At 77.3% G+C, this 56281-nt stretch carries 56 protein-coding genes and 2 pseudogenes (1 of these 58 cut by a window edge); 38 read left to right on the forward strand and 20 right to left on the reverse strand.

The window, feature by feature from the left end; translation table 11 throughout:
* The 3 genes from D0Z06_RS15945 to D0Z06_RS15955 form a co-directional block, all read right to left on the reverse strand.
* Nucleotides 1–920: DUF222 domain-containing protein (locus D0Z06_RS15945; protein ID WP_117378547.1), on the reverse strand; the 920-nt coding region annotated here is incomplete at its 3' end.
* 173 nt (nucleotides 921–1093) lie between these two features.
* Nucleotides 1094–2263, reverse strand: coding sequence for a 4-hydroxybenzoate 3-monooxygenase (locus D0Z06_RS15950; protein WP_117378548.1), 1170 nt, complete (start codon nucleotides 2261–2263; stop codon nucleotides 1094–1096).
* A gap of 50 nt (nucleotides 2264–2313) precedes the next feature.
* Nucleotides 2314–3057: an IclR family transcriptional regulator gene (locus tag D0Z06_RS15955; RefSeq protein ID WP_233517733.1), complete on the reverse strand. Its 744-nt coding sequence runs from the start codon at nucleotides 3055–3057 to the stop codon at nucleotides 2314–2316.
* A gap of 103 nt (nucleotides 3058–3160) precedes the next feature.
* Between D0Z06_RS15955 and pcaH the strand changes: the two genes are divergently transcribed.
* The 7 genes and pseudogenes from pcaH to D0Z06_RS26415 form a co-directional block, all read left to right on the forward strand.
* A complete protein-coding gene (gene pcaH, locus D0Z06_RS15960) occupies nucleotides 3161–3907 on the forward strand; it encodes a protocatechuate 3,4-dioxygenase subunit beta (RefSeq protein WP_117378550.1) in 747 nt (248 codons plus the stop codon).
* A complete protein-coding gene (gene pcaG / locus D0Z06_RS15965) occupies nucleotides 3904–4554 on the forward strand; it encodes a protocatechuate 3,4-dioxygenase subunit alpha (protein WP_117378551.1) in 651 nt (216 codons plus the stop codon). Before pcaH ends, pcaG begins: the two co-directional genes overlap by 4 nt.
* A 10-nt stretch (nucleotides 4555–4564) precedes the next feature.
* Nucleotides 4565–5884, forward strand: coding sequence for a lyase family protein (locus D0Z06_RS15970; protein ID WP_117378552.1), 1320 nt, complete (start codon nucleotides 4565–4567; stop codon nucleotides 5882–5884).
* Nucleotides 5881–6654 (forward strand): 3-oxoadipate enol-lactonase, encoded by a 774-nt coding sequence (gene pcaD, locus D0Z06_RS15975; protein WP_117378553.1) that lies wholly within the window; start codon nucleotides 5881–5883, stop codon nucleotides 6652–6654. The genes D0Z06_RS15970 and pcaD overlap by 4 nt, the downstream gene beginning before the upstream one ends.
* A complete protein-coding gene (pcaC, locus tag D0Z06_RS15980) occupies nucleotides 6651–7085 on the forward strand; it encodes a 4-carboxymuconolactone decarboxylase (protein WP_117378554.1) in 435 nt (144 codons plus the stop codon). The genes pcaD and pcaC overlap by 4 nt, the downstream gene beginning before the upstream one ends.
* A gap of 116 nt (nucleotides 7086–7201) precedes the next feature.
* Nucleotides 7202–7753 (forward strand): hypothetical protein, encoded by a 552-nt coding sequence (locus D0Z06_RS15985; RefSeq protein WP_117378555.1) that lies wholly within the window; start codon nucleotides 7202–7204, stop codon nucleotides 7751–7753.
* 20 nt (nucleotides 7754–7773) lie between these two features.
* Nucleotides 7774–8775: pseudogene (locus D0Z06_RS26415) on the forward strand (FAD-dependent monooxygenase); the annotation flags it as partial.
* A gap of 440 nt (nucleotides 8776–9215) precedes the next feature.
* Here the strand turns inward: D0Z06_RS26415 and D0Z06_RS15995 are convergent.
* Both D0Z06_RS15995 and D0Z06_RS16000 read right to left on the reverse strand, forming a co-directional pair.
* A complete protein-coding gene (locus D0Z06_RS15995) occupies nucleotides 9216–10526 on the reverse strand; it encodes an MFS transporter (protein WP_233517734.1) in 1311 nt (436 codons plus the stop codon).
* 47 nt (nucleotides 10527–10573) lie between these two features.
* Nucleotides 10574–11392: an IclR family transcriptional regulator domain-containing protein gene (locus D0Z06_RS16000; protein ID WP_233517735.1), complete on the reverse strand. Its 819-nt coding sequence runs from the start codon at nucleotides 11390–11392 to the stop codon at nucleotides 10574–10576.
* Between the two features lie 225 nt (nucleotides 11393–11617).
* Between D0Z06_RS16000 and D0Z06_RS16005 the strand changes: the two genes are divergently transcribed.
* Genes D0Z06_RS16005 through D0Z06_RS16020 form a run of 4 tightly spaced genes read left to right on the forward strand, consistent with a single transcriptional unit; the run spans nucleotide 11618 to nucleotide 15123 of the window.
* Entirely contained in the window at nucleotides 11618–12622 is a 1005-nt protein-coding gene (locus D0Z06_RS16005; protein ID WP_199522358.1) for an ABC transporter substrate-binding protein, read from the forward strand.
* Complete coding sequence (locus D0Z06_RS16010) at nucleotides 12619–13479, forward strand: ABC transporter permease (RefSeq protein ID WP_199522359.1); 861 nt, start codon at nucleotides 12619–12621, stop codon at nucleotides 13477–13479. Before D0Z06_RS16005 ends, D0Z06_RS16010 begins: the two co-directional genes overlap by 4 nt.
* Nucleotides 13476–14252 carry an ABC transporter permease gene (locus D0Z06_RS16015; protein WP_117378558.1) on the forward strand — a complete coding sequence of 259 codons (777 nt, stop codon included), beginning with the start codon at nucleotides 13476–13478 and terminating at the stop codon, nucleotides 14250–14252. Before D0Z06_RS16010 ends, D0Z06_RS16015 begins: the two co-directional genes overlap by 4 nt.
* A gap of 49 nt (nucleotides 14253–14301) precedes the next feature.
* Complete coding sequence (locus D0Z06_RS16020; protein WP_117378559.1) at nucleotides 14302–15123, forward strand: ABC transporter ATP-binding protein; 822 nt, start codon at nucleotides 14302–14304, stop codon at nucleotides 15121–15123.
* Between the two features lie 78 nt (nucleotides 15124–15201).
* Here the strand turns inward: D0Z06_RS16020 and D0Z06_RS16025 are convergent, their stop codons facing one another.
* The 6 genes from D0Z06_RS16025 to D0Z06_RS16050 form a co-directional block, all read right to left on the reverse strand.
* Nucleotides 15202–16176: an ABC transporter substrate-binding protein gene (locus tag D0Z06_RS16025; RefSeq protein WP_117378560.1), complete on the reverse strand. Its 975-nt coding sequence runs from the start codon at nucleotides 16174–16176 to the stop codon at nucleotides 15202–15204.
* A 113-nt stretch (nucleotides 16177–16289) separates the two neighbouring features.
* Nucleotides 16290–17051: an IclR family transcriptional regulator gene (locus D0Z06_RS16030; RefSeq protein ID WP_117378561.1), complete on the reverse strand. Its 762-nt coding sequence runs from the start codon at nucleotides 17049–17051 to the stop codon at nucleotides 16290–16292.
* Between the two features lie 45 nt (nucleotides 17052–17096).
* Nucleotides 17097–17951, reverse strand: coding sequence for a 5-oxoprolinase subunit C family protein (locus tag D0Z06_RS16035; protein WP_117378562.1), 855 nt, complete (start codon nucleotides 17949–17951; stop codon nucleotides 17097–17099).
* The gene (gene pxpB / locus D0Z06_RS16040; protein WP_117378563.1) at nucleotides 17936–18559 is read right to left on the reverse strand and encodes a 5-oxoprolinase subunit PxpB; all 624 of its coding nucleotides are present in this window, start codon (nucleotides 18557–18559) and stop codon (nucleotides 17936–17938) included. Before pxpB ends, D0Z06_RS16035 begins: the two co-directional genes overlap by 16 nt.
* Entirely contained in the window at nucleotides 18559–19308 is a 750-nt protein-coding gene (locus D0Z06_RS16045; protein WP_117378564.1) for a LamB/YcsF family protein, read from the reverse strand. Before D0Z06_RS16045 ends, pxpB begins: the two co-directional genes overlap by 1 nt.
* 55 nt (nucleotides 19309–19363) lie before the next feature.
* On the reverse strand, nucleotides 19364–20008 hold the full coding sequence (locus D0Z06_RS16050; protein ID WP_117378565.1) for a hypothetical protein: 645 nt from the start codon (nucleotides 20006–20008) through the stop codon (nucleotides 19364–19366).
* Between the two features lie 240 nt (nucleotides 20009–20248).
* On the opposite strand from D0Z06_RS16050, the gene D0Z06_RS16055 reads away from it, so the two are divergent.
* Entirely contained in the window at nucleotides 20249–21775 is a 1527-nt protein-coding gene (locus D0Z06_RS16055) for an LCP family protein (protein ID WP_233517736.1), read from the forward strand.
* A gap of 1 nt (nucleotide 21776) precedes the next feature.
* Here D0Z06_RS16055 and D0Z06_RS16060 read toward each other — a convergent pair whose 3' ends face one another.
* Complete coding sequence (locus tag D0Z06_RS16060) at nucleotides 21777–22646, reverse strand: amidohydrolase family protein (protein ID WP_117378567.1); 870 nt, start codon at nucleotides 22644–22646, stop codon at nucleotides 21777–21779.
* Nucleotides 22647–22714: 68 nt separating this feature from the next.
* Here D0Z06_RS16060 and D0Z06_RS16065 point away from each other — a divergent pair, with 68 nt between their 5' ends.
* The 10 genes and pseudogenes from D0Z06_RS16065 to D0Z06_RS16110 all read left to right on the forward strand — a co-directional run bounded on the left by D0Z06_RS16065 (nucleotide 22715) and on the right by D0Z06_RS16110 (nucleotide 31764).
* Complete coding sequence (locus D0Z06_RS16065) at nucleotides 22715–23173, forward strand: MarR family winged helix-turn-helix transcriptional regulator (RefSeq protein WP_117378568.1); 459 nt, start codon at nucleotides 22715–22717, stop codon at nucleotides 23171–23173.
* Nucleotides 23174–23278: 105 nt separating this feature from the next.
* The gene (locus tag D0Z06_RS16070) at nucleotides 23279–24265 is read left to right on the forward strand and encodes an ABC transporter substrate-binding protein (RefSeq protein ID WP_117378569.1); all 987 of its coding nucleotides are present in this window, start codon (nucleotides 23279–23281) and stop codon (nucleotides 24263–24265) included.
* Between the two features lie 23 nt (nucleotides 24266–24288).
* Nucleotides 24289–25557 (forward strand): MFS transporter, encoded by a 1269-nt coding sequence (locus D0Z06_RS16075; RefSeq protein ID WP_117378570.1) that lies wholly within the window; start codon nucleotides 24289–24291, stop codon nucleotides 25555–25557.
* A 49-nt stretch (nucleotides 25558–25606) separates the two neighbouring features.
* Nucleotides 25607–26680, forward strand: a complete 1074-nt coding sequence (locus tag D0Z06_RS16080) for an aromatic ring-hydroxylating dioxygenase subunit alpha (RefSeq protein WP_117378571.1) — start codon at nucleotides 25607–25609, stop codon at nucleotides 26678–26680.
* 8 nt (nucleotides 26681–26688) lie between these two features.
* Nucleotides 26689–26964 (forward strand): hypothetical protein, encoded by a 276-nt coding sequence (locus D0Z06_RS16085; RefSeq protein WP_117378638.1) that lies wholly within the window; start codon nucleotides 26689–26691, stop codon nucleotides 26962–26964.
* A gap of 82 nt (nucleotides 26965–27046) precedes the next feature.
* Nucleotides 27047–27949 (forward strand): annotated as a pseudogene (locus D0Z06_RS16090) (PDR/VanB family oxidoreductase); the annotation flags it as partial.
* Complete coding sequence (locus D0Z06_RS16095) at nucleotides 27922–28770, forward strand: IclR family transcriptional regulator (RefSeq protein ID WP_233517737.1); 849 nt, start codon at nucleotides 27922–27924, stop codon at nucleotides 28768–28770. The pseudogene D0Z06_RS16090 and the gene D0Z06_RS16095, both read left to right, overlap by 28 nt.
* Before the next feature lie 22 nt (nucleotides 28771–28792).
* Nucleotides 28793–29899, forward strand: coding sequence for an NAD(P)-dependent alcohol dehydrogenase (locus tag D0Z06_RS16100; protein ID WP_117378573.1), 1107 nt, complete (start codon nucleotides 28793–28795; stop codon nucleotides 29897–29899).
* 102 nt (nucleotides 29900–30001) lie between these two features.
* Entirely contained in the window at nucleotides 30002–31231 is a 1230-nt protein-coding gene (locus D0Z06_RS16105) for a cation:proton antiporter domain-containing protein (RefSeq protein WP_117378574.1), read from the forward strand.
* Between the two features lie 17 nt (nucleotides 31232–31248).
* Nucleotides 31249–31764, forward strand: a complete 516-nt coding sequence (locus D0Z06_RS16110; protein WP_117378575.1) for a DUF421 domain-containing protein — start codon at nucleotides 31249–31251, stop codon at nucleotides 31762–31764.
* 1 nt (nucleotide 31765) lies between these two features.
* On the opposite strand, the gene D0Z06_RS16115 is transcribed toward D0Z06_RS16110, so the two are convergent.
* From D0Z06_RS16115 to D0Z06_RS16130, 4 genes are read right to left on the reverse strand one after another with little or no spacing between them, the layout of a single operon-like run.
* Nucleotides 31766–32341: a GerMN domain-containing protein gene (locus D0Z06_RS16115; protein WP_117378576.1), complete on the reverse strand. Its 576-nt coding sequence runs from the start codon at nucleotides 32339–32341 to the stop codon at nucleotides 31766–31768.
* Nucleotides 32329–33726: a sensor histidine kinase gene (locus tag D0Z06_RS16120; RefSeq protein ID WP_117378577.1), complete on the reverse strand. Its 1398-nt coding sequence runs from the start codon at nucleotides 33724–33726 to the stop codon at nucleotides 32329–32331. Before D0Z06_RS16120 ends, D0Z06_RS16115 begins: the two co-directional genes overlap by 13 nt.
* Nucleotides 33723–34400 carry a response regulator transcription factor gene (locus tag D0Z06_RS16125; RefSeq protein ID WP_117378578.1) on the reverse strand — a complete coding sequence of 226 codons (678 nt, stop codon included), beginning with the start codon at nucleotides 34398–34400 and terminating at the stop codon, nucleotides 33723–33725. Before D0Z06_RS16125 ends, D0Z06_RS16120 begins: the two co-directional genes overlap by 4 nt.
* A 45-nt stretch (nucleotides 34401–34445) precedes the next feature.
* Nucleotides 34446–35372, reverse strand: coding sequence for an alpha/beta fold hydrolase (locus D0Z06_RS16130; RefSeq protein WP_158579999.1), 927 nt, complete (start codon nucleotides 35370–35372; stop codon nucleotides 34446–34448).
* A gap of 195 nt (nucleotides 35373–35567) precedes the next feature.
* Between D0Z06_RS16130 and D0Z06_RS16135 the strand changes: the two genes are divergently transcribed.
* From D0Z06_RS16135 to D0Z06_RS16155, 6 genes are all read left to right on the forward strand, one after another.
* Entirely contained in the window at nucleotides 35568–36065 is a 498-nt protein-coding gene (locus D0Z06_RS16135) for an inorganic diphosphatase (RefSeq protein WP_117378640.1), read from the forward strand.
* Between the two features lie 286 nt (nucleotides 36066–36351).
* Nucleotides 36352–36501, forward strand: a complete 150-nt coding sequence (locus D0Z06_RS25430; RefSeq protein ID WP_158580000.1) for a hypothetical protein — start codon at nucleotides 36352–36354, stop codon at nucleotides 36499–36501.
* A 40-nt stretch (nucleotides 36502–36541) separates the two neighbouring features.
* On the forward strand, nucleotides 36542–37309 hold the full coding sequence (locus D0Z06_RS16140; protein WP_117378580.1) for an alpha/beta fold hydrolase: 768 nt from the start codon (nucleotides 36542–36544) through the stop codon (nucleotides 37307–37309).
* A 1-nt stretch (nucleotide 37310) separates the two neighbouring features.
* Complete coding sequence (locus tag D0Z06_RS16145) at nucleotides 37311–38651, forward strand: hypothetical protein (RefSeq protein ID WP_117378581.1); 1341 nt, start codon at nucleotides 37311–37313, stop codon at nucleotides 38649–38651.
* A 91-nt stretch (nucleotides 38652–38742) separates the two neighbouring features.
* Nucleotides 38743–40038: an erythromycin esterase family protein gene (locus tag D0Z06_RS16150; RefSeq protein WP_117378582.1), complete on the forward strand. Its 1296-nt coding sequence runs from the start codon at nucleotides 38743–38745 to the stop codon at nucleotides 40036–40038.
* A complete protein-coding gene (locus D0Z06_RS16155) occupies nucleotides 40028–40693 on the forward strand; it encodes a dienelactone hydrolase family protein (protein ID WP_117378583.1) in 666 nt (221 codons plus the stop codon). The genes D0Z06_RS16150 and D0Z06_RS16155 overlap by 11 nt, the downstream gene beginning before the upstream one ends.
* A gap of 17 nt (nucleotides 40694–40710) precedes the next feature.
* Here the strand turns inward: D0Z06_RS16155 and D0Z06_RS16160 are convergent, their stop codons facing one another.
* The gene (locus tag D0Z06_RS16160; protein ID WP_117378584.1) at nucleotides 40711–40893 is read right to left on the reverse strand and encodes a hypothetical protein; all 183 of its coding nucleotides are present in this window, start codon (nucleotides 40891–40893) and stop codon (nucleotides 40711–40713) included.
* 237 nt (nucleotides 40894–41130) lie between these two features.
* Between D0Z06_RS16160 and D0Z06_RS16165 the strand changes: the two genes are divergently transcribed.
* The 6 genes from D0Z06_RS16165 (at nucleotide 41131) to D0Z06_RS25435 (ending at nucleotide 47501) form a co-directional block, all read left to right on the forward strand.
* Nucleotides 41131–41964 (forward strand): TIGR02587 family membrane protein, encoded by an 834-nt coding sequence (locus D0Z06_RS16165; protein WP_117378585.1) that lies wholly within the window; start codon nucleotides 41131–41133, stop codon nucleotides 41962–41964.
* Entirely contained in the window at nucleotides 41961–42371 is a 411-nt protein-coding gene (locus tag D0Z06_RS16170; protein WP_158580001.1) for a TIGR02588 family protein, read from the forward strand. Before D0Z06_RS16165 ends, D0Z06_RS16170 begins: the two co-directional genes overlap by 4 nt.
* A gap of 17 nt (nucleotides 42372–42388) precedes the next feature.
* Nucleotides 42389–43339 carry a Gfo/Idh/MocA family protein gene (locus D0Z06_RS16175; RefSeq protein WP_117378587.1) on the forward strand — a complete coding sequence of 317 codons (951 nt, stop codon included), beginning with the start codon at nucleotides 42389–42391 and terminating at the stop codon, nucleotides 43337–43339.
* A complete protein-coding gene (locus D0Z06_RS16180) occupies nucleotides 43336–44430 on the forward strand; it encodes a zinc-dependent alcohol dehydrogenase (RefSeq protein WP_117378588.1) in 1095 nt (364 codons plus the stop codon). The genes D0Z06_RS16175 and D0Z06_RS16180 overlap by 4 nt, the downstream gene beginning before the upstream one ends.
* Before the next feature lie 161 nt (nucleotides 44431–44591).
* Nucleotides 44592–45119 (forward strand): hypothetical protein, encoded by a 528-nt coding sequence (locus D0Z06_RS16185; protein ID WP_117378589.1) that lies wholly within the window; start codon nucleotides 44592–44594, stop codon nucleotides 45117–45119.
* A gap of 288 nt (nucleotides 45120–45407) precedes the next feature.
* Nucleotides 45408–47501, forward strand: a complete 2094-nt coding sequence (locus tag D0Z06_RS25435) for an HNH endonuclease signature motif containing protein (protein WP_158580002.1) — start codon at nucleotides 45408–45410, stop codon at nucleotides 47499–47501.
* A gap of 91 nt (nucleotides 47502–47592) precedes the next feature.
* Here D0Z06_RS25435 and D0Z06_RS16200 read toward each other — a convergent pair whose 3' ends face one another.
* Both D0Z06_RS16200 and D0Z06_RS16210 read right to left on the reverse strand, forming a co-directional pair.
* Nucleotides 47593–49437, reverse strand: coding sequence for a glycosyltransferase (locus tag D0Z06_RS16200; protein WP_117378591.1), 1845 nt, complete (start codon nucleotides 49435–49437; stop codon nucleotides 47593–47595).
* A gap of 26 nt (nucleotides 49438–49463) precedes the next feature.
* Complete coding sequence (locus D0Z06_RS16210) at nucleotides 49464–50672, reverse strand: glycosyltransferase (RefSeq protein ID WP_117378592.1); 1209 nt, start codon at nucleotides 50670–50672, stop codon at nucleotides 49464–49466.
* A gap of 93 nt (nucleotides 50673–50765) precedes the next feature.
* On the opposite strand from D0Z06_RS16210, the gene D0Z06_RS16215 reads away from it, so the two are divergent.
* The 4 genes from D0Z06_RS16215 (at nucleotide 50766) to D0Z06_RS16230 (ending at nucleotide 55445) form a co-directional block, all read left to right on the forward strand.
* Nucleotides 50766–51848 carry a glycosyltransferase family 9 protein gene (locus D0Z06_RS16215; RefSeq protein ID WP_117378593.1) on the forward strand — a complete coding sequence of 361 codons (1083 nt, stop codon included), beginning with the start codon at nucleotides 50766–50768 and terminating at the stop codon, nucleotides 51846–51848.
* Nucleotides 51845–52888 (forward strand): glycosyltransferase, encoded by a 1044-nt coding sequence (locus D0Z06_RS16220; RefSeq protein WP_117378594.1) that lies wholly within the window; start codon nucleotides 51845–51847, stop codon nucleotides 52886–52888. The genes D0Z06_RS16215 and D0Z06_RS16220 overlap by 4 nt, the downstream gene beginning before the upstream one ends.
* 149 nt (nucleotides 52889–53037) lie before the next feature.
* On the forward strand, nucleotides 53038–54459 hold the full coding sequence (locus D0Z06_RS16225; protein ID WP_117378595.1) for an NADP-dependent succinic semialdehyde dehydrogenase: 1422 nt from the start codon (nucleotides 53038–53040) through the stop codon (nucleotides 54457–54459).
* Nucleotides 54460–54509: 50 nt separating this feature from the next.
* A complete protein-coding gene (locus D0Z06_RS16230; protein ID WP_117378596.1) occupies nucleotides 54510–55445 on the forward strand; it encodes a quinone oxidoreductase family protein in 936 nt (311 codons plus the stop codon).
* 11 nt (nucleotides 55446–55456) lie between these two features.
* Here the strand turns inward: D0Z06_RS16230 and pdxY are convergent, their stop codons facing one another.
* A protein-coding gene (pdxY, locus tag D0Z06_RS16235; RefSeq protein ID WP_117378597.1) for a pyridoxal kinase PdxY crosses the window boundary here: on the reverse strand, nucleotides 55457–56281 show its 3' portion. The gene runs 27 nt beyond the window's last position; the window shows 825 of its 852 coding nt (coding positions 28–852); the start codon falls outside the window, past its right edge — the gene reads right to left on this strand; its stop codon occupies nucleotides 55457–55459.

Consider the following 56281-nt stretch of genomic DNA (forward strand, 5'->3'; position numbering starts at 1 on the left):
GGGCTCAGCGCGTCCAGGGGTGCGGTGAGCTGCAGGTGCACCGCCACCGGCTCGGCGTCCACCGCCCAGGGGCGCAGCACCAGGTCGGCCAGCGCGGCCACCCGCAGCTGCCCGAGCGGGCGGGCGTCACCGGCGGCCCGCGCGGCGCGGGCGTGCGCGTCCAGGACACCGCGGCAGGCGCGGGCCAGCGGCCAGGGCAGCCGGGCGACCAGGTCGCCCATGCCGTCCCCGGCCGCACGAGCCTTCACATCGGCGGCGCGCTCGGCGTCGCGGCGGCGGCGCTCGGCCGGGTCGGCGTCGCGGGCGGTCAGTTCGCGGCGCACCGCCGCCCGCAGCCGGGACACCGACCAGTCGCCGGCGTGCGGCAGCACCGCGGCCTCGACCGCGGCGATGATCCGCGGGCCGGTGGCCCGGGCCGGCCAGCCCAGCTCGCGGGCGATGGCCCGGGCCCGCGGCCAGTCCAGCCGCCCGCCGGCCAGCGCCGCGCGGGTGGCCGGCAGCCGCTCGGTGAGCGTGAGCGCCTCGTCGGTGAGCACGGTGGCGGCGGTGCGCGAGCAGTTGAGGATGACCGCCAGCTCGTCGCCGAAGAACTCGCTGACCCCCTCGGGCGGGCCGGGCGCCCCGGCCGGGTCGGCGTCGGGGCCGGCGGCGCCCGGCGCTCCGGCCGGCCGGTCGTGCACCGCGGGCCGGTCGGCGGCCAGCGCCGCGACCAGCTCGACCTTCGGCCCGGCCAGCACCGCCTCGGCGGCGATCAGCTGCTGCAGCAGCCGGGCGTTCTCCGCGGCGTCCCGCCGCGGCGGCAGCCAGCCGGCCAGCGGCCCGGCCGGCAGCGGATCGGGGTCGGCCGGCTCCCACTCCGACGGGCGCGGGTCGAGCGGGGTCACCATCACCCCGACCTCGTACCGCGCCCCGATCGCCATGCCCGCACGCTAGGCCGGGGGTACGACAGAAACCGGCCGCTGACCAGCACCTTCCGGGGAATTCCGCGTCGTCCGGTCCCCGGCGCAGCGGGCGGGCAGCAGCGTCCGCGACCGCCGAGCAGCGGTGTGCGAGTGCGGCGGCCGGCCGCGAGAGCGGGCGCCGGCGGCGGACCTCAGCCGTCGATGGGCAGGCCGGTGTAGTTCTCCGCGAGCTCCCGCGCCGCGGCCTCCGACGAGCACACCCGCCGCAGCTGGGAGAGCTGCAGCTCGGCGTCGAAGTCGTCCCCGGAGGTGTGCAGCATCGAGGTCATCCACCAGGAGAAGTGGGTGCACCGCCAGACGCGGGCCAGCGCGCGGTCGGAGTAGGAGTCGACCAGGTCGGTCTCCTTCTCCTGCAGCAGCCGCACCAGCGCCGTGGCCAGCAGGGTGACGTCGGCGACGGCCAGGTTGAGGCCCTTGGCGCCGGTGGGGGGCACGATGTGCGCGGCGTCCCCGGCGAGGAACAGCCGGCCGCGGCGCATCGGGGCGCTGACGAACGAGCGCATCGGCAGGATCGACTTCTCGGTGACCGGGCCGCGGTTGACCGACCAGCCCTCGTGGGCGAAACGGGTGTCCAGCGCGTCCCAGATCCGGTCGTCGGACCAGTCCTCGATCTTCTCCGACGGGTCGACCTGCAGGTAGAGCCGCGACACCGTGGGCGAGCGCATCGAGTACAGCCCGAAGCCCTCGGGGTGCCAGGCGTAGATCAGCTCGTCGGTGGCGGGTGCGGCGTCGGCCAGGATGCCGAGCCACGCGTAGGGGTAGGTGCGCTCCCACACCCGCCCGCCGGCCTGCTGGACGACCGGCCGGGAGACGCCGTGGAAGCCGTCCGTGCCGGCCACCACGTCGCACTCGAGCACCTGGGCCGCGCCGTCGGCGTCGGTGAACCGGATCCGCGGCGACTCGCCGTCGACGTCCTCGACCTGCACGTCGGAGACCTCGAAGAGCAGGGGCGGGCCGCCGTCCAGCTGCGCCGCGATGAGGTCCTTGGTGACCTCGGTCTGCCCGTAGACCCACACCGTGCGGTCGCACAGCGCCGGGAAGTCGAGCTCGTGCCGGGTGCCCGGGTACTGCAGGTAGACGCCGTGGTGCTCCAGCCCCTCGCGGTGCAGCCGGTCGCCGAGCCCCGCGTCGGTCAGCGTGTCGACGGTGTGCTGCTCGAGGATGCCCGCCCGGATGCGGGCCTCGACGTACTCCCGCGACCGGTTCTCCAGCACCACCGAGTCGATGCCCTGCAGGTGCAGCAGCCGCGACAGCAGCAGGCCGGCCGGGCCGGCCCCGATGATCCCCACCTGTGTACGCACGGCCCGAGTGTGACCGCCGGGACGAGCCCGGGGCCACCGAGCTCTCCCGCTCAGCGGAAGTCCGGCCCCCGGGACAGCTCCCGCCCGATGCCGCGGGCGGCCACCTCGAGCACCGGGGCCAGCCGCGCGAGGTCGCGCCGGTGGCTGGGGACGACGATGCCCAGGGCCGCCGCGACCACGGGGGTGCCCCCGCGCTCGGCCCGGACGGGGACGGCGATCGACAGCGTCCCCAGCGACATCTCCTCCGCCGTCCGCGCGAACCCCCGGCGGCGGACCTCGCCGATCTCCCGCCGCAGCCGCCCCGGGTCGACGACCGTGTGCGGCGTCTCCCGGGTGAGGTGGCGCAGCACTGCCTCCACCACGTCGTCCGGCGCCGCGGCGAGCAGCACCTTGCCGACACCGGTGGCGTGCAGCGGGAGCCGGCTGCCCACCTGGCTGACCACGGGCACGGACTCGCGCCCGGAGATCCGCTCGACGTAGAGGGCGCAGCGACCGTCGCGCACCGCGAGGTGCACGGTGTCGCGGGTGGCGGTGTGCACGTCGAGCAGGAAGGGGGCGGCCACCTGGCGCAGCTCCAGCTGGACGGGGGCCAGCAGGCCGAGGTCCCAGAGCTTGCGGCCGATCTCGTAGCGGCCGTCGGGCCGGCGGGCCAGCGCCCCCCACCCGGTCAGCTCGCCGAGCAGCCGGTGCGCCGTCGACAGCGGGGTGCCCGTGCGCGCGGCGACCTCCGAGAGGGTCAGCCGGGGCGCATCGGCGTCGAAGGCGTCGAGGACGGCGAGCGCGCGGGCGGTCACCGACCGCCCCGCCGACGCACCGCCTCCGGCCACCACGACCTCGTTCCCACTGGCCGGAAGTCCCGGCTTGGGCAGCGTAACGCCCGGTCGTACGTTTCCCGGCATGACCGGGACCACAGCCGGCAGCCGGGTCGTCCTCCCGAGGTACCTGCGCGAGGACCCGTCGCTGCGCACCCCCGTCGGTTTCCCCGACTACCGCAGCACCGCGCTGCGCGCCCCGCTGCGGACGCCGGTCGACCTGCCGCACCGGTTGACCGAGACCACCGGCCCGGTGCTGGGCGAGGACCGCGTGCTGCCGCACGACGCCGACCTGACCTGGCGCAACGGCGGCGAGGCGGTGGGGCAGCGGATCCTCGTCCACGGCCGGGTGCTCGACAGCGACGGCCGCCCCGTGCCGGGCGCGCTGGTCGAGGTCTGGCAGGCCAACGCGGCCGGCCGGTACCGGCACGTCGTCGACAACTGGCCGGCGCCGCTGGACCCGCACTTCGACGGGCTGGGGCGCGTGGTCACCGACGGCCTGGGCCGCTACGAGTTCCTGACCGTCAAGCCCGGCGCCTACCCGTGGGGCAACCACCACAACGCCTGGCGGCCGGCGCACATCCACTTCAGCCTCTTCGGCCGGGCCTTCACCCAGCGCCTGGTCACCCAGATGTACTTCCCGGACGACCCGCTGTTCGGCCAGGACCCGATCTACAACGCGATCCCGGTGGCGGCGCGGCACCGCGCGGTCAGCCGGTTCTCCCTCGAGCGGACGCAGGACAACTGGGCGCTGGCCTTCCGGTGGGACATCGTGCTGCGCGGCCGGGAGCAGACCCCGTTCGAGACCGACGACGACGGAGATGTCGCGTGACCGTGGACCCCCTCGACGTGCCGCCGGACCCCCCCACGCCGTTCCAGCCCCGCTCGGGGCAGCGCGGCACCGGCTTCCTGACCGAGCCCTTCCGGCTGGGCACCACGCCGAGCGCGACCGTCGGCCCCTACCTGGCCATCGGCCTGACCTGGCCCGACGGCGTCTGGGCCGCCGCCGAGGGCGCCGAGGGCGGCATCTGGATCCGCGGCCGGGTGCTCGACGGCGCCGGGGAGGTCGTGCCCGACGCGATGGTGGAGACCTGGCAGGCCGACCCGGACGGCGGTTTCCCCTCGCGCGAGGACCCCCGCGGCGCGGCGCACCACCCCGGGTTCCGCGGCTACGCCCGGTCGCAGACGACCACCGGTGAGTACGCGGTCTTCACGCTCAAGCCGGGCCGGGTGCCCGACGGCGATGGGGGCCTGCAGGCGCCGCACGTCGACGTCAGCGTCTTCGCCCGGGGGCTGCTCGACCGCGTCGTCACCCGCGTCTACTTCGCCGACGAGGCCGAGGCCAACGCCGGGGACCCGGTGCTGGCCGCGCTGCCGGAGGACCGCCGCGGCACGCTGCTGGCCGTGCCCGCCGACGACGGGTACCGGCTGGACATCCACCTGCAGGGTGAGCGGGAGACGGTCTTCTTCGACCTGTAGGAAGAGGACCGTGACAGGTCTGTTCGCCGGCACCTTCGCCCGCGGCGGGGCGGCGGCCGCCGTCTCCGACGACGCCTGGTTCCGGGCCCTGCTCGCCGTCGAGGCCGCGCTCGCCCGCGCCGCCGCCCGCACCGGGCTGGTGCCGGCGACCGCCGCCGACGCGGTCACCGCGGCCTGCGCCGACCCCTCCCGCCTCGACCTCGCCACCGTGGTGGCGCGGGCGGCCGACGCCGGCAACCCGGTGCCGCCGCTGGTGCGGGCGCTGCTGGAGGCGGTCGGCGGGCAGCACGCGCGGGCGGTGCACGTCGGTGCGACCAGCCAGGACGTCCTGGACACCGCCCTGGTGCTGCTCGCCCGCGACGCGGTCGGGGCGGTCGACGCCGACCTGGCCGCCGCGGCCGGCCTCGCCGCCGGCCTCGCGCGCACCCACCGGGACGACGTGGTCGCCGGCCGCACGCTCCTGCAGCAGGGGCTGCCCACCACGTTCGGGCTCAAGGCCGCCGGCTGGCTCGCCGGGCTGGACGGCGCCCGCGAGCGGCTGGCCGAGGTGGTGGCCTCGCTGCCCGTGCAGTACGGCGGGGCGGTCGGCACCCTGGCCGGCTCCTCGACCGCCGTCCGCGACGCCCTCGCCGCCGAGCTGGGGCTGGAGACCACCGCGCTGCCCTGGCACACCGTGCGGCTCCCGGTCGCCGACCTCGCCGGGGCGCTCGGCGCGGCCGCCGGCGTCGTCGCCACCGTGGCGGTCGACGTCGTGCTCCTGGCCCAGTCCGAGGTCGCCGAGGTCGCGGAGGTGGCCGAGGGGCGGGGCGGCTCGTCGGCGATGCCGCACAAGAACAACCCGGTCGCCGCGATCTCCGCCCGCGCCTGCGCCCGCCGGGCCCCGGGCCTGGTCGCCACCCTGCTGGCGGCCATGGAGCAGGAGCACGAGCGGGCGGCCGGCGCCTGGCACAGCGAGTGGCCGGCGCTGACCGGGCTGCTCACCACCGTCGGGTCGGCGGCGTCCTGGCTGGCCGAGAGCCTGCGCGGGCTGCGCCCCGACCCGGCCCGCATGGCCGCCACCGCCGCCGCGGCCGCCGAGGGCCCGCTCAGCGGCGCCCTGGCCGACGCCCTGACCCCGGCCCTCGGGAGGGGCCCGGCGCAGGACGCCGCGGCCGCCGCCGTCCGGGAGGCCCGGGAGACCGGCCGCCCCCTGGCCGACCTCGTCGCCGGCCGCACCGACGTCGACCCCGCCGCCGTGCTGGCCGCCGCCGCGCACGACGTGGGGGAGGCCGGCGCCCAGGTGGACGCCGCCCTGGCCCAGCACGAGCAGCTCACGGAAGGGAAGGCATGACAGCCGTCGAGGTCTCCTGCAGCGAGGAGGGGCCGGCCGACGCGCCGGTCGTCGTCCTCTCCAACTCCCTCGGGGCGACCCGGGGCATGTGGGACCCCCAGGTCCCCGCGCTGGCCGAGCGCTTCCGCGTGGTCACCTACGACACCCGCGGGCACGGCGACTCCCCGGCCCCGCCCGGGCCCTACGCGCTCGACGACCTGGTGGACGACGTCGTCGCGCTGCTCGACCGCCTCGGCGTGGCCCGCGCGCACGTGACCGGGCTGTCGCTGGGCGGGATGACGGCGATGCGGATGGCCGCGCGCGAGCCGGGCCGGGTGGACCGGCTCGCGCTGCTGGCGACCTCGGCGCGGACCGAGCCGCAGGGCTTCCTCGACCGGGCCGCCGCGGCCCGCGCCGAGGGCACGGCCTCCTTCGCGCCGACCGTCGTGGCCCGCTGGCTGACCCCGCCGTACGCGGCCGGGCACCCGGACCTCGTCGCCCGGCTGGAAGCCATGATCGCCGGCTGCGACGACGAGGGCTACGCCGCCTGCGCCGAGGTCGTCTCCGCCGTCGACCTGCGCGCCGACCTCGCCCGGATCACCGCGCCCACGCTGGTCGTCTCCGGCAGCGAGGACCCCGCCCTGCCCCCCGAGCACCAGGAGGCCGTCGCCGCGGGCATCGCCGGCGCCGAGCTGCTGCGCGTCAGCCCGGGGGCGCACCTGCCCAACCTGGAGCAGCCGCTGCAGGTCACCGGCGCCCTGCTGGCCCACCTCGAGGGGGGCGGGCGGTGAGCGACCGGCCGGCCACCGACGACACCCGCCGCGAGGCCGGGATGCGCACCCGGCGGGAGGTGCTCGGCGACGCGTGGGTGGACCGCGCCGTCGCCGGCACCACGCCGTTCACCGCCGGGTTCCAGGACTTCATCACCCGGGTGGCCTGGGGCGACGTCTGGCAGCGGCCGGGGCTGTCCCGCCGCGACCGCAGCCTCATGACGCTGTCGATCACCGTCGCGCTGCGGCACTGGGACGAGTTCGCCCTGCACGTGCGGGCGGCGAGGAACAACGGCCTCACCGACGAGGAGATCGCCGAGGTGCTCCAGCACGCGGCCGTCTACGCCGGCGTGCCCGCGGCCAACCACGCGTTCAAGGTCGCCGGCCCGATCCTCGACGAGCTCCGGGACGCCGGTGCCGGATCCGCCGCGGAGAGCCCCGGCACGGCGTAGGGCGCCACCGCGGGGGGCGAGGGACCCACCCGGCCGGGCCCTTGCGCCCTCCCGGGCGGGCGGCGCCCCGGGGGAGCGTGGCTCCCGGAAGGCCGCCGTCCCCGCCGGAGGACCCCGTGGACCCGCAGCAGCCCCTGCCCAGGCGCACCGCGTGGGCCGCCGTCGCCCGGTGCGTGCTCACCTCCACCGCGCTCCTGGCGCGGGGCCGGGTGCACCTGCCCGACGGCGAGGTGGGCCGGCGGATCCGGTTCGCCGACGGCACGACGTCCCGGGTCTACCGGGACACCGTGCTGGACCGCCCGCCCCCGGCGGACCCGTGCGGCCTGGTGGTGGAGTTCCGGCTGCGCGCCGTCCGGGGTGCGCGGGCGCACCGGCTCTTCCGGGCCGAGAGCCTGCTCAACACCCCGCTGTTCGTGGGCTTCCCCGGCTACGTGTCCAAGCTGTGGCTGGCCGCCGACGAGCTCGGCGTCTACCGCGGCCTGTACGAGTGGGACGGCGCGGCGCGGGCGGAGGCGTACGCGCGGGCGCTGTGGCGGGTCCTCGCCCTCGTCAGCGTTCCGGGGTCGATCGGCTACCGGGTGCTGCCCGGCCTGCGCCGCGCGGACCTGCTGGCCGGCCCCGGGCGGGGAGGGGGCGGGGAGTGGTGGCGCCCGGTGGCCGCGGCGTGACCGCGCCCGACGTCCTCGTGGTGGGGGCGGGGCCGACCGGCCTGGCCCTCGCCCTGCAGGCGCACGACCACGGGGCCCGCGTCCGCGTGGTGGAGCGGCGGACCGAGGTCTTCCGCCCCTCCCGCGCCCTCATGCTGCACGTGCGGACCCTCGAGCTGCTCCGCCCGCTGGGCGTCACCGGTGAGCTGCTCGCCCGCGCCGACACCGCGCCGGAGGCGCGGCTGCACCTGGGCCGCCGGGTGGTCCCGGTCCGGCTGGCCGGCCTCGACCTGCCGGACACCGCCTTCCCGCACCTGACGTTCGTCCGCCAGGCGGACGTCGAGTCCGTGCTGGCCGACGCGCTGGCCGAGCGGGGGGTCGGCGTCGAGCGGGGCACCGAGCTGGTCGACGTCACCGACCTCGGCCCGGTCGCCCGCGCGCGCCTGGCCACCCCGGCCAGCACCGAGGAGGTGGACTGCCCGGCGGTCGCCGGCTGCGACGGCGTGGAGAGCACGGTGCGCGCCCGCGCCCGGATCGGCTGGCGCGGCGGGACCTACGACCGCGAGGTCGTGCTCGCCGACGTCGACGGCACGGGGCCGCTCGCGCCCGGGGTCGCGCACGTCGTCGCCGGGCGGCGTGGGCTGCTCTTCCTGTTCGCCCTCGGGGAGGGCGCGCCCTGGCGCCTGCTCGCGACCCGCCCGGTCACCGCCCCGGCGCTGCCGCCCGGCCGCCCGGGGCCGCGGGTGCCCCGCGAGGTGCTGCAGGCCCTCGTCGACGAGGCGGGGCTGCCGTTCCGGGTCACCGACGTCCCGTGGTCGAGCGCCGTCCGCCTGCAGCACCGGGTGGCCACGACGTTCCGCCGCGGCCGGCTGTTCCTGGCCGGGGACGCCGCGCACGCCTCCTCGCCCGCGGGCGGGCAGGGGATGAACACCGGCCTGCACGACGCCGCCGGTCTCGGCTGGCGGCTCGCCCTCGCCCCGGGCAGCCGCGACCCCGACCTGCTGCTGGGCTCCTACGACGCCGAACGCCGCCCCGCGGCGCACCGGGTCCTCGCGCTCACCCACCTGCTGTTCTGGGCCGAGTCGGGCACGGGGCCCGTCCCGTCGGCGCTGCGCGGCTCCCTGGCCCCGCTGGCCGCCCCCGCGGTGCCGCTGGTGCTCGGGCGCCGCCGGCTGGTCGCCGAGGCGTTCCGCGTGCTGGCCCAGCTGCGCGCCGGGGCCCGCGGGAGCCCGCTGTCGGCCGAGGGGGCGGCGCGGCGGACGCGGGGGCCGCGGGCCGGGGACCGCCTCCCGGACGCGGCGGTGGTCCGCGACGGCCGGGAGCGGCGGCTGCACGAGCTGCTGGCCCGCCCCGGGGTGCACGTCCTGCTCGACCGGGACGCCCCGGTGCCCGGGTCCGCGGTCGCCGGCCCGCGGGTGTCGGTCCACCGCCTGGACCGGCCGGGCGCCGGGCTGGTCGCCGTCCGGCCCGACGGCCTCGTCGGCTACCGCTCCGCGCGGGTCGACGCCGACGAGCTCGGGGACTGGCTGTCGCTGGTCGGCGCGGGGCCGGCCCCGCGGGTCGGGGCGGAGCGGTCGGCGGCGGGGGCCGCGCCGGCGGACGGCTGAGCCCGGTCGCCCGCTGCTCCGGTCTCGGTGACCAGCCGGGGCCGGGCCGCGGCCAGGCCGGCGAGCACCTGCAGCAGCGCGAGGACCAGCAGCAGGGCCAGCCCGGGGCGCCAGGCGCCGGTCGCGTCGTGCAGCAGCCCGACCGCCAGCGGGCCCGAGGCCGCCAGCAGGTAGCCGGCGCTCTGCGCCGCGGCCGACAGCCGCCCGGTCTGGGCGACGTCCCGGGTGCGCACCAGCACCAGCGTCATCGCCAGCGGGAAGGCCAGCCCGGTGCCCAGGCCGTAGAGCAGTGCCCATCCCCAGGGGGCGGCGGCCGGCGCCAGCAGCAGGCCCGCGACGGCGACGACCGTCGGCGTGCAGCACCCGACCACCCACGCCCCCTGGCCCGGGCGCCGGGCGGCCAGCGGGGGGACGACGAGCGCGCAGGGCGCCCCCAGGGCTGCGGCGACCGCGACCAGGCCGCCGGCGGCGACCGCGGAGAGCCCCGCGTCGTCGGTGAGCACGTCCGGCAGCCAGGTGAGCATCGCGTAGAAGGAGAGGGACTGGAGCCCGAAGAAGGCGGTGACCGCCAGCGCGACCCGGTCGCGCAGCACGGCGCGCACGGGCAGCCGGTCCCCGGGCGGGGCGGCACCGGCACCGCCGCGGCGCCGCAGGGCCAGCACGGCCACGCCCGCGGTCGCGACCAGCACCGGGACCAGCCACAGCGCCAGCCCGGCGAGCGGCCCGCCGGCCGCGGCGACCAGCGGCTGGGCCAGGCCGGCGCCGAGGCTGGCCGACACGGCCATCGAGGCCGTCGTGGCCCCCAGCACCGGCGCGGCCCGCCCGCCGTACTCCGCGCGGACCGCCGCCGGGAGGAGCACGTTGACCACCGCGATGCCCGAGGTGAGCACCACGGTCCCGGCGAAAAGCCCGGGGGTGCCGGCCAGCCGCAGCAGCAGCCCGGCGACGAGGGTCAGCGCCCCGGCGAGCACCGCCCGGTGCACGCCCAGCCGCGCCGCGATCGCGGGCGCGGTGGGGGAGACCAGGCCGAAGCAGACCAGCGGCAGCGCGGTCAGCACCGCCAGCGCCGCCCCCGGCACGGCCAGCTCGGTGCGCAGCTCGCCCAGCACCGGGCCGACCGCGGAGAAGGGGCCGCGCAGGCAGAGGGCGAGCAGCACGAGGGCGGCGGCGGGCGCGACCGCGGCCACGGCACCGGCGGACCCCGCCGCCCGGCCGCGCCCGGGACCGGGGCCGCTCACGAGCCGGGACGCCGGGTGCGCCGCAGGTCCTCCTCGATCGCCGCGGCGGTCTCGCGCAGCGCCGGGACGAGGTCGTGCTCGAGCTGGGCCATCGAGGTCCGGCTGGCGTGCGCGGACACGTTGACGGCCGCGACGACCCGCCCGTCGCCGTCCCGGACCGGCGCGGCCGCCGAGCGCAGGCCCTCCTCGAGCTCCTGGTCGACGAGGGCGTAGCCCTGCCGGCGCACGCGCTCCACCTCGGCGCGCAGCTCCACGGGGTCGGTGATCGTCGTCGCGGTGTACCGGGGGAACTCGGCGGTCTGCAGGTAGCGGGCCAGGTCGGCGTGCGGCAGGCCGGCCAGCAGCACCCGCCCCATGGAGGTGGGATGGGCCGGCAGCCGGGTGCCGACGGCGATGAGCACGGTCATGATCCGCTTGGTGGGGACGCGGGCCACGTAGACGACGTCCGCGCCGTCGAGGACGGAGACCGAGGAGGACTCGTTGACCCGGGCGACGAGCGCCTCCAGGTGCGGCCCGGCCACCTCCGGCAGGGTCTGCGAGGACAGGTAGGCGTAGCCGAGCTCGAGCACCCGGGGGCTGAGCGAGAACTCCCGGCCGTCGACCCGGACGTAGCCCAGCTCGACCAGGGTCAGGAGGAACCGGCGGGCCGCGGCGCGGGTCATCCCCGTCGCCCGGGCCACCTCGGACAGGCCCAGCCGGGGGTGCTCGGCGTCGAAGGCGCGGATGACCGCGAGCCCGCGCTCGAGGGACTGCACGAACGTGCCGTCGCGGGACGGCAGGACGGCACGGTCCTCCGACACGTCGGCGATCTCCACGTGGGCTCCTCCCGGCGACCGGCCGTGCGAGCGAGGCCGGTGTGGTGTGCGCCATTGTGCGCAGAGTGAACGGGTGTGCGGCAAGGAGGGGGGTTCGTGAGGTCACGACGGGGTGACGCGCGCTTGACGGTGGCCGGGGTCACCTGTTTCCGTTCTCCTGCAGAACGCCGGTTCGCCTCGCGAACGCTTGACACCGCAGCCCGTCCACGACTCCCGGGAGACCCCGTGCGCCGTTCCGGAGCCACCCACCCGCTGCCCCGCCGCCTCGCCCCGCTCGCGGCGGTCCCCCTGGTCCTGGCGGCCGCCGCCTGCGGCGGCGACGACACCGGCGGGGGCGGGGGTGGTGGCACCGGCGCCGAGGGGGGCGGCCCCCAGGAGGTGACGGTCGGCGTCATCCCCATCGTCGACGTCGCACCGGTCTACCTCGGCGTGGACCAGGGCTTCTTCGAGGAGTGCGGGCTGTCGGTGAGCCTGGAGAGCGGGCAGGGCGGGGCGGCGATCGTCCCCGGGGTGGTGAGCGGGGAGTTCGAGTTCGGCTTCAGCAACGTCACGTCCCTCCTCCTCGCGGCCGACCAGGGGCTGCCGCTGCAGGTCGTGGCCAACGGGGTGGCCTCGACCGGCGAGCAGGGCAACGACTTCGGCGCGGTCGTGACGCGGCCCGACAGCGGGATCCAGGGGCCGGCCGACCTCGCCGGCCGGACCGTCGCCGTCAACACGCTCAACAACATCGGGACGACGACGGTCAACGAGTCGGTGCGCCAGGCCGGCGGCGACCCGTCCACCATCGAGTACGTGGAGCTGGCCTTCCCCGACATGGGGGCCGCGCTCCAGCAGGGCAACGTCGACGCGATCTGGGTGGTCGAGCCCTTCCTGGCCTCGGCGACCGCGGCGGGCAACGTGCCGGTCGCCTGGAACTTCGTCGACACCGCCGACGACCTCACCGTCGCCACCTACTTCACCAGCGACCAGTACGCGCAGGAGAACCCCGAGGCGGTCGAGTGCTTCAGCTCGGCGATGGAGGAGGCGCTGCAGTACGCGCAGGAGAACCCGGACGCCGTCCGTGCGATCCTCGACACCTACACGCAGATCCCGCCCGAGGTGGCCGAGGCCATGGTCCTGCCGCAGTGGCCGGCCGAGGTGAACCGGGACTCGGTGCAGACGCTGGCCGATCTCGCCGTCGAGGACGGGCTCATCGACGACCAGCCTGACCTGGAGCAGTTGCTGCCGTGACCGTCCCGACCACCACCACGAGCGCCGAGCCGGGCGCCGTCGCCGCGGGGGCGCAGCCCTCGACCGGGCGGTCGCGCCGGCCGCGCGCATCGTCCCCGGTCCTGCTCGGACTGCTCGGGCTGGCAGCCCTGGTCGTCCTGTTCGAGGTGCTGCCGCGGATCGGCGTGCTGCCGCGCCGGTTCTTCCCGACCTCCTCGGAGATCGGCTCGGCGCTGGTCGACCAGCTGGGGCAGCCGGACTTCTGGGCCGCCCTGCTCGACACCATCCAGGGCTGGGCGCTGGGGCTGGCCATCGCCTCGGTCGCCGGCGTCGTCCTCGGCATCGTCATCGGCAGCTCGCACCTGCTGCGCGAGCTGACCGCCTCGACCATCGAGTTCCTGCGGCCGATCCCGTCGGTGGCGCTGATCCCGCTCGCGGTGCTGCTGTTCGGCACCTCGATCGAGAGCAAGCTGCTGCTGGTGGTGTACGCCGCGTTCTGGCAGATGCTCATCCAGGTGCTCTACGGGGTGCAGGACGTCGACCCGGTCGCGCAGGACACCGCGCGGGCCTACCGGTTCGGGTTCCTCGCCCGGGTGCGCTACGTCACCTGGCCGACCGCGCTGCCCTACGTGATGACCGGGCTGCGGCTGTCGGCGGCGGTCGCGCTGATCCTGGCGGTCACCGCCGAGCTGGTCATCGGCAACCCGGGCATCGGCAACCGGCTGGCCGTGGCGCAGAGCAGCGGGGCGATCGCCACCTCCTACGCGCTGGTCGTCGTCGCCGGGCTGCTGGGGGTCGTGGTCAACCTCGCGGCCCGGTTCGTGGAGCGGCGGGCGCTGTCGTGGCACCCGTCCCAGCGGGGAGAGGTGGCCCTGTGACCGGCGTCCTCAAGCGGGTCGGCTTCCTCCTGGGGCTGCCGGCGGTGCTCTTCGCCCTCTGGTGGACCGCCTCGGCCGGCAGCACCGACTTCTACTTCCCCCCGCTCTCGCGGATCCTCGAGAGCCTGGTCGACGAGTGGTTCGGCCCGCGGCTCATGGACGACGTCGTCCCCAGCCTGCTGCGGCTCGCGGCCGGGTACCTGGTCGCCGCCGTCGTCGGCATCACCCTCGGCGTGCTGATCGGCACCTACAAGCGGCTGCGCGACTTCCTGGAGCCGGTGCTGGAGTTCTTCCGCGCCATCCCGCCGCCGGTGATCGTGCCGATCCTCATGCTGGTGTTCGGCATCGAGAACACGATGAAGATCGTGGTCATCGCGTTCGGCTGCATGTGGCCGATCCTGCTCAACACCGCCGAGGGCGTCCGGGCGGTCGACAGCACCCAGAGCGAGACGGCCCGGGTCTACCGGATCACCGGGTTCGCCCGGCTGCGGTACCTGGTGCTGCCCTCGGCGAGCCCCCAGATCGCCGCCGGCCTCCGGCAGGGCCTGTCGGTCGCCATCATCCTGATGGTGATCAGCGAGCTGTTCGCCGCCAGCGACGGCCTCGGCTTCGCCATCGTGCAGGCCCAGCGCAGCTTCGCCATCCCGGAGATGTGGGCCGGGATGATCATGCTCGGGCTCCTGGGGTTCCTGCTGTCCCTGCTGTTCCGCCTCGTCGAGAGCCGCTGGCTGGCCTGGTACCACGGCCTGCGCAAGGCCCAGAAGGCCGGCTGACGGCGATGCACCGCCAGCCCCTGACCCCCCGATCGGAAGGCGCACCACGATGCTCGAGGTGAACGGCGTCAAGAAGGTGTACGAGGGCAAGTCCCGCACCGTCGAGGCCGTCCGCAACCTGACGTTCACCCTCGGCCAGGGCGAGTTCACCTGCCTGGTCGGTCCGTCGGGTTCGGGGAAGACGACCCTGCTGAAGATCATGTCCGGGCTGCTCGACCCGACCGAGGGCGAGGTCCTCATGGAGGGCAAGCGGGTCGACGGCCCGCCGCCGGGCATGGCGATCGTCTTCCAGGAGTACGGGCGCAGCCTCTTCCCCTGGATGTCCATCCGGGACAACGTCGAGCTGCCGCTCAAGCAGAAGAAGGTGCCGGCGGCCCGGCGCAAGGAGCTCGTCGACGAGTCGCTGAGCGCGGTCGGCCTCGCGGACGTGCACTCGGCCTACCCGTGGCAGCTCTCCGGCGGCATGCAGCAGCGCGTGGCGATCGCCCGGGCCATCGCCTACGAGCCGCACGTGCTGCTCATGGACGAGCCGTTCGCCGCGGTCGACGCGCAGACCCGCGCCGACCTCGAGGACCTCGTGCGGGACCTGTGGCACCGCTACAAGATGACCGTGCTCTTCGTGACGCACGACATCGACGAGTCGGTGTACCTGGGCCAGCGGGTGATCATCCTGTCCAGCTCGCCGACGGTGGTCCGCGAGGACCTCGCCATCGACCTGCCCGACGAGCGCGACCAGCTCAACACCCGCGGGTCGGCCCGGTTCAACGAGCTGCGCGCGCAGGTCTACTCGCAGATCCACCGGCCCCGCGAGGAGGCCGTGGAGGCCCCGTCCCGGGATGCCGGCGCGACCTCGCTGGCCAAGCAGGGCTGACCGCCCGGCGGCCCCGCCCGGTGGCCGCCGTCCTCACCGCGGGAGGTGAGGACGGCGGCCGCAATGCGAGGCCCTCGCTCAGTCGAGGAGCATCTGCTCGACGTCGAACTCCTCGCTGATGATCCCGTACTCCAGCATCAGGTCGCTCATCTCCTGCAGCTGCTCGGCGTCGGCGTCGGCGTCCCAGGCGGGCAGCGCCACCTGCTCGACCACCTCGGCGGGCACCTGCGAGTAGGTCGGCACCAGCTCGACCAGCCGCTCCCGGTTGCCGTCGAGCTCGGTCATCGCCTCGGCGACGGACTCCCGGAAGGCCTCGACGGCCTCGGGGTTCTCCTGCGCGTACTGCTCGGTGGTCAGCCAGCCGGCCACCGGCATGTCCTCCACCGGGCCGCTGAAGAGCGGGAACAGCACGCGGTGCCCGGCGGCCAAGGAGGCGGCCTGGAAGGGCTCGACCTGCCAGATCGCGTCGACGTCCCCGGCGTCGAGCGCGGCGGCCATGTCGGGGTAGGGCAGCTCGAGGTACTCGACCGTGGAGATGTCGACCCCCGCGTCCTCGAGCACGGCGTTGACCGCGACGGTGCCGATGTTCTGCAGGTTGTTGACCGCGACGCGGGCACCCTCGAGGTCGGCGGGCGACTGGTAGGGCGAGTCCGACGCCACCATGATCGCGTGGTCCTCGGCGCCGACGTCGTTGCCGGCGAGGATGCGGACGGGCAGGCCCTGCTGGGCGGCCAGCAGCGCCGAGGTGTAGTTGCCGTAGGTGATGTCGTACTCGCCGGCGATCAGCGAGGGGATGGCCTGCGCCCCGCCCGCCGTCTGCTCCAGGGTGACGTCGAGGCCGGCTTCCTCGAACAGCCCGGTCTCCTGGGCCTCGACGGCGGTGGCGGTGTGCACGAGCGGGAAGTAGCCGACGGTCACGGCCGTGGTGCCGCCCTCGCCGCCGCCTCCGCCGGCGGCGGCTCCGGTGTCGTCGGAACCGCAGGCGGCCAGTGCCAGCGCGGCCGTGCAGCCCAGTGCCAGCGCTGCGCGCCGGCGGCCCTCGGGGGCAGTCATCGATCCGGGTCTCCCTCCTCGGTCCGCGCGCGCCGTCGCGCGCGGTGGTGAGGGGATGCTGCGGTGCGGCTCACACCCGGCCGCACCGCCCTCTCGCTGGGTGAGACGACGATTCAGCAGCGGCCCGCCCCGGCGGACAGCGACCGGCTGACCCCCCGGGCCGCGGCGAGCAGGGCCGGCACCTGGGTCGCCGCGCGCTCGTCGTTCGGGACGATCACCGACAGCGCCGCCACCACCTGCTGCAGGCCGTCGCGCACCGGCACCGCGATGCCGGTGGCGTCCTCGTGCACGTGCCCGGGGAGGAGGGCGAACCCCTGCCGGTGCACCTCGGACAGCGCGGCCCGCAGCCGCTCCGGGGTGGTGATGGTGTTCCGGGTGTAGCGGTCCAGGGGCCCGGCGAGGACGCGCTCGCGCAGCTCCGCGGGTCCGTGCGCGAGCAGCACCAGGCCGGAGGAGGAGATGTGCAGGGGCAGCCGGCCGGCGATCCGCGAGAAGTTGACCACGGCGTCCCGCGCCGACAGCCGCTCGAGGAAGATCACGTCGTCGCCGTCGAGGACGCCGAGCTGCACGTGGTGCCCGACGACGGCGTGCAGGTCCTCCAGGTAGGGCATGGCGGCGTCGCGCAGCGAGCGGGTGGTGGAGGCGCGGGCGGCCAGCTCCCACATCCGGACGCCGACGCGGACCTGCCGGTCGGGGCCGCGCTCGAGCAGCCCGTGGGACACCAGCTCCGCGATCAGCCGGGAGGCGGTGGCGACGTGCAGGTCCGAGCGGCGGGCGATCTCGGAGACCGCCAGCTCGCGCTCGTCGGGGGTGAAGGCGTCGAAGATCCGGACGGCGCGGGAGAGCACCGACTCACCCGTGCGCACCCTCGCCACGGGGGCGAGTGTGGCAGCCGCCACGGCCCCGGCCGCCGCCGGTTCTCACTGGATGAGAGAACCCCGCAGCCGCAGGGGCTGGCCGGGCCGCAGCTGCCCGCAGCGGTCGACGTCCGCGTCGGCGACGTAGCCGACCACCGGGTACCCCCCGGTGACCGGCGCATCGGCGAGGAAGAGCACCGGCTGCCCGGACGGCGGCACCTGCACCGCGCCGCGCACCAGGCCCTCGCTGGCCAGCTCCCGGCTGCCGGCGCGCTCGAGGACCGGCCCGGCCAGGCGCAGGCCGACCCGGTTGCTCTCCCCGGTCACCTGCCACGCGGTGCCGGTGAGCAGGCCGTGCGCGGCGGGGGCCAGCCAGTCCGCGCGCGGGCCGGGCAGCAGCGCCACGGTGACCTCGTCCCCGGGCGGGTCGGCCACCGGCGCGAGGTCGACGCCGGGCAGCGGCGCGGCGGGGGGCCCGACCGCCAGCTCGTCGCCGGCGGCCAGGGCGGGCGGGCCGAGGCCGCTGAGCAGGTCGGTGGACCGGCTGCCCAGCACCGGCGGGACGTCGATGCCGCCGCGCACCGCCACGTAGGTCCGCAGCCCGGTCGCCGGCGTGCCGAGCCGCAGCTCCGCGCCGGCCGGCAGGTGCACCGGCGCCCCGTGCGCCGGCGACCCGGGGCAGCGCGCCCCGGTCGTGACCAGCAGCACGCCGGTGCCGGCCCGCAGCGCCAGCCCGCCCAGGGTCACCTCCAGGACGGCGGCGTCCGGCGGGTTGCCGACCAGCCGGTTGGCCAGCGCGGCGGCACCGCGGTCGCAGGCGCCGGAGCGGCCGATGCCCAGCGCGCCCCGCCCCGGCCGGCCGGTGTCCTGCACCGTGGTCAGCGGCCCGGGGGCGAGCACGGTCAGCCGGCCGCCCACGCGGCCTCCGCGAAGCGGACCCGGACGCCGGGGCGCAGCAGCGCCGGGGGGTCGCGGGTGAGGTCGAAGACGGCGACGTCGGTGCGGCCGAGCAGCTGCCAGCCGCCGGGCGAGGCGCGCGGGTAGACGCCGGTGAAGGGGCCGGCCAGCCCCACCGCGCCGGCCGGGACCCGCGTGCGGGGGGTGCTGCGGCGCGGCACGTCCCACCCGCCGCCGTCGGCGGTGCAGTAGCCGAAGCCGGGGGCGAAGCCGCAGAAGGCGACGGTCCAGGCCGTGCCGGTGTGCCGGCGGACCACCTCGGCCGGCGCCACCCCCAGGTGGGCGGCGACGTCCCCGAGGTCCGGGCCGTCGTAGACGACCGGGATCTCGACCTCCGCGCCGGCGGTGCGGGCGTCGCGGCGCGGCCGGACCCGGCGCAGCGCCGCCGCCACCGAGGGGAGGTCGGTGGCGGCCGGGTCGGTGACCACGAGCAGCGTGCGGGCCGCGGGGACGACGTCGACCACGCCGGGGAGCGGCTCCTCGGCGAGCGCGGCGTAGAGCCCGAGCACCTCGTCGAGGCCGGCCACCTCCACCAGCAGCGCGGTCGACCCGCTGGGCAGGACCCGCATCAGGCGAACGGGGCGAGCTCGACGCCGGCCCCGGTGAGCGCGGCGCGCACCCGGCGGGCGATCGCCACGGCGCCGGGGGTGTCGCCGTGCACGCAGATCGAGTCGGGGGACAGCCGCAGGCTCCCGCCCTCGGCGTCGCGGACCGGCTCCCCGCGCGCCATGGCCAGGGAACGCGCGACGATCTCCTCGGCGTCGTGCAGGACGGCACCGGGCCGGCGCCGGGGGACCAGCGTGCCCTCGGCGGTGTAGGCCCGGTCGGCGAAGGCCTCGCGGACGACGGGCAGGCCGGCCTCGGCGGCGCGCCGGAGGAACGCCGACCCGGGCAGGCCGAGCACCGGCAGCCCCGGGTCGTACTCCACCACGGCCCGCACCACGGCGGCGGCCTGCTCCTCGTGGGTCACGACGGCGGAGTAGAGCGCGCCGTGCGGCTTGACGTAGCGCACCCGCGTGCCGGCCACCCGGGTGAAGGCCTCCAGCGTGCCCAGCTGGGCCAGCACGTCGTCGGTGAGCTCGTCCGGCTCGACGTCGAGGAACCGCCGGCCGAACCCGGCGAGGTCCCGGTAGGAGACCTGGGCGCCGACCGCCACGCCGCCGGCCGCGGCCCGCGCGCAGACCCGGCGCATCGTCGTCGGGTCGCCGGCGTGGAAGCCGCAGGCCACGTTGGCGCTGGTGACCAGGTCCAGCAGCGCCTCGTCGTCGGTGAGCCGCCACTGGCCGAAGCCCTCGCCGAGGTCGGAGTTGAGGTCCACCGGCCCATCCTCGCCGCCGCGGGGCGGGCCGCGGGAGGGCGGGGCGGGCGCCGCCTCAGCTGCCCAGGCCGGCGTCCCTGCGGATGTACCGCTCGGGTGCGGCCTGCGGCCCCTCGGCGAGCCAGCGCGCCGTGCCCTCGGGGTCGCGGGCGGCGAACTCGTCGAGCAGGAGGTCGCGCAGCCGCACCCGGCGCAGCTCGGCGGCCGGGCCGGCGGGGGACGGCGTGCCGCTCTCCCGCCACTCGGTGGTCAGCTGCTCGGTGGTCATCTCGTGCAGCGCGCGGCGCAGGACCGCCTCGTCGCCGGGCTGCAGCGTGCCGCCGAGCGGCGGGAGGTCCGAGGCCAGCCAGGACCCGGCCAGCACCGCGGCGAGGACCAGCAGGGCGGCCACGGCCAGTCCGCCGACCGCGCCCAGGGTCGCCGCGCCCGCGGCCGCCGCGGGCAGGCAGCCGGCCCCCAGCGCGACGGCCGCCGGTGGAGGCAGCGGGGGCAGGTCGGTGGTGTCGCGGGAGCGGAGCGCCGCCACGGCGAGGCCGACCGGCACCGCGCACACCACACCCCACAGCAGGGAGGGCACGGGGTTGACCAGTGCTCCCGCGCAGGCGAGGGCGACGCCGCACAGCAGCGCCGTGCGGCGGGCCAGCCGGAGGGCGGTCGCCCGCCCGCTGCGGCGGGCCGGCGGGGGGGCCGAACCTGTCACGGGTCCTCCTCGGCGCGGGCGGCCCCCGGTGGGCCTGCTCGTACCTGGGGTGCTCGCCCCGGCGGCCCCGCTCACCTCGCCCACGGCTTCGTCACGAACTCTCCACCCGGCGCGACGGTGATGTTGCGAAGCCGTGACGCCGCGGGGTCGCAGGTGACCGGCGGGGAGTCCCGGGTACCCCGCCCCGGGCCGCGCCCAGGGCGACCGGCCGCCGCTGACCGCGACCCGAGGAGGACGCCCGTGCGCACGGGCCGCGACGGACACCACGGCCGTGGACCGCAGGACGACCGACGGCACGGCAGGCGGGGGCTGGCCCGGGCGCTGCTGCTCACCGCGCTGGGCGGCCTGCTGCCCGGTACCGCGTTCCTGGCCGCCGGCCGGCGGCGGCTGGGCCTCGCGGTGCTCACCGCGACCCTGCTCCTCCTCGGAGTGGGGGGCGTGCTGCTCGCCGGCCGGGACACCGCCGACGCCCTGCGCCTGGCCGTCGACCCCGCGGCCCTGGGCTGGGTGGTCGCCGGCGTCGTGGTGCTCGTGCTGGCCTGGGTCGTCGTGGTGGCCGGCGGCTGGCGGGCGCTCCGGCCCGACGGGCTGCCCGCCCGGCAGCGGGCCGTCGGTGCCGGTCTCGTCGTCCTGCTGTGCGCGGGGGCCGCCGTCCCGGCCGCCCTGGTGCTGCGCTCGGTGAGCGCGCAGCGCGAGCTCATCGGCACCGTCTTCAGCGACGACCGCGAGTCGGCCACGGTCGTCGAGCCGGTGGACCCGGTGGATCCCTTCGGGGACGACGAGCGGGTCAACGTCCTGCTGCTGGGCGGGGACGGCGGCGAGGGCCGGGTCGGGGTGCGCACCGACACGGTGATCGTCGCCAGCATCGCCACGGAGACGGGGGAGACGACGCTGTTCAGCCTGCCCCGCAACCTGCAGGACCTGCCCTTCCCGGCCGACAGCCCGCTGGCCGAGGTGTGGCCGGACGGGTTCGACGCCGGCAGCGAGAGCGCCAGCCTGCTCAACAAGGTCTACCGCAACGGGCCGCGGATCGCCGGGGAGGTCCTGGGCCCCACCGACGACCCGGGCGCGGACATGCTCAAGCTCGGCGTCGGCGAGGCGCTCGGCCTGCGGATCGACTACTACGTGCTGGTCAACATGGCCGGGTTCACCCGGCTGGTCGACGCCCTCGGCGGCATCACGGTGGACGTCAACTACTACGTGCCGATCAACGGCATCGTCGGCGAGCAGCTCCCGGACGACCACATCGAGCCGGGCCCGGACCAGCACATGGACGGCTGGACCGCGCTGCACTTCGCCCGCGGCCGCTACGGGATGAGCGACTACGACCGCATGGCCCGCCAGCGCTGCGCGATCCAGGCCCTGGTGGACGCCGCCGACCCGGTCACCCTGCTGGTGGAGTGGCAGGAACTGGCCGCGACCGCGGGCGACATCGTCCGCACCGACATCCCCCGGTCGGTGCTCGACGACTTCCTCGAGCTCGCCCTGCTGGTCCAGGACGTCGACATCGACAGCGTCGTCCTCGACCCCGAGCTGATCGACCCCGCCTACCCGGACTACGACCGGATCCGGGCGATGGTCGACGAGGCGCTGGCGCCCGCGCCGCCGGCCCCGCCGGTCCCGCCGCAGGCCGGCGGCGCGCCGGCGCCGACGGTGGACGTGGAGACCGGCCCGGCCGGTGATGTGGAGGACGCCTGCGCCTACGACCCCGAGCGGGCCGAGGCGGCCCTGGCCGCCGGGGAGCCGCCCACCCGCGGGTCGGGCTGAGCTACCCGCGGTCGAGGCCGAGGGCGCGGACGGCGTTCTCCTTCATGACCAGCGGGCGGACCTCCTCGCGGATGTCGAGGGCCTCGAAGTCACGGATCCAGCGCTCGGGGGACAGCAGCGGGTAGTCCGAGCCGAAGAGCACCTTGCGCTTGAGCAGGGTGTTGGTGGCGCGGACCAGCTGCGGCGGGAAGTACTTGGGCGACCAGCCGGAGAGGTCGATGTAGACGTTGGCCTTGTGCTGGGCGACGGCGATGGCGGCGTCCTGCCAGGGCACCGAGGGGTGCGCCATGATGATCGTCAGGCCGGGGAAGTCGGCGGCGACGTCGTCGAGCAGCATCGGGTCGGAGTAGCGCAGCTTGATCCCGCGCCCACCCGGCAGGCCCGAGCCGATGCCGGTCTGGCCGGTGTGGAACAGCGCCGGGACGCCGAGGGCCTCGAGCTCCTCGTAGAGCGGGTAGTGCCGCCGGTCGTCGGGCTCGAAGGCCTGGATCGAGGGGTGGAACTTGAAGCCGCGGACCCCGTGCTCCTCCACCAGCCGGCGGGCGGCGCGCACCCCGGCCCGGCCCCGTGCCGGGTCGATCGAGCCGAACGGGATGAGCACGTCGGCGTGCTCGGCGGCGGCCGCGGCGATCTCCTCGTTGGACAGCGTGGGGTGGCCGGTGGCCAGCTCGCTGTCGACGGTGAAGACGACGGCGGCCATGCGCTGCGCCCGGTAGTGCTCGGCGAGCTCGGGCACGGTGGGGTGGTGCGGCTCGCCCTTGAAGTACTTCGCGGCCGCCTCCAGCAGCTCGTCGTCCATCGACAGGTGTCCGTGCAGGTCCTGCTCGACGTGCACGTGCACGTCGACGGCGACCAGGTTCGCGAGGTCCACGCCGTTCCTCCGGGGGGCGCTGGGGGCTGACGCCGAACGCTAGGTCTCTATCGTGGACGCCGTCAACGATGGAGGTCCTCATGGACGGCACCGTGCTCTCGGCCGACGTCGGCTACCTGCTCACCCGGGCCAGCGGGGCGCTCGTGCGGGCGACCAACGCCGCGCTGGCCGGGTTCGGCCTGCGGGTGCGGTCCTACTCCGCCCTCACCCTGGCCTGCGAGGCCCGGGACGGCATCTCGCAGCGCGACCTCGCCGAGACCCTGGGGCTGGACCCCAGCCAGGTGGTGCTGCTGGTCGACGAGCTCACCGACGCCGGCCTGGTCGAGCGGCGGCCGTCGGAGGCCGACCGGCGCACCAAGCTCGTCGTCCCGACACCCGCGGGGGTGGCGGCCCGCGGCCGGGCCGCGCGGGCCGTGGCCGGGGCGCACGACGACCGGCTCGCCGCGTTGAGCGCCGAGGAGCGCGACCTGCTGCGCGGGCTGCTCGGCCGGGTGGTCGACGGCGTGCTCCCGGTGGTGCGGGCGTGACCGCCGGGGCCGTCCTCCCGGGATGGGGCTTGCCTCCGGCGGGTGTGACGTGCACCATGCCGATTGTCAACCGTTGAGATTCTCATCGTTCTTGGGAGTAGGCACATGCGCCGCACCTGGGTCCCCGTGCTCGCCGCCACGGCCGTCGCCCTCGCCGCCTGCGGTGGTGGTGAGGAGGCCGCCTCGGGCGGGTCCGGCGGTGGCGCGGACGGCTCGAACGGCGACGAGGTCCGCGAGGTGACCGTCGGGCTGCTCCCCGTCGCGGTCACCGGCGCCCTCTTCGCCGGCATCGACCAGGGCTTCTTCGAGGAGCGGGGCATCGAGCTGACGGTCGAGACCGGCCAGGGCGGCGCCGCGCTCATCCCGGCGGTGATGTCCGGCCAGATGCAGTTCGCCACCAGCAACCCCGTCTCGCTGCTGCAGGCGCGCGAGGAGGGGCTGGACCTGCGCGTCGTCGCCCACTGGACCTCCACGATCGCCGAGGGTGAGGACGTCAACGGCGTGGTGGCCGCCGCCGACTCGGGCATCGCCTCGGCGGCCGACCTGGCCGGGAAGCGGGTCGCGGTCAACACCCTCAACGGCATGGGCCAGCTGACCATCGACGAGGCGGTCCGCCAGGACGGCGGCGACCCGAGCGGCATCCAGTACGTCGAGCTGCCCTTCCCCGACATGCCGGCCGCCCTCGACGCCGGGAACGTGGACGCGGTGTGGGTGCCCGAGCCCTTCCTCACCCAGCTGATCGACGCCGGCAACGTGGTGGCCAGCTACTCCAGCCAGGAGTCGGTGCCCGGGCACCCCACCCAGCTGTTCTTCACCTCCGGCCAGCTCGTCGAGTCCGACCCGGAGCTGGTCGAGGACATGACCGCGGCCCTCGAGGACACCCTCGAGTACGCCGACGCCAACCCCGACGAGGTCCGGGCCCAGGCCGAGGAGTTCCTCGGCACGCCCGCCGGCGCGCTGGCGGAGGTGCGCATCGAGGAGTTCGGCACCGACCTGCGGCGCGAGCAGATCGAGCAGATGGGCGAGCTCATGGTCGAGGCCGGCCTGCTCGACGAGGCGGCCGACGTCGAGGGGCTGCTGCCCGCCGAGTAGCAGCCGGCGTGTAGACCCCAGGGGTGCCCGCCGACCGCCCGCAGCAGGCCCGCCCGGATCCCCGGGCGGGCCTGCTGCTGCCCGCCGTCCTGCTCGCCGGCCTCAACCTGCGGGGGGCGATCGCGGCGGTGTCCCCGGTCCTGCCCGAGGTCCGCGGCGACCTCGGCCTCTCCGCGGCCGCGGCGGGCCTGGTCACCACGCTGCCGGTGCTCTGCTTCGCCGTGCTCGCCCCGCCCGCCGCCTGGCTGGGCCGCCGGGTGCGGGCGGAGACCGCCGTGCTCGCCGGGCTGCTGGCCGTCGCGGCCGGCACGGTGCTGCGGGTCCTCGACGGGCCGGCGGTGCTGCTGGCCGGCACCGCCGTCATCGGGGCCGGGATGACGGTCGGCAACGTGCTGCTGCCGGCGGTGACCAAGCGCGGTTTCGGGGCGCGCGCCGGCACGGTCACCGGGCTCTACACCGGGGCGCTGGCCGCCGGCGCCGCGGTCATGGCCGGCCTGACCGGCCCCCTGGCCGCGCTGACCGGCTGGCGGGTGGCGCTGGCCTCCTGGGCGGCGCTGGCCCTGGCTGCCGCGGCGGTGTGGGCGGGAGCGACGCGGGCCCCCGCCGCTCCCGGGGTCCCCGCGGCCCCCGCCGAGCCGGCGGCCCCGGTCGACGGCGCGGCGGGCGGGGTCCGGGTGTGGCGGTCGTCGACGGCGTGGGCGGTCGCGGTCGTGCTGGCCCTCCAGTCGGCCCTCTACTACGCGGTCACCACCTGGCTGCCGACGCTGCTGGTGGACGAGACCGCCGGCGGGCTGCGCGCGGCGACGGTGGCGGCGACGCTGTTCCAGGTGCTGGGCATCCCGGCGACGCTGGTCGTGCCCGCCCTGCTCGCGCGGCAGCGCCGGCACGGCCGGTCCGGGCAGCGGGCGCTGGGCCTGGCGGTCACCGCGGCCTGGACGCTGCTCCCGGTCGGCCTGCTGGTCGCCCCGGCCGCCTGGCCGGTCTGGGTGGTGGCGGGCGGCCTGGCCCAGGGGGCGGGGATCTCGCTGGCGTTCACCCTCGTCGTGCTCCGGGCCGGCGACGAGGCCGTGGTGCGCCGGCTGTCGGGCATGTCGCAGCTGGTCGGGTACTCGGTCGGCGCGGCGGGGCCGCTCGTCGTCGGGGCCCTCCGCGCGGCCACCGGCGGCTGGGCCGCGCCGCTGCTGGTGCTGGTCGGCTGCGGCGCGGGCTACGCCGCCGCGGTCGTCGTCGCCGGCCGCCCGGTCACCCTCGGGCTTCTACATCGTGGAAGTCGAGTCGCGCGGACCCCGTGACGGCGGTCACCGTGGTCACGGACACGGAGGCAGCGGGAGGGGCACGAGCATGACGTCGATCGTCCGGGACCAGTGGTACGTGGCCGCTTACGGCCGCGAGATCGGGCGGGACCTGTTCAGCCGCACGATCTGCGGGGAGTCGATCCTCTTCTGGCGCACCGAGGCCGGCCGGGTCACGGCGATGAGCGACCGCTGCGTGCACCGGCGGTTCCCGCTGTCGCAGGCCCCCAGCCACCTCGACGGCGACCGCGTGGTGTGCGGCTACCACGGCTTCACCTACGGCGCCGACGGCGTGTGCGTGGCCGTCCCCGGGCAGACCCGCGTCCCGCGCACGGCGCGGCTGCGGTCCTACCCGGTGGTCGAGCAGGACTCCTTCGTCTGGGTCTTCATCGGCGACCCGGACAAGGCCGGGGCCACCCGCATCCCGCGCGCGCCCTGGCTGGACCAGGAGGGCTGGACGACGGTCAGCGGGATGGAACCGCTCAAGGCCCGCGCCAGCCTGCTCGTCGACAACCTCATGGACCTCTCCCACGAGACCTACCTGCACGGCGGCTACATCGGCACGCCCGAGGTGGCGGACACGCCGATCACCACCGAGGTCGACGACGAGGCCGGGATCGTCTACGTCTCCCGGCACATGGACGACGCCGAGTGCCCGCCCTTCTACGCGAAGAGCACCGGCATCGAGGGCCGGATCACCCGCTGGCAGGACATCGAGTTCACCCCGCCCTGCCTGTACAAGCTGCACAGCCGGGTCGCGCCGGTCGGCGTGCTGCCGCACGAGGACGGCACCGACCCCGACGCCTTCCACGTCGAGGTCGTCTACGCGATCACGCCGGAGACCGAGCGCTCCACCCACGACTTCTGGGCCGTCGCGCGCGACTTCGCCCTCGACGACGAGTCGGTGTCGGACTTCCTGCGGGAGAGCAACCGGACCGTCGTCCTCCAGGACGTCACCGCCCTCGACGTCCTCGAGGAGGTGCTCACCGGCGAGCCCGACGGCTACCAGGAGCTGTCGATCAACATCGACACCGGCGGGCTGGCCGCGCGCCGGATGATCGCCCGGCTGGCCGAGCAGGCCTCCGGGGCGCCGGCCGCGGCGGCCGTGCCGGCGGGCCGGTGACCGGCGGCATGAGCCTGCCCCCGCCGCGCCACGTGCTCGGCGGGGAGCGGGTGCTCCGGGTGAACTGGCTGCCGGGCTCGGACCGGCTGCGCGGCCGGTGCCACTGCGGCGCCGAGGCCGAGGGCGAGGACCCGACGGCCATGTGGGAGTGGCTGCTCGCCCACCCCGACCACCCCGCCGGGGGGCCCGACGCCCCCGTCGTCCCGGACGTGCTGCCGCCGCCGCCCGCGCACCGGGTGAGCGACCCGGCCGTCATCCGGCGCCGGACCCCGGTCCTGGTCTGACCCCGAGGAGGGCAGAACCCCCGTGCACAGCACCCACGACGAGGTCGACCTGCGGCTGCAGGTGGCCTCCCGGACCGACGGCGCCGAGGGCGTCGTCGTGCTGGAGCTGCGCGACCCCGGCGGTGCCGAGCTGCCCGCCTGGGGGCCCGGCGCGCACGTCGACCTCAACCTGGGCAACGGCATGACCCGCCAGTACTCGCTGTGCGGCGACCCGGCCGACCGGTCGACGTGGCGGGTCGCGGTGCTGCGCGAGCCCGACGGCCGGGGCGGGTCGGCGTACGTGCACGAGGCGGTCCGGGAGGGCGACACCGTCGACGTCCGGGGCCCGCGCAACCACTTCCCGCTGGTGCCCGCGCCGCGGTACGTGTTCGTCGCCGGCGGCATCGGCATCACGCCGATCCTCCCGATGGTCGCCGCCGCCGACGCCGCCGGTGCCGCCTGGGAGCTGCACTACGGCGGGCGCAGCCGCCGGTCGATGGCCTTCCTGGAGTCGCTGGAGGAGGCCACCGGCACCACCGTCACGCTGCACCCCCAGGACGAGGTCGGGCTCATCGACCTGCCCGCGGTCCTGGGCACGCCGCAGGAGGGCACGCTGGTCTACTGCTGCGGCCCCGAGCCGCTGCTGCAGGCGGTCGAGCAGCAGTGCGCCGCCTGGCCCGAGGGCAGCCTGCACGTCGAGCGGTTCAGCCCCAAGGAGTTCGGCGAGCCGGTGTTCCACGACTCCTTCGAGGTGGAGCTGGCCACCAGCGGGCTGACCCTCACCGTGCCCCCGGACCGGAGCATCCTGGAGGTCGTCGAGGACGCCGGGGTGCCGGTGCTCTCCTCGTGCACGGAGGGGACGTGCGGGACGTGCGAGACGCCGGTGCTGGAGGGCGAGGTCGACCACCGCGACTCCCTGCTGACCCCGGCCGAGCAGGCGGCCAACGACACGATGTTCATCTGCGTGTCGAGAGCCGCGTGCCCGAGGCTGGTCCTGGAGCTCTGAGCCGCGGCGTCGACGAGGCGCGGGGGCCGCGACGGACGTCGGGCGGGAAGCTGCTCGCCGTCCTCGACGCCTTCAGCCGCGAGCGTCCCGCGCTGACCCTCTCCGAGATCGCCCGCGCCACCGGCGTGCCGCTGTCGACCGCGCACCGGCTGGTCGGCGAGCTGCACCGCTGGGGCGGCCTGGAGCGGGACGGCGACGGCCGCTTCCGCGTCGGGCTGCGGCTGTGGGAGCTCGGCGCGCTGGCGCCCCGCGGGCTGGGCCTGCGGGAGGCGGCGCTGCCGTTCATGGAGGACCTCTACGAGGTGACCCACCAGAACGTGCAGCTCGCCGTGCGCGACGACGTCGAGGTGGTGTTCGTCGAGCGGTTCGCCGCCCGGGACGCCGTCACCGTCCTCACCCGGGTCGGCGGCCGGTTCGCGCTGCCCCCGACCGGCGTGGGCCTGGTGCTGCTGGCGCACGCGCCCGCGGAGGTGCAGGAGCGGGTGCTCGCCGCGCCGCTGACCCGGTACACCGCCCACACGATCACCGACCCGCGCCAGCTGCGGCGGGTGCTGGCGGAGGTCCGGCGCACCGGGCAGGCGGTCAGCGACCGGCAGGTCACCGACGACGCGGTGTCCGTGGCCGCCCCCATCCACCTGCGCGACACCGTCGTCGCGGCCCTGTCGGTCGTGGTCCGCGGCGACGGGCCGGCCGCCGTCCGCGCCGTGACCCCGGGTGTGCGGACCGCCGCCCGGGGCATCTCCCGGGTGCTCACCCAGTCCGCCGGCGCCGCGTGGCCGGTGGACCCACCGGACGCCGGCCCGGACCGGCCCGCCCCCTGACCCGCACCCGAGGAGAGCGCCCGTGAGGACCACCACCGCCGCCGTCGTCGAGGAGCTGCACGGCCCGTTCGTCGTCCGCGAGGTCGAGATCGACGACCCCGGCCCCGGGGACGTGCTGGTGCAGGTGGCGGCCAGCGGCTTCTGCCACACCGACGGGATCGCCCGCGACGGCGACCTGCCCTTCCCGCTGCCCGGTGTCCTGGGCCACGAGGGCGCCGGCACGGTGGTGGCGGTGGGGGAGGGGGTGACCGGGGTCCGGGAGGGGCAGGCGGTCGTGCTCGGCTGGCCGTGGTGCGGGGAGTGCCGCAACTGCCTGGCCGGGGAACCGCGCTACTGCCTGCGGTTGGGCGAGCTGGTCGGCGGCGGCTCCCGGCCCGGCGGCGCGTCGTCCCTGCGGACGGCGGACGGCGCCCCGCTGGCCAGCCACTTCTTCGGCCAGTCGTCCTTCGCCGGGTACGCCATGACCACCGCGTCCGCGCTGGTGCCGGTGCCCGACGGCCTCCCGGTCGAGCTGATGGGCCCGCTGGCCTGCGGCCTGGCCACCGGCGCCGGCGCGGTGTTCAACACCCTCCGCCCGGAGCCCGGGACCTCGATCGTGGTCTACGGGGCCGGCACCGTCGGCCTTGCCGCGGTGATGGCCGCCCGCAACTCCGCCGCCACCACGATCATCGCCGTCGACCGACACCCCGGCCGGCTCCGGGTGGCCGAGGACCTCGGCGCCACCCACGTCGTCGACGCGACCGGCACCGACCCGGTGCAGGCGGTGCAGGACATCTGCGGCGGGCCGGCCGACGCCGCCCTCGACTGCACCGGCGTCGTCCCCGTCGTCCGCCAGGCGATCGACTCGGTCGGCATGCTGGGCACCGCCCTGCTCATCGGCGGCGCCCCGGCCGGGGCGGAGTTCTCCGCCGACCACCTGACCACGCTGTGGGGCAAGACCATCCGCGGCACGCTGGGCGGCAGCGGCCGCGGGCAGGCGCTGATCGCCGCCCTCATGGACCTCCACGCCCAGGGCCGGTTCCCCTTCGACCGACTGGTGGAGTTCTTCCCGCTCGACCGCATCGAGGACGCCGTGGAGGCCTCCTACAGCGGGGCGGTGGTCAAGCCGGTGCTGCGCATGCCCGGCTGACCGGACGTCACCGCTTCGTCATGTGCGGCGGGCCGGGCGCGGGTAGGGCCTGCCCGGGCGTGCGTCGGGCGTGCCCGCCACCCGCCCGGGAGGAGCCGTTCGGTGCTGGTCGACGTGACCCTGGCCGCCGCCGGCCTGCTGGGGCTGGCCGTGGCGGCGCTGTCGGGGCGGCTGCGCACGTACCCGCTCTCCGAGCCCGCCCTCGGCCTGCTCGTCGGCGTGCTGCTGGGCCCGCAGGTGCTCGGGGTCCTGGACCTGCCGACGCTGGTCGAGGACCACGGGTGGCTGCACACCGCCACGCGGCTGCTGCTGGCGATCTCGGTCATGGCCGTCGCGCTCCGCTACCCGTTCGGTGCGGCCCGCACCCGGCTGCGCCCCGTGCTGCTCCTGCTCGCGGTGGTCATGCCGGTCATGGCCCTCGTGAGCGCGTCCCTCGCCGCGGGGCTGCTCGGCGCCGGCCTCGGCACCGCCCTGCTCCTCGGTGCCGCCCTCGCCCCGACCGACCCGGTGCTGGCTTCGAACGTGGTCACCGGCGTTCCCGCCGAGCGGGACCTGCCCGACCGCGACCGCCAGGTGCTCTCGCTGGAGTCCGGCGCCAACGACGGCCTGGCGCTGCCGCTGGTGCTGGTGGCCCTGGCGCTCGCGGGGGCCGACGCCCTCGGCGCCGCCCTGGCCGAGTCGCTGTGGCAGGTCGCCGGCGCCGTCCTGCTCGGGGTGCCCGCGGGCCGGCTCGGCGCCCGCGCGCTCCGCGCGGGTGAGCGGCACGGCTCGACCGACCCCGCGCCGCGGCTGATGTTCACCGCCGTCCTCGCGCTCGCCGTCCTCGGTGCGTCGGGGATCGTGCACGTCGACGGGATCCTGGCCGTCTTCGTCACCGGGCTGGCGTTCAACCTGGCCAGCACCGGGACCGAGCGCACCGACGACGCCCCCGTCGACGAGGCGGTCAACCGGTTCCTGGTGCTGCCCCTCTTCGTCGCGGTCGGTGCGGCGCTGCCGTGGGCGGCCTGGGCCGACCTCGGCTGGCGCGGCCCGGCGCTGGTCGTCGCCGTGCTGCTCCTGCGGCGGCTGCCGGTGGTGTGGCTGCTGCGCCGGCCGCTCGGGCTGGGCCGCCCGGACGCGGCCTTCCTCGGCTGGTTCGGCCCGATCGGGGTCTCGGCGCTGTTCTACCTCGCGCTGGAGGCCGAGCGGCTCGGGGCCGAGCCGTTGGTCCTGGCCGCCGGGAGCCTGGTGGTGGCCGCGAGCACGCTCGTCCACGGCGTCACCTCGGCGCCCGGGCGCGTCCTGTACCGACGGTGGACCGGTGACCGGGACCCCTCCCGGCGGCCGGCCTGAACGAGAGGACGACGGACATGTGGTTCGACTCCTGGTCCGACCTCGGGCGGATCGCCGCCGTCGGGGCGACCGGCTACCTGACGCTGATCGTGGTGCTGCGCCTGTCGGGCAAGCGGACGCTGGCCAAGCTGAACGCGTTCGACTTCGTCGTCACCGTCGCGCTCGGCTCCACGCTGGCCACCATCCTGCTCAGCAGCGACGTCTCCTGGGCCGAGGGAGCGGCGGCCCTCGCGCTCCTGGCGCTGCTGCAGTTCGTGGTCGCCTGGGTGACCGTGCGCCGCCCACGGGTGCGCGGGGTCACCACCTCCCGGCCGACCCTGCTCCTGCGGGACGGCGCGGAGCTGCCCGGGGCGCTGCGGCAGCAGCGGGTGACCATCGACGAGGTCCGGCAGGCGGTGCGGGCCACCGGGACGGGCGACCTCTCGGCGGTCGCCGCCGTGGTCCTGGAGACCGACGGCACGCTCAGCGTCGTCCCGCAGGCGCAGGCCGGCGACCGGTCGGCGCTCGAGGGGGTCGACGTCCCCGGCGGGTGACTCAGCCTGGCGTGCCGGTCGGCGTCGCGGTCACCGGCGGCCGGACCGAGCGGTAGTCACCGCGGTCGACCGGTTCCACGGTCAGCCCGGCATCGGTGGGCATCTCCAGCGGGACGCCCCCGACGACCACCCGGACGGCGTCCACCCCCGGGAAGCCGGTCACCGTCCACACCACCTGGGCCACCGCCAGCAGCTGGTCACCCCCGCCCACGCCGGTGAACGCCCGGCTGGCCGACAGCGTCAGGACACCCTCGAGCAGGCCGTCCTGCTCGGCCTGGCGGAGCGTCTGGGGGACCAGGGCGGTGCGCAGGCCGGCGGAGGCCTCACCCGGGGTGGGCCCGGCCACGAGCAGGTCGAGGGCCGCGTGCAGGTCGGCGGGCGCCGACCGGCGGAACACCGGCTCGAGCCGGGTGCCGCGGACGAACCACAGCTGGACCGAGGCCCCGCCGGCGGTCGGGACACCGGCGGAGGTCCGCGTCGGCGTGGGCACCTCCACCGGCTCGGGCCGCGGCTGCACCGGCACCCCGCACCCGGCCAGGGCCAGGACCAGCAGGACGACGGCGATCAGGACCCGCACGGCTGCTCCTCGGCCAGCGGCAGGGTGACGACGAACCGGGCACCGCCGTCCGGGCTGCCGGTCACCTGCACCTCGCCGCCGAGCGCGCGCAGGTGGCGGGTGACCAGCGACAGGCCGAGCCCGGACCCGCCGGAGGGGACCCGCTCGCGACCACGGCCCCGGGCGAAGCGCTCGAACACGCGGGTGCGGTCCTCCTCCGGGATCCCGGGCCCGGCGTCGTCCACCAGCACCCGCGCCCGCGGCGGGTCGGCCTCGACCCGCACGCAGGTGACCCCGCCGGCGTGCTGGTCGGCGTTGTCGAGCAGGTTGCCCAGCACCCGCTCCAGCCGCCGCTTGTCGGCGCGCACCACCGCGCTCTCGGCCCCCTCGCCCAGGTCCAGGGGCACCGGCCGGCGGCGGCGGGCCAGCGCCTCGCGCACCAGCGCCGCGAGCCGGACGTCCTCGAGCGCGTCGGCCCCGCCCCCCGCGTCGGCCCGGGAGATCTCGAGGAGGTCGGCGACCAGCCGGGAGAACCGGTCCACCTCCTCGCGGAGCATGCCCAGCGCCTCCCGGCCGTCCTCGGGGAGGTCGTCGGCGGCGCCCTCGACGAGGGCCAGCGCCCCCAGCATGGTGGTGAGCGGGGTGCGCAGCTCGTGGCTGACGTCGGCGGCGAAGCGCGCGTCGCGGCGGACCCGCTCCTCGAGCGCGGCCACCGTCGCGTTGAAGGAGGCCGCGATCGGCTCCAGCGCCGGGTCGCCGCGGGGGTCGATGCGGGCCGACAGGTCACCGGCGGCCACGGCCGCGGCCGCCGCGGACACCCGGTCCAGCGGGCGCAGCGCGGGCCGGGTCGCCCACGAGCCGACCAGCAGCGACACCGGCACGGTGGCCAGGACGGCACCGGCCAGCACCGCGGCCAGGACGGTGTAGGTGCGGTCGAGCTCCTCGAGCGGGAAGACCTCGAAGTACGCGGCGTCCCCGCCCTCGACCGGCACGCCGACGGCCAGGGCCGTGCCGCCCTGCAGCGCGAACCGCTGGCGGGCCGGGGTCCCCCCGGCGACCGCCTCCCGCAGCGCGGCCGGCAGGTCGTCGCGGCCGACCCGCAGCGACGTGGTGAGCCAGCGGTCGTCCCGGGCCAGCAGCGACGTGGATCCGGTCTCCCGCGGCAGCTGGGCGAGCAGCTGCTCGGGGGAGAGGCCGGGCGCCGGCAGGGCGCGCCCGACCTGCGCGGCGTTGGCGACGGTCTGCGCCAGGGTGGCGCGCTCCCGGCCGACCAGGAGGTAGTGCGAGACCGCCAGCCACACGCCGACGGCGAGCACCGCGCTGAGCGCGACGGTCACCGCGGTGATCGTCAGCGTGGCCCGGCCGCGCAGGGTGTGCCGCCAGGCCGGGCGTCCCGGCCCGCTCACCCGGGCACCAGGTACCCCATGCCCCGCACGGTGGTGACGATCGCCGGGTGCGCCGGGTCGCGCTCGATCTTCTTGCGCAGCCGCAGCACGTGCACGTCCACCAGCCGGGAGTCGCCGAAGTAGCCGTACCCCCAGACGCGGTCCAGCAGCTCCTCGCGGCTGAACACCCGGCCGGCGCCGGCGGCCAGCTCGGTGAGCAGCCGGAACTCGGTGCGGGTCAGCTCGATGCGCTCGCCGTCCCGGGTCACCGTGCCGGCCAGCGGGGCGATCTCCAGGTCGCCGGCGGTGAGCGAGGTCGGGCCGTCGTCGGGCTGCGCCCGGCGGCCGACGGCCCGGATCCGCGCGGTCAGCTCCCGGGGGACGAAGGGCTTGGTGACGTAGTCGTCGGCACCGGCCTCCAGGCCGGCCACGACGTCGTCGCTGTCGGCGCGCGCGGTCACGATGACCACCGGGGTCGGGCCCGCCCGGCGGATCGCCCGGCAGACCTCCAGGCCGTCCTGGTCGGGCAGCCGCAGGTCGAGCAGGACGACGTCGGCGGGGTGCTCCGCCAGCCGGGCCAGGCCCTCCGCGCCGGTGGCGGCCTCCGTCACCTGGTACCCCTCCCGCTGGAGGGTCAGCTGGACCATCCGCCGCACGCGCACGTCGTCCTCGATGATCAGCACGGTCCGGGCCACCCCTGGAGTGTGCCCCCCGGCACCGGGTGCGGCCGGACGGGTTCCTCATGGCCGCTCGCGGACCCGGTCGAGCAGGGCGCGGAGCTCGGCCCCGACCTCCGCGGGGTGGGTGACGGGCACCACGTGGCCGGCGCCCGGGACGAGCACCAGGCGTGCCGCGGGGCCCAGGCGGCGGGCCAGCCGGACGGCTGCCCGGGCCGGGAGGGTCGCGTCCTCGGCGCCGGCGACGACCAGGGCGGGCAGCCCGCGCAGCCCCGCGAGCGCGCGGCGGCGGTCGTAGCGCGCCAGCCCCGGCAGGTAGGCGGCGAGCACGGCGACCGGCGTCGCCCGCCAGGCCCCCGTCACCGCCCGCACCGTGCGCTCGGCCGGGTTCCCGGCGAAGAGCCGCGAGCGCAGCCAGCGCCGGCCCGGCCCCCGGGCGAACGGGTGCACGAGCCGCGCCAGGGGTGCGGCCCGCCGCAGCAGCCGGGCGCCTCCCTCCGCCACGCGCCGGCGCAGCCGGCTCCGGCGGCCCGGCGGCCGGCCGGCGGCGGCCACGGGGCCGGCCGCGGTGGACAGCAGGGCCACGCCGGCCACGCGGGGCCCGACCAGCGCCGGTCGCCGCCCGAGCAGCGCCAGGACCGCCATGCCGCCCATCGAGTGCCCGGCGAGCACGACCCGGCCGGGGCCGGCCAGCGCGTCGAGCACCGCACCCAGGTCGCGGCCGAGCCGGTCCACGGTCGCCGACCGGCCCCCGGCCCAGCCGCTGCCGCCGTGGCCCCGCTGGTCGTAGCGCACCAGCCGGAGCCCGCCGTGCCGGGTCCCGGGCAGCAGCTCGCGCCAGAGCGGGTCGAGGACGGCGGCGCGGGCGCCGTACCCGTGCACGAGGACCAGCGCGAGGGGGGCGTCGTCCGCCCCGGCGACCTCGGCCCGCAGCGTCACCCCGTCGTCGGTCGTCACGCGGCGGGCACCGGAGACGGTCCCGGCGGCCACGGTCGGGACCGTACCGGGCGGCGGTCGCCGAGCCCGTGACGATCGGGTGACGCCGGCGGAGGCGACGGGTGCCCTGTGTCGTTCGAGCCCGGCCGCGGGGGACGGGGACCGGGTACGCGGGTCGAGCGGTGCCCCGGGGAGCGCGGCGCCGTGCTCCGAGGTGCCGCGCGGCCCCGGCTCCGGCAGAGTGCCTGCGTGGACGCCGACGTCGTCGTCGAGATCCCGAAGGGATCGCGCAACAAGTACGAGTTCGACCAGCGGGTGGGGCGGATCCGGCTGGACCGGATGCTGTTCACCGCGACCGGCTACCCGGGTGACTACGGGTTCGTGCCAGACACGCTCGCCGAGGACGGCGACCCGATCGACGCCCTCCTCCTGCTCGACGAGCCGACCTTCCCCGGCTGCCTGGTGCACGCGCGGGTGATCGCGGTCTTCTGGATGCACGACCGCGGCGGGCCGGACGCCAAGCTGCTCTGCGTCCCGGCCGAGGACCCGCGGCACGCGCACCTGCAGGAGCTCGAGGACGTCGCGATGCACCAGATCGCCGAGATCTGGCACTTCTTCGAGATCTACGAGGCGCTGGAGCCCGGCAAGTCCGCCGAGACCCGCGGCTGGGAACGCCGGGCCGAGGCCGAGCGTGCGCTCGAGGACGCCCGGCGGCGGTTCGCCGAGCAGCGCGGCGGTGCGGCCTGAGGGCCGCCGTCGTGCGCCGGGCTCACGGTCGCGGGGGACCGGCCGTCCCGCCCGGGCCGGTGGCCGTCCGCACGTCCTCGGTCAGCGACCGCAGGGGGTCGGCGGTCGAGCCGCCCCGGGTGCTCCCGGTCATCGGGTCCTCCTCGGGCGGGCGGCGCCGCCCGGGCCCGCCCACCCGGACGAGCTCCTCGGCGGCCTGCCCTGCCGCACGCCCCGGCCGACGGGGTTCCCGGCGCCCGTCCCGGGGAACCCCGGTCAGCACGCACGCACACCACGAGGAGGAGCCGTGACCGAGCCCGAGGACCGGCGGCAGCCGGGGGACGACGAGTCGCACGCCAGCGTCGGCGGGGACGCCGGCACGCCCGGCGCCGGCCGCACCGAGCGGGAGACCGCGGTGGACGACGACCTGGGCCAGGGGGACGCACCGCAGCGCTGACCCGGGGGGTGGCTGCGCCGCCGGGGGGTACGCCTCTCCCGTGCCGGAGCCGCCGCGCCTGCCCTCGGAGATGCTCCTCCGCTACACGGACGTGCCGGAGGGGCGCATCCGGACGCGCGTGCTCGGGACGCGGCGGCCGGGGGGCCCGCCGGTCGTCGTCGTCCAGGGCATGGCCGTGTCGGACTACCTGCTCCCGGCCTGCGCGGCGCTCGGTGCGTGGACCGAGGTGCACCTGTTCGACGTCCCCGGCTTCGCGGGCAGCGGCCGGCCGACGCGGCGGCTCGACGTCCGCGGTTACGGCGAGGCCCTGGCGCACTGGTTGGCGGCGGCCGGGCTCGACCGCGCCGTCGTGGTCGGCCACTCCAGCGGCACGCAGGTGGCCGCCTGGGCCGGCGTGCTGGCCCCCGACCGGGTCGCGGGCGTGGCGCTGGCCAGCCCGACGATCGACCCGGTCGCGAGGCCGTGGCCGAAGCTGCTCTACCGGTGGCGCCTCGACGCCCGGTCGCCCTCGCCGGGTCTGGAGGAGAACCACGTCCCGGAGTGGAAGCGGGCCGGCGTCACCGGGGCGCTGCACCTGGTCCGGGTGCACCTCGCCGACCGGATCGAGGAGCAGGTCGCCCGCCTCGACGTGCCCCTGCTGGTGATCCGCGCGGAGGACGACCGGCTGACGACCGACCGCTGGGTGCGCGCCCTCGCGGCCTCCGCGGGCGGCGAGCTGGTCACCGTGCCGGGTGCGCACGCGTTCCTGTGGCTGGACCCCGAGGCCTGGTCCGCGCCCCTGCGCGGGCTGGCCGCCCGGGCGGGCTGACGTGCGGCGCGGGGGCCACGTCCGGCCGGAGGACGCGGTCGCGTCCTTCGACTCGGCCAGCGCGCTCCTCCTCGCGCTGGCGCGGGCGCTCGACGGGCAGGACTTCCCCCACCTGGGCCAGGCCCGGTGGAAGGCCGCGCTCGTGCGGGCCAGCGCCCTGCTGCCCCCGCCGCTGCGCTGCCGGGCCTACGCCGTCGCCAGCGGGCGCGAGGGCCTCCCCGCCCACCGGCTCGGGGACGTCGACCTGGACGAGGTGGCCGGCTGGGTGGCGCGGGCGTACCCGGACCGCCGCTTCCCGGCGGTCCTGGTCGGGTCCTCGAACGGGGCGCTGACCCACCTGGCCGCCGCCTGCGACATCCCCTGGCTGCCCCAGACCCTGCTCGTGCCGGTGCGCCGCCGCGGGGCCGACCCGCAGGACATGACGGCCGCCCTCGAGTTCGGGGCGCGCCACGGGCCCGCCCTGCTCGCGCGCAACCCGGGGGTCGAGCTGCACCAGATGCAGGACGCGAACCAGGACGCGCTCAGCGGCTCGCAGATGGCCTACTTCCGGGTCAAGTGGACCGGCCTGCCACCGGCGTACGAGCGCTTCCTGGCCGAGCGGCTCGCGCCCGGGGCGCCGCTGGTCGTCGTCCGCGACACCTCGACCTGGCCGGTGACCCGGGTCGGGGCCCGGCACGTCTTCCAGGTCGGTGCGCAGGGCGGGATGAGCCCCCGGGAGTACCTCGACGCCCCCGGCGTGCCGGCACCCGACGAGACCTCCGCCGAGGCCGAGTGGGGGTTCGCCGACCCGCTGCTGGCCGCGCTGCGGGAGTGGGCACGCCGCTCGGCCCACCCGGTGGTCGAGCTGCGGTACGGGCACCCGCAGGACCCCGCGGCCGCGGTGGCCGATGTGTTCCGGGCGTGGGCGCGGGCCCGCGGTGGCGCGGGCCGGCGGCTGCTCGTGAGCTCGTTCGTGGTCCACGACCCGTGGCGGACGATCACCACGGGGTCCGTGCCGTTCTGGACCTTCTTCCCCGTCCAGGACGCCGCCCGGGCGCTGGCCGACCACCTGGAGCGGACGTCCTACGACGACGTCGACGTCCTGCTGTTCAGCCACGGGGTCCGGTCGCGCGGGCTCGCCGACGCCGCCACCTGGCAGCGCCTCGCCGGACGGGCCCGCCACCGCGGCCGGCTGCTCGGCGTCGACCCGCGGGCGTTCCCGGCCGACTTCGCCGTCTTCGCCCGGTACGCCGGGGCGCTGCGGTCGCTGCCCGACGCGGGGCTCCCGCGGACCCCGCTGGCGCTCGACGACGCGCTCGCCGGACTCCGCGGCGCGGGCGGGATCTCGGTCGTCCGTGGCTGAGCGGCCGCGCGTGGCGGGACGCCTGCGGGGTAGGGGACCGGCAGCCGAGCGGGCGAGGAGGACCCCGGATGCCGGGACCGGCGGAGGAACGGTGACCGAGCACCACGACCGGGTGCGCGCCCTCGCGCGGCCGCTCCGGGACCCCGGCGACCTCGACCCGCTGCTGGATCGGGTCGGGGACGCCCGGGTGGTCCTGCTCGGCGAGGCCTCGCACGGCACCCACGAGTACTACACCTGGCGGACGGCGATCACCCGCCGGCTGGTGACCGAGCGGGGCTTCTCGTTCGTCGCCGTCGAGGGCGACTGGCCCGACTGCCACCGGGTGCACTGCTCGGTCACGCTGGCCTCGACCGCCGAGGACCCGCGCGAGGTGCTGCGCGGGTACGAGCGGTGGCCGACCTGGATGTGGGCCAACGAGGAGGTGGCCGACCTCACCCGCTGGCTGCGCGCGCACAACGCGGGGCAGCCCCCGGAGACCCGGGTCGGGTTCCACGGGCTGGACGTCTACAGCCTGTGGGACTCCCTGCGCGCCATCCTGGGCTACCTGCGCGAGCACGAGCCGGGCTCCGTCGACGCGGCGCTGGCGGCCTTCCGCTGCTTCGAGCCCTACGCCGAGGACCCCCAGGCCTACGCGCGGGCGACCCGGCTGGTGCCGACCAGCTGCGAGGGCGCGGTCGTCACCGTGCTGCGGGAGCTGCGCGCCCGGGTCGCCCCCGACGGCGGCCCCGACCGGGACGCGGCCTTCGTGGCCGAGCAGAACGCCCGCGTCGCCGCCGGCGCGGAGGCCTACTACCGGGCGATGGTGCGCGGCGGGCCGGGGTCGTGGAACGTCCGCGACCGCCACATGACCGACACCCTCGACCGGCTGCTGGTGCACCGCGGCGACGGGGCGCGGGCCGTGGTGTGGGAGCACAACACCCACGTCGGCGACGCCCGGTACACCGACATGGCCGACGCCGGCATGGTCAACGTCGGCCAGCTCGCGCGGGAGCGGTACGGCGAGGACGACGTGGTGATCGTCGGCTTCGGCAGCCACCACGGCAGCGTCCTCGCCGGCGACGCCTGGGGGGCGCCGGTGCAGCGGATGCCCCTGCCGCCGGCCCGCCCCGGCAGCACGGAGGCGCTGCTGCACGACGCCGTCCCCGACGCCGCCGCGCTGTTCGTCGTCCCGCCGGACCCGCCCGGCTGGCTGCGCGCCGAGCGGGCGCACCGCGCGGTCGGCGTCGTCTACCACCCGCAGGCCGAGCGGTGGGGCAACTACGTGCCGACGGTGCTCGGCCGTCGCTACGACGCCTTCTGCTGGTTCGACGAGACCCGCGCGCTGACCCCGCTGCACGGCACGCACCCCTCGGGCGGGGAGATGGAGACCTTCCCGGATGCGGACTGACCCGGCGGGGGAGCGCCCCGTCGCCGTCCCCGCGGCGGGGGCCGTGCTGGCCGGCGACCTCGCCCTCCCGGCGGGCGCCCGCGGCGTGGTGCTGTTCGCCCACGGAAGCGGCAGCAGCCGGCACAGCCCGCGCAACCGGCAGGTGGCCGCAGCCCTCCGGGAGGCCGGTCACGGCACCCTCCTGGTGGACCTGCTCACCGAGGCCGAGGAGCGGGTCGACGCCCGCACCCGTGAGCTGCGCTTCGACATCGGGCTGCTGGCGGGGCGGCTCACCGGCGCGGCCGACTGGCTCGCCGCGGAGCCGGCGACCGCCGGGCTGCCGGTGGCCCTCTTCGGCGCCAGCACCGGCGCGGCCGCCGCCCTCGTCACCGCCGCCGACCGGCCGGACGCCGTCCGCGCGGTGGTCTCCCGGGGCGGCCGCCCGGACCTGGCCGGCGCCGCGCTGGCCCGCGTGCGGGCGCCCACGCTGCTCGTCGTCGGGGGCGCCGACGAGCAGGTCCTCGGGCTCAACCGGGACGCCGCCGCCCGGATGACGGCCGAGCACGAGGTGGCCGTCGTCCCCGGGGCGACGCACCTGTTCGGCGAGCCGGGGGCCCTGGAGCGCGTCGTCGAGCTGACCGTCGCCTGGCTGGACCGCTGGGTACCGGGCGGCTGAATGGAGGTCGGCCGCGGTCAGCTCGTCGCCAGCCCGCCCCCCTGGGCGCGGCTGCCCGGGTCGATGCCCAGGTCGCGGAGCAGGTCGGCGTCGTCCTCGGTGTCCACCTCGACGCCCAGCTCCCGCTCGGCGCGCGTGGCCTGTTCGGCCTTGCCGGCGGCGCGGAGCACCTGGACGACGTGGCTGCGGGCGATCCGCACCCTTCCCCTCCGATCAGCTGCGGCGACGCTGCGCCGGGGGCGTACCCGCGCCGGCGCCCGGTTACCCCCCGCGCGGTCGGCGCGGGTCGACCGCGTCGGGCGGGCCCGGGTCGTCGGGTCGGGGACCTCGTCGAGGCGGATGTCGCCCGTCCCGTGGTCGTGGCCCACCCGGTCGTGCCCCGCCCGACCGGCGGCCGGCCGGCCGCTGCGGTAGGCGTAGGAACGGCGGGAGGTGCGATGGCGGGGACGACGGACGCGGGCCCGGGGCGCCCGCGGGTGCACGAGCCGGACGTGGGCGTGAGCGCGGGCCGGGCGACCGGCGGTGCGCTGCTGTTCGCGCTGCCGCTGTTCATGACGATGGAGGTGTGGCAGCTCGGGCTGTCCATCCCGCGGTACCGGTTGGCCCTGCTGGTGGCGGCCACCGTCGTCCTGGTGGTGTTCCTCAGCCGGCTCTTCGGCGCCGGCGCGACGGGGCTGCGCCGCCGGGACTACCTGGCCGACGCGGGGGTGGCGCTGGTGATGGCCGCGCTGGTCGCCGCGGTGGCCATGACCGTGTTCGGGGTCGTCGTCCCGTGGACCGACTGGCCGGGGGCGCTGTCCGTGGTGGCCTTCGCCGCCCTCCCCGCGGCGGTGGGTGCCTCGTTCGCCCGCAGCCAGCTGGGGGCCGGGAGCCGCCGCTCGGAGACCGAGGCCTACGGCACGGAGGTCCTGCTCATGGCCGCGGGCGCGGTGGTCCTCGCGGCGAACATCGCGCCCACCGAGGAGATCGTGCTGCTGGCCGCCACCGCGGGCCCGCTGCTGAGCGCGGTCGTGGTGGTGCTGAGCCTGCTGCTCATGCACGGCTTCGTGTACCGGGTCGGCTTCAAGGGGCAGGAGGTCGAGGGCGGTCCGCTGCGGGCCTTCCTGCTGCTGACCACGGTCGGGTACGCGGTGGCGCTGGCCGTCTCGGCCTACCTGCTGTGGACCTTCGGCCGGTTCGACGGGGTGGACGCCTCGGTGGCCCTGGCGCGGTCGGTCGTCCTCGCCGTCCCGGCGAGCCTGGGCGCCGCCGCCGCGCGGCTGGTCCTGTGAGCGGGGGCGCGGGGGAGGGCGAGCGCCGCGAGGGCGGGACGTCGCCCGGCGAGTACGTCGTCGGCGCCCTCGGGCTGGTGCTGGTGCTCGGGCTGCTGGCCTTCCTGCTCTGGGACGGGCTGGTGGAGCGGGAGGGCGGCCCGCGGCTGGCCGTCGTCGTCACCGGGGTCTCCCCGGCCCCCACGGGCTTCTCGGTCGGGTACGAGGTGCGCAACTCCGGGGGCGAGACGGCCGAGCAGGTGGAGGTCTCCGGCGAGCTGACCCGGGAGGGCTCGGTCGTCGACGAGGCGACCGCCACCGTGGACTACGTCGCGCCGGGCAGCCGGCGCCAGGGCGCGCTGCTGTTCGGCGAGGACCCGCGGGACGGTGAGCTCCGGGTCGCCGTCGACGGTTACGTGCTGCCCTGAGCGGGGAGGACGGCGCGGTGACCACCCGCATCGGCATCGTGGGTGCCGGCTTCATCGCCGGCCGGCACGTCGACTCCCTGACCGCCCTGGACGGCGTCGAGGTCGTCGGGGTCGCCGATCCCCGCACCGACCGCGCCGAGGTGCTCGCCGCGCGCGCCGGCGGGGCGGCCCACGACCGCTGGGAGCGGCTGCTCGACGCCGGCGGGCTCGACGCGGTCTACGTGTGCGTGCCGCCGCACGCGCACGGGGCGGTGGAGGACGCCGTCGTCGACCTCGGCCTGCCGCTGTTCGTCGAGAAGCCGCCGGCCCGGGACCTCGCCACCGCCGAGCGGCTGGCCGGCCGGGTGGCCGCGGCCGGGCTGCTCACCGCGGTCGGCTACCACTGGCGCTACCTGGACACCGTGGAGCTCGCCCGGCGGCTGCTGGCCGGCGCGCCCGCCCGCCTGGTGCTCGGCGCGTGGCTGGACAGGGCCCCCCGGGTCGAGTGGTGGGGCCGGCAGGACGGCTCCGGCGGCCAGGTGGTGGAGCAGCTGACCCACCTGCTCGACCTCGCCCGGGTGCTGGTCGGGGAGGTCGAGAGCGGCTGGGCCGTGGGCGCGCGGTCGCCGGACGGGCCGGGCGACATCCAGGACGTCGGGACCGCGTCGGTGCGCTTCGCCTCCGGCGCCGTGGGCTCCTTCACCCACAGCTGCCTGCTGCCCCGCGGCTTCCGGATCGGCCTGGAGGTCGTCGCGCCGGGGCTCGGGCTGTGGCTCACCGAGCACCAGGTGGCCGTCTCCGACGCCGAGGGGGAGCGGGTGGTCGAGCGCGCGTTCGACCCGGTCGAGGTCGAGGACGCCGCCTTCGTCGCCGCGGTGCGCGGCGAGGGCGACGGCGTCCGCGCGACCTACGCCGACGCGCTGGCGACCCACCGGCTGGCGGTCGCGGTCGCGGCGGCGGCCGCCGGCGGCGGGGAGGTCCGGCTGTGAGGGGGGTGCGCACGATCGGCGTGGTGGCGCCCGGCGAGCCGGCGCTGCTGGACGACGAGGAGCCGGACCCGGGCCCCGGTCAGGCGTGGGTGACCACCGAGTGGAGCGGGATCAGCGCCGGCACGGAGGTCGCCCTCGTGCGCGGCACCGACCCGCACCACCGGCTCTCGTGGGACGGTGACCTGCGGGCCTTCCGCGACGACGGGCCCCGGGCCGGCTACCCGGTGCTCCGGCTCGGGTACATGGAGGTCGGGCTGGTCACCGGGAGCCGCGCGCCCGGGCTGGCGGAGGGCACGCGGGTGGCCATGGCCTACGGGCACCGCACCGGCTGCTGCGCGGACCCGGGGGCGGCCCCGGTGATCCCGGTGCCCGACGACCTCGACCCGCTGCTCGGGGTCTACCTCGCCCAGATGGGGCCGATCTGCGTCAACGGCCTGCTGCACGCCGCGGCCGGGATCGCGGGGCCGGCCGCGGGCGTGGACGCCGGGGTCCGGGACCGCTGCGTGCTGGTCACCGGGGGCGGGGTCATCGGGCTGCTGTCGGCCCTGCTCGCCGACCGGCACGGTGCCGCGGAGGTCGTGGTCGCCGAGCCGTCCCCCGCCCGGCGCGCCGTGGCGGAGGCGCTGGGGTTGGCGACCGTGCCCGGCGACGCGTGGCAGGCCGTCAAGGAGCGCTGGCGGCACGGGCCGGGGGACGCCGGCGCCGACGTCGTGCTGCAGTGCCGGGGGCACGACGCCGCGCTGGCCACCGCGCTGAAGGCGCTGCGGCCGCAGGGGACCGTGGTCGACCTCGGCTTCTACCAGGCCGGCGCCGAGGCGGTGCGGCTCGGCGAGGAGTTCCACCACAACGGCCTGGCGCTGGTCTGCGCCCAGATCGGCCGGGTGCCGCGCGGGATGGCCGGGGCCTGGCCGCGGACCGCGCTGGCCGAGGTCACGCTGGACCTGCTCCGCGCCCGGGGGGCCGACGTCCGGGCGCACGTGGTGACCGACGTGCTGCCGTTCGCCGACGGGCCGGCACTGCTGGCCGACCTCGCCGGTCGCCGGCTGCCCGCCCCGCCGCTGCAGGCCGTCCTCCGCTTCGACCCGGCCTGACCCCGGTCTACCGCGGTTCCCTCGACAAGTCGGCGCCGCCCTGGGGCCCACGGGCGTAGCGGCCGCACTTGTGCCGGAAGTCGGGCGGCGGGACAGTGGTGCCATCGCCGCGGACGCCGGGGGAACCGTGCTCGCGCGGCGGCCTCAGGGGAGGGGCCGTCATGGGCTGGGCGATCACCACTGCTGTCGGGTTCGTGCTGGCCACGGCCCTCGTCGTGTGGTTGGGGCGGGGCGTGACCGCCCGCTGGGAGGTGGACCGGCGCGGCCGCGGGACCGCGAGGACCGGGGCGGGTGCCGGGCCGATGCCGGGGCGACCCGGCCGGCTGCGGGCGCGGCTGCGCGGCGGCCTCCCCGAGGCCGCTCGGCGTCTCGTCGGTCCGGACATCACGGGGTGGCTCGCCCGCCCGCGCGGCCCCCAGCGCCGGGAGCGGCGGGTGCGCATCCCGCACCTGGGCCGGCCGCATCTCCGCGCGCCCCACCTGCACGTGCCGCGCCTGCACCTACCCCACCCGTCCCCCCCTCGTCTGGCGATGCCCCGCCTGCACCTGCCGCGGGTGGCCGACCGCGCCCTGCACCGGTCCGGTGGACGCACGCTGCACGTGCCCTTGCTGCACGTGCTGCGCCCGCATGCGCCGCGCCGGAACCGGCACCGGGACGACGAGGGTCCCGCGACCGAGCCACCTTCCTGAACTGCTCCCTCCCCGGAGCCAAGGGCGTCTCGGTTCTCCATCGAGGTTGTCTCGACAGCGGGTGGGCGGTCGGCGAGGAGGCTGCGAAAACCCCGGGCTGGCTCCTCAGGTGGACCTGCGTGCGCGTCCGTGACCTGGGCCTTCCTCCGTCCACACCCGTTGCCCAGTGGACGTGTTCGAACGTATGACCGACCCATGCCCCCCGTCGCGGACCCGGTCGCCGCACCTCCTGTCGATCCGGTCGGCGTGCCGCCGGCTGCGGGCTGGGCGGAGGGTGCGCTCGGGGCCGTGCAGGAGGCGGATCGGGAGATCGCCCGGTGGACGGCGGTGCGGGCGCGGGCGGTGGCGGCCTTCGCCGCGTCCCGGCCGTCGTCGGTGGACCGGCCGCAGGGGCAGCGCGGGGCGATGAGCGCCGAGCGGTGGGCGGCGCGGCCGGAGCTGCTGCGGGCGGTGAGCGAATGGGCTACCCCGGAGCTGGCGGTGGCGCTGCAGGCCGGTGCGGTGGGTGCCGAGCAACTGCTGGAGCGGTCGCTGACGCTGGTGTCCCGGCTGCCGGGCACGCTCACCGCCCTGGAGTCGGGGCTGCTGCACACCGGGCACCTGTGGCCGCTGCTGGGCAAGGTCGCCCCGATCGCCGACGACCGCGTCCGCGCCGAGGTGGAGGCGCTGCTGCTGGGCTGGGTGGCCGCCCGCGCCGCCGGCGGGCGGGTGACCACGCCGGGGCAGCTGGGGGACAAGGCCCGCCGCGAGGTGGCCCGGCGGGACGCGGCCGGGGCGGCCGATCGGCTGGCGCGGGCGCTCAAGGGCCGCGGGGTGTTCTTCCGGGCCGATGACCGCGTCGAGGGCATGGCGACGGTGACCGCGGCGCTGGGGGTGCCGGAGGCGCGAGCGCTGGTGGCCGCCCTGGGCGCCTACGCCGACGCCCTGGACGACCCGCCCGGGTCCCCGCCGCGGTCGCGCGGGGAGAAGATGGCCGACTGCCTGCTGGAGCTGGTGCTGCGACCGGGGAAGAACGCGCTGCCGCCGGTGCAGGTGCTGCTGACGGTGGTGGCCTCGGTGTCGACGCTGGCAGGTGGGGACGCCCCCGGTGAGGTCGACGGGCAGGTGGTCCCGGCGGAGATGGTGCGGGCGCTGTTGCGGGCGGTGAGCGGGTTCCGGCTGCCCGACGGGGCAGAGCCCGCACCCGAGGGCGCCGGTTCCGACGGTGCTGCCGTTCCCGGCGCCGGCTGCGCCGGGGCGCCGGGGCCGTGGGAGCAGGAGGCCCAGGCCGAGCTGGAGGCCTGGTGGGCCGAGCTGGAGCTGCGGGTGCTGGCCGGGGCCCTGGGCGAGCAACCCGACCGCGCTCCCGCCCCTCCCGGAGACGATTCCGGGCTCGAGGACACGCGGCCGGAGGACGCCTGGCGTGGCGAGGCGTGGCTCCGGGACGCCTGGCCGGAGGACGCGTGCCCCGAGGACGCCTGGCCGGAGGACACGTGCCCCGACGACGCGTGGCCCGAAGACGGAAGGCATGCGGGTGAGCCGTGCTCCGCCTCTCGGGTCGGGGGGACCGGCGAGCCCGAGACCGGGAACCGGCCGGCGGGCGGGGTCGAGGAGGGGAGCGAGGTCACCGCGACCGCCGCCGGCGAGGCCGCGGCGACGGGTGACGACGACCCTGGCGCCGGCTGGTGGGCGGCGGCGGACCGGGCGCTGCAGGATGCCGGGCAGGCTGCCTGCGCCGCGCTGCAGGCCCTGGGCCGGGCCCGCACCGCGGTGCGCACCGCCCAGGCCGCCACCGCGGCCGTCCAGGCCACCTGGGCGACCGGCCCGGCCGGCCGGGCCACCGCGGCCGCCGACGCCCTCACCGCCCTGGCCGCTCTCGCCGAGGACCAGCGCGAGCAGCTGGGCGCGCTGCTGGCGGCCACCGCAGGCGGCGGTCTGGCCGACCGCCCCCGCCTGGCCCTCACCGATGCCACGACGGGGGCGCTGCTGGCCCTCACCGACCTGCCCGAGCTGCGCCGCGCCGCGCACTGCGGTGCCGCGGCCTGCCGCCGGGCGCCCGAGACGTGCGATCACGACCTGGGCGCGCGACCCGGCCTGGGCCTGCCCGGCCCGACCGCCGGCTACCGGCCCGGCGCGGCGCTGGACCGCTTCGTGCGCGCCCGTGACCGCCGCTGCCGCTTTCCCGGCTGCCGCCGTCGGGTACCGGCCGGCGGGGAGCTCGACCACACCCGCGCCTGGCCCGACGGGCCCACCGCCGCGGCCAACCTGGCTGGCTACTGCACCACCGACCACCGCGGCAAGCACCAGGCCCCGGACTGGACCCACACCCAGCACCGGGACGGCACCCTCACCGTCACCACCCCCAGCGGCCTGACCGCCACCACCGACCCACCGCCCTACTGAGCAAGGCGCCAGGCCGGGGGACGCACGGGTGTAGCACGTGCGGGACGGGCTCAGCGCACCACCGACCGGGAGTAGCACGTGCGCTCCGGGCTCAGCGCACCACCGACCGGAACAGCTCGACGAGGCGGTCGGTGTGCGCATCGAAGGTGTGCCGCTCCCGGGTCGCGAGCGCGGCCGCGGCTCCCCGCCGGGTCGCCACCTCCTCGGCGAGGCCGGCGGCCACCTCGTCGGCCGATCGGTAGAACAGCCCGGTCCCGTCACGACGCAGCACCCGCTCCACCGACACCGCGTGCCCGGGGTTGGCCTGCTGCAGGAGCGGCAGCCCGGCGGCGAGGCACACCGGGAGCCGGGCCGGGGAGTTGAGGTCGTCCCAGACCGCCCGGCGCAGGTCACCGCCGTTGCTGCTGGCGAAGCGGTGCAGCCAGCCGGCGTCGTAGCGGGAGAGCACCCGCACCCAGTCCTCCGGTCCCACCGCTGGGTGCACGTGCACGAACCCCGGCGCTGCGGCGAGCGCGCGGTCCAGCCAGCCCGCCCACGCGCCCTTCGGTCCCGGCGCCCGCACCTGCCCGTGCAGGTGCGTGTGCACCCCGCGCCGGGCGAGCTCCAGCACCCACTCCAGGTCCAGACCGGAGGGACGGCCCACGACCACCGCGTGCGGCCGGCCGTCACGGTCGGACAGCTTCGCGGAGCGCGGGGCGTCCAACCAGTCCCGCGCGGGCAGGTCGCCGTCCAGGACGCCGAGCCGGGCGGGGTCCACCCGGCCGGCCAGCGCGCGCGCGAACCAGTCGCGCTCCTCCTCGGTCGCCAGCAGGCAGGCGTCGGCGCCGCAGACCAGGTCGGCCAGCAGCGGCCACTCGCCCCGGGCGACGCTGCGCTGCGGTGCCTCCTTGAACGTCCACACGAACGGCAGGGCCGGGAACGCCGACCGCACCGCGTGCGCGAACGGCACCGCACGCCAGTTCAGCTGCGCCCACACCACGTCCGGGGCGAGCGCGGCCACCTCCTCCCGCCAGCGGTCCCGGTCCAGGTCCGGCACGTGCCCGAACGGCAGCGGCCCGACGGTGGCGTCGCCGAGGCCGTCCCGGGTCCACAGCCCGGTGAGCCGGTGCCCCCGCGCCGCCAGGGCCAGCACCCGCTCCGGGTTGAACGCCAGCTCCCCGACCAGCAGGACCGACAACCCGTCGTCCGCGGGCGGGTAGGAGCGCGCCCGGAACCGCGCGTAGCGCACCACCTCGTCGACCTCGCCGCCGTCGCTGGACGAGAACCGCAGCGGCCCGGGCACCCGGTACCGGCTGCGGAAGACGTTGAGCCCGCCGTCGAAGGCCTCGCGCAGCGCCCGGGACCGCTGCGCCGGGTGCCGCGTCCACGAGCAGGTGACCCGCCCGGTGCCGGCCGACCGGCCGCCCGAGCGGAGCCGGTCCCACATCAGCCGGGCCAGGTCGTCGGTCTCCAGCTCCGCCCGCTCCGTCCACCGGTCCGCCGTCCGAGGGTGCGCCACCTGCACGAGCTGCTCGTACGGCGTGCCCGACGGCTCCGCCAGGTCCGAGCAGGCGAGCGCCACGCCGGGCTCGGCGAGCGCCTCCAGCAGGGTTCCCAGGTGGTCCGGGAACCAGACGTCGTCGGCGGGCAGGTAGGCCACCACCGGGACGTCGAGGGCGTCGAGCCCGGCGTTGAGCGTGGCGCCCAGCCCCCGGTTGACCGGCTCCCGCACCAGTCGCATCCGCGGGTCGCCGACGGCGGACACCACGGCGGCCACCGCGGCGCCGTCCCGCGAGCCGTCATCGAGCACCAGGGCGGTCCAGTCGGCCACCAGCTGCGCGCGCAGCGACTCCAGGGCCCGCGGCAGGAAGGCAACCTGGTCGTGCACCGGGACGAGGACCCCGGCCCGCACGCCACCGCCCCGCACGCCACCGCCCCGCACGCCACCGCCCCCCATGCCACCGTCCCTCACTCCACCGCCGCTCACGTCACCGCCGCGACCGCCGGCAGCCCGCACACCCGCGCGTAGACCCCGGCGACCCGCCCGGCGAGCGCGGGCCACGCGTACGCCGCGGCCTGCTCCCGCGCCCCGGCCGCCAGCCGCGCCCGCAGCTGCGGGTCGCCCGCCAGCCGGTCGAGCGCGGCGGCCAGGGCGGCGACGTCCCCGGGCGGCACCAGCAGCCCCGTCTCACCGTCCCGCACCACCTCGGGGATGCCGCCCACCGCGCTGGCCACCACCGGCAGCCCGGCGGCCATCGCCTCGGTGAGCACCGAGCCCATCTCCTCGTACGCCGACGGCAGCGCCAGCACGTCGAGCGCGGCCAGCACCCCCGGTACCCGTTCGTGCGGCACGAAGCCGGCCAGGGTGACGCGGCCGGACGCCGGGCTGTCCCGGACCGCCCGGCGGACCAGGCCGGCGTCCGGCCCGTCCCCGACCACGACCAGGGCGGCGGGGGCGCGCATGCGCCCGAAAGCCGCCACGAGCAGGTCGGCCCGCTTCTGCGGCGCCAGCCGCCCCACGTAGCCGATCCGCGGCCGGCCCACCGCAGGGAACGGGTCGGCGCCGACGCCGGTGAACAGCTCCGGTTCGAAGCCCGACGGGATCGTCGACACCCGCTCGGCGGGCACCCCGTCGGCCACCAGCGCCGCCGCGGCCCGCGCGGTGAGGACGACGACCGCGTCGGCGCGCCGCAGCGCCGAGCGCTCGACCAGGCCGCCCAGCCGGCGCAGCAGCCGGGCCCGCGGGGAGCCGCCGGTGAGCGTGTGCCCCACGCTGCAGTGCACCGTCACCACGAGCGGGCAGCGGTGCCGCCGCGCGGCGAGGCGGGCCAGGGGGAGGGTCGCGAGGTCCTCGCCCTGGTGGGCGTGCACCACGTCCACCGGCCGGGGCGGCCGGCGCAGCGCGACCGGCAGCGCGGCCAGCGCCCACAGCTGGCGCAGCCGGCGCACCGGCACCCCGGTGCGGTGCACGGTGGCGGCCCGCCCGAGGCGGTCGGTCCCGCGCGGCGCCGCGAGCCGCGAGGTCACCACCGTCTGGGTGTGGCCGGCGGCGTCCAGGCACCGGGTGAGCGAGGCCGTGTGGTTCTGCATGCCACCGATCGGGTCGAAGCGCGCCGCCCGCCCGTCGAGGTCCCCCGGCCCGGACGGCGGCTCGAAGACGCTGCACAGTCGCAGCACGTTGAGGGGGCGCATCGGACCTCCCAGGGGCTGGTGGCTGCCGGGAGCGGGCAGGAACCGCAGTGAACCAGAGTTACGGGACGGCGGCGGGCGGGAAGGACCCGGCAGGTGCACGGCCCGCTCGCCGACCCCGCCACCCGCCGGGTGGCCCTCGTCCGGCTGCGCGTCGGCCTCGGCGACCTGCTCTGCTCGGCGCCCGCGCTGCACCGGCTCCGGGCCGCCCGGCCGGACCTCACCGTCACCCTGGTGACCTGGCCGGAGACGGCGCCGGTGGTCGAGCGGCTCGGCGGCGTCGACGAGCTGCTGCCCTTCCCCGGCGCCGAGGGCATCCCCGAGCGGGCACCGGACCCCGCCGGCTGGGCCCCGTTCGTGGCCGCCGCCCGCGACCGCCGCTTCGACCTGGCCCTGCAGGTCTACGGCGACCGCCCGGCGGCCAACCGGGTGACCGCCGCCCTCGGCGCCCGGCTCACCGGCGGCTTCGCCCCCACCGGCTGGGGTCCGCCGCCGGGCACGGGGCCGCTGCACCTGCGCTACCCGGTGCACCTGCACGAGGCCGAGCGGCACGTGCGGCTGCTCGAGCACCTCGGGCTGCCACGGCGCGAAGGCCGGCCCGCGGCCGGTCCCCCGGAACTGGCCTTCCCGCTGAGCCCGGCCGACGAGGCCGGGCACCGGGCCACCCTCGCCGCGCACGGCCTGGTGCCGGGTGGCTACGCCGTCCTGCACCCGGGCGCCTCCTCGCCGACCCGTCGCTGGCCGGCCGGGCGCTACGCCGAGGTCGGGGACGCGCTGGCCGCCGAGGGGCTGGCCGTGGTCGTCACCGGCGTGCCCGCCGAGCGGGAGGTCACCGCCGCGGTCGTCGCGGCCATGCGCGCGCCGGCCGTCGACCTCACCGGTGCCACCGGCCTCGGCGGGCTGGCGGCGCTGCTGCGCGACAGCGCGTTGCTCGTCGGGAACGACACCGGCTCGGCGCACCTGGCGGCCGCCGTCGGGGCCCGCAGCGTCACGGTGTTCCTGCCCGGCGACCCCGTCCGCTGGGCCCACGCGGGGCCCCGGCACCGGGCGGTGGTCGCTGACGTGCCCTGCGCGCCGTGCCCGCACCTCGAGTGCCCGATCGACTTCCGCTGCGCGGCCTCGGTGCGGCCCCGCGACGTGCTGGCCGCCGCCCGGGCCGTGGTCGGGGCACCCGCGTGAGCGGGCGGGTCTCCCTCGTCTGCGACTCCGACGCCTGGGGCGGCGCCGAGGTCTACCTCACCCACCTGCTGCGGCGGGCCGCCGGGCTGGGCTGGACGGCGTCCCTGGTGGTCGCCGAACCCGTGGCCGCCGGCTTCGAGCGGGTCGTCCCCGCGGAGCGGACGGCGGTGGTGCCCCTCTCCCGGCACCGCGGCTCCGCGCCCGCCACCCGGGCGGCCCTGGCCGGGCAGCGGCCCGACGTCGTCCTCGTCAACCTCGTCGACCCCGGCTCCAACGCCGCGGCCGCCGCCGCCGCGCTCACCGTCGCCCCCACCGTCGGGGTGCTGCACCTGGCCGGCGACACCGGGGAGGGCGAGCGGGGCCGGTACCTGGCCGGCGTGTACGGCGCCATGGCCGCGGTCCTCACGCCCGCCGCGGGGGCCCGCGCCCAGCTGCGGGCCGACTACGGGGTGGACCGGGTGCACGTCGTGCCCAACGGCGTCGACGTCCCGGCCGACCCCGCGGGGCCGGCCGGGCACCCGGTGCCGCGGATCGGCGCGCTCGGCCGGCTCACCGCGCAGAAGGGCGTCGACGTCCTCCTCGACGCCGTGGGGCGGCTGGTGGGGGAGGGGACCGCCCTCGAGGTCGTCGTCGGCGGCGCGGGCCGCGACGGCGACCGGCTGCGGTCCGCGGCCCGCGGTCTGCCGGTCGCCTTCACCGGCTTCGTCACCGACGTCCGCGGCTTCCTCGCCGACCTGGACCTGTTCTGCCTGCCCTCGCGGCGGGAGGCCCTGCCGCTGGTGCTCCTCGAGGCGATGGCCGAGGGGCTGCCGTGCGTGGCGGCCGACGTGGGGGACGTCGCCGTCGCGGTGGGGCCGGACGCCGTCGTCGTCCCGCCGGGGGACCCCCGCGCCCTGGCCGCCGCCCTGCGCGACCTGCTCGCCGACCCGGCGGGCCGGGCCGGGCTGGGCCGGCGGGCCCGGCGCCGGGCGGAGACGTGCTCCGACGCGGCGGTCATGGCCGCGCGGACGTTCGCGCACCTGGCCGCGGCGCGCCGCTGAACAGCCGCGCGAACCGCCGCGTGGGCCGCCGCGTGGACCGCCGCGTGTGCCGGGCACGGCGGTGGGGCACCGCAGGGGCGCGCGGACACGGGCAGGAGCTGGATGCTGTCCCCACCCACGACCACCGCGCAGCGACCCGGGAGGACCCCATGGCCATCGCCACCGTGAACCCCGCCACCGGCGAGACCCTGCAGACCTTCGACGAGCTCTCCGAGGAGGCCGTCGAGGAGCGCATCGCCCGGGCCGCGGCCGCCTTCGCGACCTACCGGCTGACCTCGCCGCAGGAGCGGGCCGGCTGGCTGCGCTCGGCCGCCGACGTCCTCGACGCCGATGCCAAGGCCGTCGCCGAGCTGATGACGACCGAGATGGGCAAGGCGCTGGCCGCCGCCGAGGCCGAGGTGGCCAAGTGCGCCAAGGCGCTGCGCTACTACGCCGAGCACGGCGAGCGGATGCTCGAGCCGCAGCGCGCCGACGCCGAGGCGGTGGGCGCGACCGAGGCCTACCTCGTGCACCAGCCCCTCGGCGTCGTCCTCGCGGTCATGCCGTGGAACTTCCCGCTCTGGCAGGCCATGCGCTTCGCCGCGCCGGCCCTCATGGCCGGCAACGTCGGGCTGCTCAAGCACGCCAGCAACGTCCCGCAGACCGCCCTCTACCTCGAGGAGCTCTTCCGCAAGGCCGGCTTCCCGGACGACGTCTTCCAGACCCTGCTCATCGGGTCCTCGGCCGTCGAGCGGGTCGTCCGCGACGACCGGGTGGTGGCCGCCACCCTCACCGGGAGCAACGCGGCCGGCCAGGCGGTCGCCCGGGTCGCCGGGGACGTCATCAAGAAGACCGTGCTCGAGCTCGGCGGCAGCGACCCGTTCATCGTCATGCCGTCGGCCGACCTGGACAAGGCGGCCGAGGTCGCCGTCACCGCGCGCTGCCAGAACAACGGGCAGAGCTGCATCGCCGCCAAGCGGTTCCTCGTGCACGCCGACGTCGCCGAGGAGTTCACCCGGCTCTTCGCCGACAAGCTCGCCGCCCTCACCGTCGGCGACCCCATGGAGCGGGGCACCCAGGTGGGCCCGCTGGCCACCGAGTCCGGCCGCGACGACGTCGAGCGCTACGTGCAGGACGCCGTCGACAAGGGCGCCACCGTGGTCACCGGCGGCACGCGGGTCGACCGGCCGGGCTGGTTCTACGCGCCGACCCTGGTCACCGGTGTGACCCCCGACATGGACCTGTACTCCGAGGAGGTGTTCGGCCCGGTGGCGGCGCTGTTCACCGTCGCCGACCTCGACGAGGCGCTGCGCATCGCCAACGACCACGTCTACGGACTGGGCGCCAACCTGTGGAGCGAGGACGAGGACGAGCGGGCCCGCTTCATCCGGGACGTGCAGTCCGGCATGGCCTTCGTCAACGGGATGGTCACCAGCTACCCGGAGCTGCCTTTCGGCGGGGTGAAGCAGAGCGGCTACGGCCGCGAGCTGACCGAGCTCGGCATGTTCGAGTTCACCAACGCCAAGACCGTGTGGATCGGCCCGTCGAGCAGCCGGCAGGCCGAGGGCGACACCAGCACGGCCAGCGAGTGACCGGTCCGGCGGGAGGAGGCGGTCCGGACGGGTCCGGTGTAACGACGTCCGTGCGGGCGGTCCGCTACGGCGGGCCGGAGGTCCTGACCCTCGCCGAGGAGCCGGTGCCCGAGCCCGGCCCCGGCGAGGCACGGGTGCGGGTCCGGGCGGCCGGGGTGAACCCGGCCGACTGGAAGACCTACAGCGGCGCCTTCGGCACCGATCCGGCCCGCCTGCCGCTGCGGCTGGGCTTCGAGGCCGCCGGCGTGGTCACCGCGGTGGGGGAGGGCGCCGCGGGGCCGGCCGGCCCGCTCGCGGTCGGCGACGAGGTCATCGGTTTCCGGCTCTCCGGCGCCTACGCCTCCGACGTCGTCGCCCCCGGGTCGGCGTTCGTCCCGAAGCCGGCCGGGCTCTCCTTCGAGGCGGCCGGCGGCCTCATGCTCGCCGGCGCCACCGCGGTGCACGCGCTCACCGCCACCGGCGTCGGGGAGGGCGACACGGTGCTGGTGCACGGCGCGTCCGGCGGGGTGGGGCAGATGGTGGTCCAGCTCGCCCGGGCCCGCGGCGCGCGGGTGGTCGGCACCGCGGGGGAGGCGAGCGCGGACGTCGTCCGGCGGCTCGGCGGCGAGCCGGTCCGCTACGGCGCGGGGCTGGCCGACCGGGTGCGCGACCTCGCGCCCGGCGGCGTCGACGCCGCGGTCGACACCGTCGGCGCCGACGAGGCGGTCGACGTCTCGCTCGCCCTGGTGCCCGACCGCGGCCGCATCGCCACGATCGCCGCCTTCGAGCGGGGCGCCGCGGAGGGGATCCGGGTGCTCGGCGGCGGCCCCGGTGCCGACCCCGGCACCGAGCTGCGCGACGCGGCCCGCCCCGAACTCGCCCGGCTGGCCGGCGAGGGCCGGCTGGTCGTGGCGGTGGCCGCCACCTTCTCGCTCGCCGAGGCCGCCGAGGCGCACCGGCTGGGCATGCAGGGCCATACCCACGGCAAGATCGTGCTCGTGCCCTAGGCCGGGGGCGCTCAGACCTCCTCGACGGGGAAGGTCCGGGACGGGGTCACGACCTCCTCCTGCGCCTCCACCAGCAGGATCTCCCGCGACCCGGCGTCCTCGGTGGCCTTGAGCAGGCCGTACACCGAGGCCGCCGCCCGCTCCAGCGCGGTGCCGGCGTCGCGGGTGTCCAGCCAGTGCGCCAGGAAGAGCGCGGCGATCGCGTCGCCGGCGCCGTTGACCGAGACCCCCAGCCGCGGGGTCCGCACGCGGTGGTGCCGCCCGCCCTCGCTGGCCAGCAGGTCGACGGCGCCGTCCGGGGTGTCGTCGGTGACCAGCGAGGTGGTCAGCACGACGCGCGGGCCGAGCGCCTGGACGGCGGCCACCGCGTCGCGCACCGACGCCAGCGACCGGGTCTCCGCGCCGGCGAGCAGGTCGAGCTCGAAGTGGTTGGGGGTGACCACGTCGGCGGCGGGGACGGCGACCTCCCGCATGAACTCCGGGATCCCGGGCCGCACGAACACCCCCCGGCCGACGTCGCCGGTGACCGGGTCGCAGCAGTAGACCGCGGCGGGGTTGGCCTCCTGCACCCGCCGGACCGTGCCGACGACGGCGTGCCCGATGTCGGCCGAGCCGAGGTACCCCGACAGCACCGCGTCGGCGCCGCCCAGCACCCCGCGCTCGGCGATGCCGTCGACCACCTCCTCGATGGCGGGGCCGTCGAAGACCCGCCCGCGCCAGGCGCCGTAACCGGTGTGGTTGGAGAACTGCACGGTGTGCACCGGCCACACCTCGATGCCGAGGCGCTGCAGGGGGAAGACGGCCGAGGAGTTGCCGACGTGACCGTAGGCGACGTG

The sequence above is a fragment of the Geodermatophilus marinus genome (assembly GCF_003428645.1).
Classification (GTDB): Bacteria; Actinomycetota; Actinomycetes; order Mycobacteriales; family Geodermatophilaceae; genus Geodermatophilus.

What these genes read in the sequence shown, in the direction of transcription:
- D0Z06_RS16200 (WP_117378591.1), bottom strand. Translation starts at nt 49,437, where the DNA reads ATGGGGGGCGGTGGCGTGCGGGGCGGTGGCGTGCGGGGCGGTGGCGTG.
- D0Z06_RS16185 (WP_117378589.1), top strand. Translation starts at nt 44,592, where the DNA reads ATGGGCTGGGCGATCACCACTGCTGTCGGGTTCGTGCTGGCCACGGCC.
- D0Z06_RS16020 (WP_117378559.1), top strand. Translation starts at nt 14,302, where the DNA reads ATGCTCGAGGTGAACGGCGTCAAGAAGGTGTACGAGGGCAAGTCCCGC.
- D0Z06_RS16065 (WP_117378568.1), top strand. Translation starts at nt 22,715, where the DNA reads ATGGAGGTCCTCATGGACGGCACCGTGCTCTCGGCCGACGTCGGCTAC.
- pxpB (WP_117378563.1), bottom strand. Translation starts at nt 18,559, where the DNA reads ATGCGGGTCCTGCCCAGCGGGTCGACCGCGCTGCTGGTGGAGGTGGCC.
- D0Z06_RS16070 (WP_117378569.1), top strand. Translation starts at nt 23,279, where the DNA reads ATGCGCCGCACCTGGGTCCCCGTGCTCGCCGCCACGGCCGTCGCCCTC.
- D0Z06_RS16165 (WP_117378585.1), top strand. Translation starts at nt 41,131, where the DNA reads ATGGCGGGGACGACGGACGCGGGCCCGGGGCGCCCGCGGGTGCACGAG.
- D0Z06_RS16080 (WP_117378571.1), top strand. Translation starts at nt 25,607, where the DNA reads ATGACGTCGATCGTCCGGGACCAGTGGTACGTGGCCGCTTACGGCCGC.
- pcaD (WP_117378553.1), top strand. Translation starts at nt 5,881, where the DNA reads ATGACAGCCGTCGAGGTCTCCTGCAGCGAGGAGGGGCCGGCCGACGCG.
- D0Z06_RS16155 (WP_117378583.1), top strand. Translation starts at nt 40,028, where the DNA reads ATGCGGACTGACCCGGCGGGGGAGCGCCCCGTCGCCGTCCCCGCGGCG.
- pcaH (WP_117378550.1), top strand. Translation starts at nt 3,161, where the DNA reads ATGACCGGGACCACAGCCGGCAGCCGGGTCGTCCTCCCGAGGTACCTG.
- D0Z06_RS16210 (WP_117378592.1), bottom strand. Translation starts at nt 50,672, where the DNA reads ATGCGCCCCCTCAACGTGCTGCGACTGTGCAGCGTCTTCGAGCCGCCG.
- D0Z06_RS16225 (WP_117378595.1), top strand. Translation starts at nt 53,038, where the DNA reads ATGGCCATCGCCACCGTGAACCCCGCCACCGGCGAGACCCTGCAGACC.
- D0Z06_RS16110 (WP_117378575.1), top strand. Translation starts at nt 31,249, where the DNA reads ATGTGGTTCGACTCCTGGTCCGACCTCGGGCGGATCGCCGCCGTCGGG.
- D0Z06_RS16025 (WP_117378560.1), bottom strand. Translation starts at nt 16,176, where the DNA reads ATGACTGCCCCCGAGGGCCGCCGGCGCGCAGCGCTGGCACTGGGCTGC.
- D0Z06_RS16085 (WP_117378638.1), top strand. Translation starts at nt 26,689, where the DNA reads ATGAGCCTGCCCCCGCCGCGCCACGTGCTCGGCGGGGAGCGGGTGCTC.